Source organism: Mesorhizobium sp. 1M-11, from assembly GCF_001303895.1.
Taxonomy (GTDB): Bacteria; Pseudomonadota; Alphaproteobacteria; order Rhizobiales; family Rhizobiaceae; genus Mesorhizobium.
On the sequence record NZ_LJSD01000032.1, the window covers coordinates 1 to 55,770 of the forward strand.

The following is a 55,770-nucleotide window of genomic DNA, read 5'->3' on the forward strand; positions in this document are numbered from 1 at the left end:
AACGAAGTCGACATGATTGCCGACTGCCTGCGGAGCGTCGACTTCTGTGCCGAGATCGTGGTGGTGGATTCTGGTTCGACCGACGGCACGCTGGAATGCATCGCGGACTACGTCGCGAAAGGCTATCCGATCCGCCTGTTCCACAACGACTGGCCGGGCTTCGCCAGGCAGCGGCTTTTTGCGCTACAACAGGCCACGCAGCCTTGGTGCTTGTGCATCGAGGCAGATGAGCGCGCCGACGCTGAGCTGAGGCAATCCATCATCGAAATTACAAGTTCGGGCAGAAACAATACCGATGGTTGGTTCGTCCGCCGTCGCGACTACCTGAAAGGTTACGGCTACGCCCACCGCTGGGTGGCACACAATCGCATCTTCCGCTTCTTTCGCCGCGACAAGGCGACAATGGACATTGCTCAACGCGTCCACGAGTCCTTCAGAGTGCCTGGCCGCACCGCTCTGATCGAAAAGGGGATGCTGCTGCACCGGCGCGCGACCTCGCTGACCGAGGATCTGAAGCGCACGAACTCCTATTCGTCGCTCAAGGTCGAAGCTCAGGTCGAGCAGGGCGACAAGCCCAGCATGTCGCGGCTGGTCTTCTCGCCCTGGATCAATTTCCTGAAATTCTATGTCGGCAAGCGCTACTTCCTGTGCGGCCGCTACGGCTACGTCCATTCGGCGATGGTTTTTCTCTATTCCTACGTCACCGAAGCGAAGCTGTTCGAGGCCCGTGACGAACGCCGCGCGGACAAGAGCGCGGTCAAGGCCGGCAAGTAGCCCGGATTTCGGCAATCGCTGCTTGCTCGGCTGCAGCATGCGCCTTCCCGACCAGGAACAACCGCGACAACCCTGCCCGACGGCCGGCTTCGATATCGGCATCTTTGTCGCCGACCATGATTGATGCGCCAAGATCGGCGCTCAGCAACTCAGCCGCCATCAAAAGCATGCCGGGATTGGGCTTACGCATCGGATGGTCGTCCGCCCCAAGGGCGCCTTCTCCCGCCTCGTGATAGGCGCAGGCCAGAACGAGATCGACAAAACAGTCTCTCTCGCCCAAGAGCTCCAGCACCCGGCCGTTGACGGCGCCAAACGCCTCCCAGCCGAAATAGCCGCGCGCGATACCCGATTGATTGGTGACGACCACCACTGGCCAGCCGGTTCGATTGGCCGCCTGAATGACCGGAAGGATTTCAGTGCGCAGCACCACTTGCCGCGGATCGCTCGGATAGCCGGTATCGACGTTGATGGTGCCGTCCCGGTCGAGGAACAATGCCCGGCATCCATCTGGAAAGGCCCTGTTGCCGACCCGCTCCAGCCAGAACCCTGGCTCTATGAGTGGGTATGAGGCCGGTGCCCCTGCCATCAGGCGGCGGGACCGTTGCTCAGGCGGCTTTCCACCTCTTCGCAAAGATAGTGATAGAGGCAGATATGGCCCTGCTGGATGATCGGCGTCGAACTCGAAGGCACGTTGAGCAGGATATCGCACAGCGGCTTCAGCTTGCCGCCGGTGTCGCCCGTCATGCCGATCACCGTCATGCCCATGGCGCGTGCCTGTTCCGCAGCCGCCAGGATGGAAGGCGAATTGCCGCTGGTCGAGATCGCCAGCAGCACCGCGCCCTCCGCGCCATGCGCTTCCACCTGCCGCGAGTAAACCGTGTCGAAACCGTAATCGTTGCCCCAGGCCGTCAGCACGGCTGCATTGGCTGGCAGCGCGATGACATTGTAGGCCTTGCGTTCCTTCAGGAAGCGCCCGACCAGTTCGCCGGCGATATGGATCGCGTCACTCGCCGAGCCGCCATTGCCGCAGATGAGCAAAGCCTTGCCTGCGGACAATGCCCCCACAACCGTGTCGGTCGCGCGCTGCATTTCACCGGAAAGATCGCGCTCGATCATGGCTGTGATCGCGGCGGCGGAGCGGACGAGATAGTCGTTCAGATTGGACATGGAGCTTCAGGTTCCGCTGCGGGCGCGCAATTTGGTTATGGTACCGGTGGTGCTTTTTCCAGCGACGAGATCGACCAGGACAACGCGGCCGCCGGCCTTCTGCACTACGTCGGCGCCCACCACCTGATCGACAGTATAATCCGCGCCCTTGACCAGAATGTGGGGCTGCAGTGCCTCGATCAGTTTCAACGGTGTATCTTCCTCGAACACAACGACGGCATCGATGGAGGCAAGTGCGGCAAGCACGCAGGCGCGGTCGTGCTGGTCGTTCACCGGCCGGTCGGGTCCCTTCAGGCGCCGTACCGAGGCATCGCTGTTCAATCCCAGCACCAGCCGGTCGCATTGGCTGCGCGCGGCATTGAGCAGGCTGACATGGCCGGCATGCAGAATGTCGAAGCAGCCATTTGTGAACCCGACCGTCAGACCTTCTTGCTTCCAGGTCGTCACCAGACGCTGCGCAGTTGCCGTGTCGAGGATCGCATCCTTGTGGACAGCGCCGTGCGAGCGGAACAGCGCTCCGGTCAGTTCATCGGCCGTAAGCCGTGCGGTGCCGCGCTTCCCGACCACCACTCCACCTGCGGCATTGGCGATGGCTGCGGCGGCAGCGCGGTCGGCACCTGCCGCCAATGCGAGGGCAAACGAGGCAATCACCGTGTCGCCGGCGCCGGAAACATCGAACACTTCGCGCGCCTGGGTCGCGATATGGCGTGCCGATTGCGCATCGACCACGCTCATGCCTTTTTCGCTGCGGGTCGCCACGACGAAATCGAAACCGTTTGCCGCGATCAGTTCGCGCGCGGCAGCAACGATGTCGTCATCGGCGAAGACAGAACGGCCCACGGCCTCGCCAAGTTCCTTGCGGTTGGGCGTTACTGCGGTGGCACCGTGGTAGCGTGCATAATCCCGCCCCTTCGGATCGACGAGAACCGGCTTGCCTGCCTCACGGCAGATCGCGATCAATTCCGCCGCGACACCATCAAGCAGTGTGCCTTTGCCGTAGTCGGACAAAATGACGATATCGGCTCCAGCGAGCGCTGTCCGGAAATCCGCAAGCAGTTTTGCCCGCTCCACCGCGTCGAGCGCGCGAACATCCTCCTCATCGAACCGCAGTACCTGCTGGTTAAGCGCACTGAAGCGTGACTTCGAAGACGTCATGCGATCACGCGTCTGCCGGATCCCGCCCGTATCGACGCCCAGTTCGGCGAACATGCGCATGACATTGCGGCCGGCAGCATCGTCGCCGAGCGCCGAGACGGGAATTGCCTTGCCACCCAACGAGACGATGTTTGAAACGACATTGCCGGCGCCGCCGACCGCCAGCGTTTCGCCACGACCATGCAGGACCGGGATCGGCGCTTCCGGCGAGATGCGTTCGATGACGCCGCTGACGAAGCGGTCGAGGATCAGATCGCCGACCACCAGCACGGTGACATCGGCGAACCGGGCGATCGCGCGATGAAGAATTTCGGGAGAAGACAGGTGCAACTCGCTCATGCGCAAGCGGATATACCGCAAATCTGGGCAGTGCAACTGCGGCAGTGCTGCCGGCCTGTCGTAGCAAGCACCCTTGTCGACACGCTCCCTCACCTCTCCTATAAGGACCGCGATCCGCTCAACAATTCGAGGTCCCGATGATCATCGTTACCGGCGGCGCCGGCATGATCGGCTCCAACATCGTTGCCGCACTCAACGCGGAAGGCCACGACGACATCCTCGTGGTCGACGACCTGACCGATGGCCACAAGATCGTCAACCTGGCCGATCTCCGGATCGCCGACTATCTCGACAAGGATGAGTTTCCAGCGCTGTTCGAGACCGGCAAGCTCGGCCGGATCGAGGCGGTTTACCATCAGGGTGCCTGCTCGACGACCACCGAGTGGAACGGCAAGTTCATGATGGAGGTGAATTTTTCCTACTCGAAGCGCCTGCTGCATGCCTCCCTGGAACAGCGCGTGCCCTTCCTCTACGCATCCTCGGCTTCGGTCTATGGCGGCGGTTCCATATTCCAGGAAGAGCAGGACTTCGAGCGGCCGCTCAACGTTTACGCCTGGTCGAAAAAGCTCTTCGACGACTATGTCCGCCGCGTGGTCGGCCCAGGTCATTCGCAGGTTGCCGGCCTGCGCTATTTCAACGTTTATGGCCCGCGCGAGCAGCACAAGGGCACCATGGCTTCGGTGGCCTTTCATCTGTTCAACCAGGTTGGACGCGGCGAGAACCCGAAACTCTTCGGTGCCTATGATGGCTTCGGCCCAGGCGAACAGAGCCGCGACTTCATCCATGTCGGTGATGTCGCCGACGTCAATCTCTGGCTTTGGAAGCGCGGCGCCAGCGGCATCTTCAACTGCGGCACGGGCCGCGCACAGCCATTCCGCACCATCGCCGAAACGGTCATCGCCTCGCTCGGCAAGGGCAGCATCGAATATGTCGACTTCCCTGATCACCTGAAGGGCAGCTACCAGAGTTTCACCCAAGCTGATATGTCCCGCCTGCGTGCTGCCGGCTACAACGGCCAGTTCCGCGACGTGGAAACCGGCGTGAAAGACTATGTCGAATGGCTGAAAGCCCGACGATCCTCGTGATCGGTCCCCGCTGGGTGGGCGACATGGTCATGGCGCAATGCCTGTTTTCGGCATTGAAGCAGCTCTATCCGAACGCCGGCATCGACGTCATGGCTCCGGCATGGGCTGCCCCTCTTGTGGGGCGCATGCCGGAGGTTCGCCAGCAGATCGAAATGCCGGTGCCATCGGGAAAATTGGAACTCGGCGTGCGCCGCAGGTACGGCCGCATGCTCAAGGGCCGTTATGACATGGCCTATGTGTTGCCGGGCAGCCTGAAATCGGCGCTGATACCGTTCTTTGCCCTGATTCCCAAACGCGTCGGCCATCTGCGCGAGATGCGCTACGGCCTGCTCACCGACATCGTGGCGCAACCCAAGAAGGAGAAGCGCCGGACCGCATACGGTTTCTTTTCATTGGCCCGCGGCGGCAAGTTTCAGGCTCCGAAGCTGACCGTCGATGCAGCCAACCAGGCTGCACTGCTCGAACACAACGATCTCCAGGCCGGCAAATTCGTGGCGATGATGCCCGGCGCCGAGTTTGGCCCAGCCAAGCGCTGGCCGAGCGCATCCTATGCCGGCTTTGCCCGCGCCATGATGGCGAGGGGTTTCAAGGTCGCGCTCTTCGGCTCGAAGAATGACAGCGCCGTCACCGCAGAAATCGCGACACTGGCACCCGGCTGTGTCGACCTTGCCGGCAGGACACGCCTGGAAGACGCCATCGATCTCATCGCCGCGGCCAAACTGGCGGTTTCCAACGACAGCGGCCTGATGCATGTCGCCGCGGCCGTTGGCACCCCCATCGTCGCCGTCTATGGCTCGACGTCGCCGGAAAACACGCCGCCGCTCGCCGAAAGGCGGGAACTGGTATGGCTGCAGCTTTCCTGCTCGCCCTGCCACAAGAAAGTCTGTCCGCTCGGCCACATGAACTGTCTCAACACGCTGGGTGTCGAGCCGGTCGTCGTGGCCGCCGACCGCCTGCTCGAACAGCCGACCGCCGCATGAAGGTGCTGATCGTCAAGACCTCGTCGATGGGCGATGTCATCCACACTTTCCCCGCTGTTCAGGATGCTTTGCGCGCGCGACCGAACATCAGCTTCGACTGGTGCGTGGAAGAACCTTTCGCCAGCATCGTGGCACTGCATCCGGCAATCGGCACGATCCACAAGGTCGCGCTGCGCCGCTGGCGCAAGCAGCTTGCCTCGCCGGCCACCTGGCGGGAGGGAAGTGCCCTGCGCAATACCTTGCGCGCCGGTCATTACGACCTGGTGCTTGACGCGCAAGGCTTGATGAAATCGGCCTTGGTCGCCAAGCTTGCCGGCGCGCCGGTCGCCGGCTTTGACAAGGCCAGCGCTAGAGAACCGGCCGCCACCGTCTTTTACGATCAGCGTTACGGCGTCCCACGCGATCTGCATGCCATCGAACGCACGCGACGCCTGTTCGCGTTGGCTCTCGGCTACGAGCCGGATCTGTCGACACTTGATTCCGGTATCGCCGTTCCGTCCGGCAACTCGCCGGTTCCGACAGGACAGGTCACGACTTTACTGCATGGCACCAGTCGCGAGGACAAGAAGTGGCCGGTTCAGGAATGGATCGAAACCGCCAGGCTGCTTGTCGCGCAAGGGTTTACGCCGGTCACGACCTGGTCGAACGACAAGGAGCGGGCTGTAGCCGAAGCGATAGGCCAGGCTGTGCCTGCAACGCTGGTGGTGCCGAAGTCACCGCTATCGGAAGTGGCCAGCCTGATCGGTCACTCGACGCTCGTCATCGGCGCCGATACCGGGCTCACCCATCTGGCCGCTGCATTCGGCCTGCCCACCGTCGCCATTTTTCTGACGACGGAACCGGGCCTCACCGGACCGCAGGGGCAATATGCCTCGACGCTGGTCGCTCATGGCGAGCAGCCTGTAACACCACAGGCCGCGGTCACAGAGGCGATGACTTTGCTGAACGTCAAGGGCCGATAGTTATCGGGTACCGGGGGCGCAGCAGGCCGCTCTTCGCGGGCGGCCTGGCCCCGGTATAGCCAAGTCCTAGACGAACTGAACCTTGACGATCTCGTAGCCGCGGGCCCCGCCAGGCGCGTTGACCTCGATGGCATCGCCGACACCCTTCCCGATGAGCGCGCGCGCGATCGGCGAAGAGATCGAAATGCGGCCAGCCTTCACGTCGGCCTCCTGATCGCCGACGATCTGGTAGGTCTTTTTTTCTTCGGTATCCTCGTCAACCAGGACGACGGTGGCGCCGAACTTGATGGTGTTGCCGGAAAGCTTGGAAACATCAATGATCTCGGCACGTGCCACCAGATCCTCGAGTTCACTGATACGGCCTTCATTGAGGCTCTGCTGTTCCTTGGCGGCGTGATATTCGGCGTTTTCCGAAAGGTCGCCATGCGAACGTGCCTCGGAGATCGCTTCGATGATACGCGGCCGCTCTTCCTGCTGGCGCCAGCGCAGCTCTTCCTTGAGAGTCTCGAAACCTCCGCCTGTCATCGGCACTTTGTTCATCATCTCACCTTTTCTGCCGGCCCCTGAAGCGGGACCAACCCTATCGCTGGGTACAAAAAGAAAACGGCCCGGCAGCTTCTGACTGACGGAACCGTCTCACCTCAGATTCCTGTAATATAGCAAGCTCCAGCCGATTTTCACCTCAAAAAAGCGGCTTGATTGCTCTCGCATCGGCAGGCTCCGCCGACCGCGGCGTTTGGCCCCGTTCCCCTGTTACGCGCGCCACGTTCATTGTCAGCCGGCTGCGCCGAAAAGCGTCAGCTTCGGTCGTAATGATCGATCTGTTCGGACAGCATGCCGTATTCGCGCGACTGTTTGCCGGTCCGTTTTTCGATCTCGCCAAGCTGCTCGCGCGCGCCGGCGATATCCCCCATCTGCAGGCGCGCTTCGCCCAGATATTCGCGCACCAGAGTGTAGTCCGGGTTCTGGCGCAGCGCTTCCTCGTAGTAGCCGAGGCCGACCACGATGCGACCGGACTTGCGATGCGAATAGCCGAGATAGTTGAGGATGCGCGGATCTTTCTTGTTTGCCGCCAGCGTCAGCACCGCGATGGCTTCGTCATAGCGCCCGGCCATGGCCAGGTCGTGACCCGCCTCGTAGATGTTGTCGTCGTCCAGCATGCCTTGCTTGGGCGGCGCGCATTTCTTGGACTTGCTGTCGTAGACCTCGCCCTTCTTGCATTTGGTGACGGTCGGGCTGGGCGTATTGCCTCCTCCGCCTTCTCCCGCAGCCTGAACTTGCGCGGTAACGAACGGTATGACGACAAGTGCTGCCGCAGTATGGATCAGAAGTCGCTTATGCATCGGGAACTCCTCCTGGCTTATCGATGACAGGATAACGCCAGACGAGTTCGATTTCATCCCGCGACACTCGCGGTCTAGCCCTTGAAGATGAAGGCGGCGCCGCCGGCAATCAGCGCGAACCCGATGGCGTGGTTCCAGGTCAGCGTCTCCTTGAGATACAGCACGGAGAACACCGCAAAAACGGTCAGCGTGATGACCTCCTGGATCGTCTTCAATTCCGCAGCCGAATAGACCTGGTTGCCGATGCGGTTCGCCGGCACTGCCAGCCAATATTCGAAAAAGGCGATCAGCCAGCTGCCGATGACGGCGATCCAGATCGGCGAACTCTTGAATTTGAGATGCCCGTACCAGGCGAAGGTCATGAAGACATTCGAGGCGACGAGCATGAGGATCGGCAGGATGCGAGGCGAGAGAATCAGCGACATCGGGAAAATCCGGAGGAAGGAGGGATGCCCATTTCAGGCCGCGGGCTTTGCCAGTCAACTGCCTTTGCAGGGTACCCTAGCGAGCCTTCTGCAACAGCGCCGTAACCCATTGTGAACGAAGAGTTCTCCGCATTTGCGCAACCAATTTGCACCACCGCCGTTTGCCGCTCCATGACGCTGTTCAAACGGTCGCTGGCGGCAATCGGATTTACGCTACTGGGTGCCGTCGCATCGTTTGAAGGCGGCTCTGCCTGGGCAAAATCACCAGATCTGCCCGCGACGGCGCCGGTTCCCGAACCTAATCGCCGCGACCTGGGCGAAATCGTGTCCAAGCCTGAAGACCCTGCGCCCTCCAGCGTGCCACTGCCGCAGACGCGCCCCGATGACACGCCGCAGAACAATACGGCGCCCGACAACACGACGAAGGAGCAGGATGGCCGTAAGCCATTCCAGGGCCCCGAACTGCCACCGGATTGGCAAAAGCCCGCTGTGGTCAAGCCGGTGCCCGATCCCCGCTCCGAAATCGTCCCTGCTGAAAAGAAGCCGGCCGAGGAAATGGCATGTCGCGAGCGGTTGAAAGCGCTTGGTGCCGAATTCGAGGATACCGAAGCCAGGCACGATACCGCACTCGGTTGCTCCCTGCCCTATCCGCTGCGGCTCAAGACGCTGGGAACGTCTGTTGAAATCACGCCCGACGCCGAGCTTGACTGTGCCATGGCCGAGACCATCGCCCGCTTCGTCAAAGACACAATTGTTCCGGCTGCAAAAGCCGAACTCGGCCAGGAATTGAAATCGATCTCGCAGGCATCCGGTTACGTATGCCGTCCCCGCAACGGCAGCTCCAAGCTTTCCGAGCACGCCTTTGGCAATGCTTTGGATATTGCTGCCTTTGCGCTCGTGGACGGTACCACCATTCAGGTTGGCAAGACCTCATCCTCGGCCCAGGCAAAGCTGATCGACCGAATCCGCAAGGCGGCCTGCGGACCGTTCAAGACGGTGCTTGGCCCTGGCAGCGATGCCGATCATGCCCTTCACCTGCATCTCGACCTCGCACCGCGCCGAAATGGCGGCACCTTCTGCCAATAGCGCCTTCCGCTGCCCCATTTCCACCACAGCTGTAAACCGCGCCGCTGAGCTTTCCTTTACCCTTGAGGCGTAAAACACCCTTGGCTCAAGGGGACTGCCCGAGGGACGCGAAGAAGGATGGCCGGAGAAATTCACGCGAGACGACCCAGGCGCGAACCATGGGCCGTGACAAGGCGGCTTGCCGCGTTGTGCGTGCTGGCGACAGCCGCCGCCTGCACGACTGGCGACGTCTTCGAACTGAAGCCAGCAGTCGATGTCGGCTCGACAACCTCTGCGGTACCGAAGATGACGCCTGCCGCACCGGAATTGTCTGGCATGCAAACCCTGGTGCCGTCGGACCCATACATGACGGCGGCCTATCCGCGCATGGACGAACCGATGTCCCCCGTGGAACAGTTGTCCTCGGAAGAGATCGACTGCCGCAACGAACTGAAGCGCCTCGACGTCGCTTACACTGACCTCTCCCCGATCCGTGAAGGACAGTGCGGCATCGAGCACCCGGTTAAGGTCACCGCCATCGGCAATGTCCAGATGAAGCCGGCGGCAACGCTCACCTGCAACATGGCCGCGACCTTTGCATCCTGGACCAAGCGCGAACTCGTCCCGACCGCGCGCTGGCGCTATTTTTCCGGCGTGAAGACCATCCACCAGGGATCGAGCTATTCCTGCCGCAAGATCGCCGGGGAAAGAGTGCTTTCAGAACATGGCAAGGGCAACGCGCTCGACGTGATGAGCATCGAGCTCAACAACGGCGATGATATCGACGTGCGCAAGCCCGGCTGGTTTGCCTTCCGCACCAGTGGCTTCCTTGATTCGGTTCGTTCCGACGGCTGCGATTATTTCACCACCGTGCTCGGCCCCGGCTACAATTACGATCACCGGAACCATTTCCATTTCGATATCAAGAACCGCAGGAATGGCTACCGCGCCTGCCGCTAGCGCATCGCGTCCACTCGGACACGCAAAGAAGCGCTCCGGCACTTTGATTTGGCGGTGCGCCTGAAGTTCAATACGTTTTGGACAAAACGCCGGCCGCCGCTTTTCGAAGTGGCAGGTGGAATGCTATTGAGCGCGCATGCTCTACGCTGAAATCGCTATCGTGGTCGCTCTCATCTGCGTGAACGGCCTTTTGGCAATGTCCGAGCTCGCCATCGTCTCTGCCCGTCCGGCAAGGCTCAAGGCGATGATCGACCGCCATGTCAGCGGCGCGGCGCGCGCGCTCGAGCTTGGTGCCAATCCAGGCAAGTTCCTGTCTTCCGTACAGATCGGGATCACACTGGTGGGCATCCTGTCCGGCGCCTTTTCGGGCGCCACGCTCGGCGAGCGGCTGGCCAGCTTCCTTGCCGATTCCGGCGTCGGCCCGCGTTTCGCCAATCCCGTCGGCGTCGGCATCGTCGTGGCAATAATCACCTATGCCTCGCTTATCGTGGGCGAGTTGGTGCCGAAGCAGATCGCGCTGCGCGATCCCGAGCGTGTGGCTGCCCGCGCAGCACCCTTCATGGCGGTGCTCGCGAAAGTCGCGGCTCCGATCGTTTTCGTCCTCGACATTTCGGGCCGCGCCGTTCTGTGGCTGCTCGGCTTCCGCGGCGAAAGCGAGGAAAAGGTCACCGACGAAGAAATCAAGATGCTGGTGGCCGAAGCCGAACATCACGGCACGATCGAGTCGGATGAACGCCGCATGATTGCCGGCGTGATGCGGCTGGGCGACCGCGCGGTGCGCGCCGTCATGACGCCGCGCACCGATGTCGACTGGATCAACCTGGAGGCCGACGACGCCACGATCCGCAAACTTTTGATGGAAACGCAGCATTCACGCCTGCCGGCGGGCGAAAGCGTCGACGCCATGGTCGGTGTGGTGCAGACAAGAGATGTTCTGGCTGCCTTGCTTGCGGGCCGTGCGCTCGATCCGCGCAAGCACGTCAAGACGGCACCCATCGTGCACGACCAGGCCGATGCACTGGACGTGCTCGCGACCTTGCGCGAATCGGAAGTGCCGATGGCCCTCGTCCATGACGAATACGGCCATTTCGAAGGCATCGTCACTCCGGCCGACATTCTGGAAGCGATCACCGGCGTATTCCGCTCCGACCTCGATGCCGGCGACGAGGAGGAAAGCGCTGTCCAGCGCGAGGACGGTTCCTGGCTTCTGGCCGGCTACATGCCCGCCGATGAGATGGCCGACCTGCTCGGTTTCGATCTGCCCGAAGATCGCGACTACGAAACCGTCGCAGGCTATCTCCTGTCGCACTTCGCCCATCTGCCCACCACCGGTGAGGCCGTCGACGCACAGGGTTGGCGCTTCGAAGTGGTCGATCTCGATGGCCGCCGCATCGACAAGGTCATTGCCACGCGCCTTGCTGGCGGACAGCACGGCGCGGCGCGATAAATCCATAAATTCGGGATGAGAAGGCAGCGGGCTGCCTTCTCAAGAGAGATCAGCCTCAGGCTGCTTCGACGTCGGCCGTCGCCAGATCGGCATCGCGAGCCGTCTTCAGGGCGTGCGTGTACCAGGAAAGCTGGTTCAACATGTCGTCTGCGGCCTGGTTGACGTGCTCGAGTTCCGACAGCTTCGTGCCGCCCTTGACGGCCATATAGTCTGCCCAAACGATATGAACGGCGGTGCGTACCGGCACCATCTGCAGCTCGATGGCATGGAGACGGAGCTGCTCAATCGCGCGCGCGCCGCCGACGCCGCCGTAGCCCACAAAGCCAACCGGCTTCTTGTTCCACTCGGTATAGGCATAGTCGAGTGCGTTCTTGAGAACCGCGCTCGGCCCGTGCGTGTACTCGCTGGCCGTGAAGATGAAAGCGTCGAATTCATCGACTTTCTTCTGCCACCGCTGCGCAACCTCGTTCTTGGATGGCGCCCACAGCGAGGACGCTGCTTCATCGAAGAACGGCATCGGATAGTCGCGCAGATCGACAAGCTCGACTTCCCATTCGCTGTGCTTGGCGGCGAGCTTGGCAATCCATTCTGCTGGCGCGTCGGCGAAGCGGGTTGCACGCGTCGAACCGATCACGACGGCGACTTTGGGTTTTGACATCGGAGGCTCCTTGTAAGGGCAAACTTGGAGTATCATTTGGATACCGACGCTATATCTGATACCGTCAACTCGCTTGGCAAGGAGGCACTTTTTTGAAACCGAGGCACCCGCATGTCACCGGCGACTGTCTGGCAGTCAGCGATATCCTGCAGCGCATCGGCGACAAATGGTCGTTGCTGGTCGTCCAGAATCTGGGCGAAGGTCCGAAACGCTTCAACGAATTGAAGCACCACATCGGCAACATTTCGCAGAAGATGCTGACCACGACGCTGCGCAGTCTCGAGCGCGATGGCTTCGTCACGCGAACGGTCTTTCCGACCATTCCGCCACGGGTCGACTATGAGCTCACCGACCTTGGCCGTGAACTGCTGATCCCGGTAAAGGGACTGGCCGAATGGGCCATCGCCAATGCAGGCCGCGTCAGCGCCGCACGCGCACGTTTCGACGGCGTCAAGGCCGCGGCCTGAGGGCCAGGATCATTCAGCAGGTATCGGCTTCGGCTTGCCTTCGCCGTCGAGCGCGACCATGACGAAGTCGGCATGCGTCACCATCTCCATCAGGTCGGAGAGATAGCGCTGCGCCCAGGCCTCGACCTTCAACGTCATCGACGTGCGGCCGACTCGTTCCACGACCGTGTAGATGCAAAGCGTGTCGCCGATCTTCATCGGCTTGGCGAAGGACATTTCCTTCACTGCCGCCGTCACCACCCTGCCCTTGGCGCGTTCGGCCGCACGGATACCACAGGCCAGGTCCATCTGCGCCATCACCCAGCCACCGAAGATGTCGCCGGCCGCATTGGCATCTGAAGGCATGGCCAGTGTCCTCAGCGTCAGGTCGCCGTTCGGTCTTCCGTCCGCGTAGTGCACCATGCAAAATCCCTCTTGCCGAATGTCATGATGCCGTAGCTGCGCGACGGGAAAGCGTCAACGCCAACAGTCATGCACATCACTCGTGCGGGAAATGAACAGCTCTGCTGCTATGGTCGTTTTTCTCACACCGCATGCCGGAAGTGCCGGTGATGGCGACGAATGCGACAGCTAGTCTGGCCAGCGCATCGGCCCGAAAATCGAAATCGATCTTCGGAAAGCACGATGCGTCGATTCAAAGTGTTGGACCGAACGCCGCCGATCACCATGCAAACCTATGATTTCATCATCGTCGGTTCCGGCTCAGCCGGCTCGGTCGTGGCGGAAAAACTCTCGGCTTCGGGACGTTTTTCCGTGCTGGTTCTGGAAGCCGGCGGCAGCGACCATCGCTTTTTCGTTCAGATGCCGCTGGGCTACGGCAAGACCTTCTTCGATCCGGCGGTGAACTGGAACTACAGGACCGAGCCAGACCCCGGCCTTGCCGGTAACGCCGATCATTGGCCGCGCGGCAAAATCATGGGTGGATCGAGTTCCATCAACGCCATGGTCTGGATCCGTGGCGCGCGCGAGGATTTCGACGCATGGGCGGCCGCCGGCAATCCTGGATGGGGTTACGACGATGTCTTGCCGCTCTTCAAGGCGATCGAAGACAATGAAGCAGGCGCGGACCAGTGGCGTGGCCGTGGCGGGCCGATCCACGTAACCGACAACCGCGCCCGTGTTCACAGACTGACGGTACGCTACCTCAAGGCTGCCGAACAGGCTGGGTTGCCCGCCAACAACGACTTCAACGGTGCCGCGCAGGAAGGCGTCGGCATCTACCAGATCACCACCAGGAACGGCCGACGCATGTCGGTCGCACGTGCCTTCCTTCGCCCCGCCATGAAACGCGCCAATGTCCGCGTGGAAATGCATGCCCTGGCAACGAAAATCCTGTTCGACGGCACCCGTGCCATCGGCGTCGAATATGTCCAGAACGGCGAAACAAAAACAGCGCGCGCCGGCAGGGAGGTGATCCTATCCGGTGGTTCGATCAACTCGCCCCAGCTTCTCCAGCTCTCGGGCATCGGCCCGGCAGAAGTGTTGTCCAGCCTTGGCATCCCCATTGTGATGGAGGCGGAGAATGTCGGTCGCAATCTCCAGGACCACCAGGGCGTCAACTACACATGGAAGGCCAAGTGGCCCACTCTCAACCAGATCCTGCGGCCATGGTGGGGTAAACTTTTGGTCGGCCTTCACTATCTCGTGCTGCGGTCGGGCCCATTGTCGATGTCGATGAACCAGGGCGGCGGTTTCTTCCGCACCGATCCCGGTCAGCCGCGCCCAAACATGCAGCTTTATTTCCAGGCCTTTTCCACAGTGCTGCCGAAACCCGGCGAGCGGCCTATCCTGTCGCCCGACCCCTGGCCCGGCTTTTCCATCGGCCTCTCCAATTGCCGGCCCTCCAGCCGCGGTGAAATCATGATCCGCTCAAAGGATCCTTTCGAATATCCGAGGATCACCCCCAATGCCTTTTCGACAAATGAGGACGTGTCGGAAATGCTCGATGCGGTGAAGTTCCTGCGCCGGATCGCAGCTCAGCCTGCGCTCGCCAGCGTTATTGCAGAAGAGGTTTTGCCAGGCCCTTCAATCACTTCCGATGCAGATCTGATTCAAGATTTCAGGAAACGGTCCGGCACGGTCTATCACCCCGTATCGACCTGCCGCATGGGCCCGGACCCTGTTCATGCAGTGGTTGACCCGCGGTTGAGGGTCCACGGCATCACCGGTCTGCGCGTCATCGACGCGTCGATCTTTCCTGACAACATCGCCGGCAACACCAACGCCGCCTCGATCATGACGGGGTGGAAGGGCGCTGAAATGGTTCTGGAGGACAATCGATGAAAATCACCGACGTAAAGACCTGGGTTGTCGGCAATCCGCCACCCGGGATCGGCGGCAAATATTTCATCTTCGTCAAGCTGACGACCGATTCCAACGTCGTCGGCTATGGCGAGGCTTACAACGCCACCTTCTCCGGGCACGTGACGGCCCGCATGATCGAAGACATGGCGGAGCGCTATCTGGTCGGTCGTGATCCGCACGATGTCGAGAGCTTTTTCCGCCGCTGCTATTCGTCCGGCTTCACCCAGCGCCCCGACGTGTCGGGCATGGGCTGTTTCTCGGCGCTCGAAATGGCTTGCTGGGACATCATCGGCAAGGAGGCCGGCAAGCCGGTCTACAAGCTGCTCGGCGGCCAGGTGCACGAAAAGCTGCGCTCCTACACCTATCTCTACCCGCACGAGGGCAGCGTCCATTCGGAGGACGCGCGCGGACGGAACGTCTACAATGATCCCGACCTCGCCGCCGAATGCGCGGCGCTCTACGTCGAGCAGGGCTTCAACGCGGTGAAGCTCGACCCCGCCGGCCCCTACACCGCCTTCGACGGGCATCAGCCGCGCCTTCTCGACATCGACCTCTCTGCCCGCATGGTCAAGGCGATCCGCGAAGCGGTCGGAACCAGGGCTGATATTCTCTTCGGCACCCACGGCCAGTTCACCGCTTCCGGCGCGCTGCGCCTGGCCCGCGCCATCGAGCCTTACGACCCGCTGTGGTTCGAAGAACCGGTGCCGCCGGATATGCCGGAAGTGATGGCGCAAGTGGCGCGCGGAACCTCCATCCCGATCGCTACCGGCGAACGCCTCACCACCAAGTTCGAATTCGCCCGCGTCATCGAGAACCGCGCCGCCACCATCCTGCAACCGGATCTCGGCCGCTCGGGCGGCATTCTCGAAACCAAGAAGATCGCGGCGATGGCCGAGGCCTATCATATCCAGATCGCGCCGCACTGCTATTGCGGGCCGATCGTGGGTGCCGCCAATATCCAGCTTGCCGCGACGCTGCCCAACTTCCTGATCCTGGAATCCCTCAAGCAATGGGACGGTTTCCACGCGACCTTGCTCAAGAAGAAGATCGAGTGGCAGGACGGCTGGGTCATTCCCTCGAAGGAGCCGGGTCTCGGCGTTGAACTCAACGAAACGGTCTGCGAGGCCCATCCCTGGGACGGCAAGCAACTCCACCTGGAGATGGCGCCGGACCCGCTGTTCCCATAGGCGCAAGCACGTCCATGCCGCAGCGAAAAACCGAACCGTTTCAGGAAATTGCTGCAATTTCCGGATTCAGCACCTGAGTTTCAGGGCACGGGGCACGATCTCGAACTCCGCCGGGATGCGGCCCGGCGCCTCGCCGTCGATATCCACCAACGCGCCGTTGTGAACCGCACCGTCTGCCGGCTCGACCAAAACCTTCCTGCCGCGCCCGATTGTGACGGCCGGGTGGTTGCGGTGCTGGCCGGTATAGAGCAAGCGGATATCCCGCATGAGCGCGATCTTGCCGGCAGCCCGCAGGATGACGATGTCGAACTGTCCGTCATCCAGTGAAGCGTCGGGCGCGATCATCATGCCGCCACCGAAGAAAGGCCCGTTGGCGACAGCAACCAAGGCGATACGACCCTCGATGGGTTCACCATCGTCGATGGTGACGACGACGTCGTCAAAGCGGTAGCTGAGGAACTCCGTGACCGTCCGCCACAAAAACAGAGCCTTTGCTGGAATGCGCCCCTTGCGCTTGTCCGCATTCACCGCGCGGTCGACATGACCCGACAGACCAAGACTGGCGATGTTGATGAAATGCCGGCTGGCCAGAGCGCCGTGATCATCGATGTAGGAAATGCGCCCGACATCCATCATTCGCACGTGAGAATCGGCGATCCGCTTGAGGATCGCGTCGACATCATCCGGCAGATTCAGCCCGCGCGCGAAATCGGTTCCGGCACCGCAGGGCAGCAAGCCCAGCGCAGTGCGATCATGCCCCTCGCGGACAGCCTGCAGCAACCCATCCGCGACCTCGCTTGCGGTGCCGGAACCACCGGCCGCTATGACGAGATCATAACCTTCAGCTGCGAATTCGATCGCCAGCCGTTCGGCATCCCCTTCCGCCAATGTCTCACGCATCTCGAAACGGCCGAGATAACGCTCGACGGTTGCCGCGACGACGGCCCAGTCGTGCTTCAGCTGGCCATCGCCGGCGACCGGATTGAGAATGATGCCGACCTTCAACCGCGTCTCCCCTTGCGGTGGTCCTATTCGTAGTGAAACGTCTCACACAAAACTCGGCAAGTGCTGGCCGGTTGCACGCAAAATATCTGGCCGAAGCAAAACCGTCCCGTTTACCCGAAAAAGTCTCTCTTACCACGCGTTATTCCCGATAACCCCGCTATTCACAGGCCGTCGGCGGTTTCGAATACGGGTGATCAGGCGTATGGTTAAATCATCTCAGGCGGCCACGGATTGAACGGTCGAAAGACAACGGCAACCACGCGGAACTCCTGAGGCCTGCACCATGCAGATCAGTAACAGGCTTGCTTGTTAAGGATCGAGAGCCGTGATGTGCGGGGCCGCGGAAAGCGTGCGAACGCCAACGGCGGACCGATGCGAGCCATGAAGGCCGGGGAAGACCTTCGATGGCACGTCGACCGAAGCCCGCAAGGGTCGAGACCGGCGTGATCCGGAATGGACGCAGCCCTCCGGGGAGGCGGACGGACGGGTCGTCAAAATCAAGGCCGGCAGGTGCAATGTCCTTCGGAAATTGCCGCCGCTGACTGGTCCTGGTCTGACAGGGAGGCGCTGGGAGAAATCCCGGCGCCAACTGTTTTTAGGCCCGCTTCACGCACATGATTTCCAGATGGCTTGCTCGCCCAACCGCGCGGTGACTGGACGAGCCATGGCTGCACACAAGAGCGGAATCGGCTATCGTCCCCTCGTCATTCGAGGAGAGGGACCTTCCATGACGCTGATCCAGAAGCTTGCCTTGGCTTATGCCGTGCTGTTCTTCGCCGTCGTGGCGATCGGCTATATTCCTGCCTTCAACGACGCCAATGGCTACCTCTTCGGCCTCTTTTCGCTGCAGTGGTACGATGATCTTCTGCACGCCTTCTCCGGCGTCTGGGCTGCGATTGCCGCCTTCATCTCGCACCGTCAGTCGGTGTTCTACTTCAAGCTGTTCGGCTCGGTTTACCTGTTCGACGGCCTCCTCGGCCTCGTCACCGGTTCCGGCTGCCTCGACGGCGGCATCTTCATCAATGGCTTCCGTTCCTTCAACGACATCGAATTCCCGGCGCGTTTCTTCGCCAACCTGCCGCATATCCTGATTGGCGGCATCGCCGTCTATATCGGCTTCCGGCTTTCCAAACGGATACACGACCACTTCGCGACAGCTTGAGCCCATGTTCATGCTGCGCTGGCTGAAACGCATCTTGAAGACGATCGTCTGGCTGGTCGTCATTATCCTGCTCATCCCGGTCCTCGGCCTCACCTATGGCTGGCTCACCACCTCAGCACTCGACATGACGCCCCTGCCTGGCGTCGCCGAAGGCGCGCCATCAAAGGAACTGGCCGACAAGATGCGCGCCGAGATTCCCGGCTACCAGCGGCCGGAAGAATCGACCTTCCTCACCTATCCGGAATGGGCAATCGTCTATGCCGCGCGCGAATATGCCGGCTATGTGAAAGACGACCAGCCGAGCGACTTCCCCTACTGGTCCTATATCGGTCGCTTCTGGCAAGATTACGCCATGGTGATCCGCGCCAGTTCAGTCTACCCGTTCAATTGGCAGAACCACCAGATGCTCGCCGTCATCGGCACCAGCCATACGATCGAACACGCGATCCAGTGGGCGTATGAGAATACGGCCGGCCGCACTACGGAAGCCATCGGCGGCCAGCGGACGGCGGTTGACGACTACCAGGCCAAGGTGGCGGCAGAATATGCCGCCTTCCTCGACCAGGTACCGTGGTACCAATTTCCCTATGCTCAAAAGCGAACGGGGTTGTTTGCCATCGAACCCGCAGCCGGCGACGGTGTGGTGCGGCCGGGCGAGCGCAAGCTCGCCTTTGGTCTCGCCGACACGATCAAGCAGGGATATGCAGACCTGATCAAGCAGGCGCTCGCCGCCACATCCGATCCCGCGCTGCTCGACATCCATGTCTGGGCCAAGGGACAGGTTGCGGAAGCAACGCGCGGCGAACCCGACACATTGCTGGAACGCGATCTCGGTGCCGACGGCGCCGTCTTCGTCACCAAACGCTACCAGGTCTTTACGGACATGATCCCGCGCCTGATCGAGAAGGGTGTTTCCTTCATCGAGATCGGCGGCAATGACGAGATCATGGCCACGGTGCTTTCCAACGATCCGGTTGCCGTTCCCGAAGGCGCGCGCGAGCTGTTCACCTATCAGCTGCCGGCCGACCCTGCCTCACGTCGCACCGGCCTTGTCATCGCCGTGCGCAAGCTGCACACGGTCGTTCCGGCCCTGGGCAAGAGCGGAGCGAAGCTGGAACACGTCTACGACTACTGATCTTTTCTGCGCCACGCTGATTTCACAATCGCAGCGAAATCCCGCCGTGTTCTCGAGCGATCTTGCCCTCGGATTTTCGAGGGGCCGAAGCCGTGATCAAGACCGCACTTGTCGCCATGACCATCGTGGGATGCGACTGCGACGCCAAGCTTTGCGAATATATCGGCGAAACGCCGGCCAAATGGTCGACCATCGCCGACTGCGAAGCAGCGATGAAAAACCAGATGCTGCACCACCGCAAGGGATTCAGCTATCCAGTGGTTTCCGGCATCTGCCGCACAGTCCAGCCGCAGACCGCGATGGCCGTTTCTACCGCTTCGCCGCAGGTTGCGCTGGCTCCGCTCAATGATGAAATCGCGGCTCTTGGCCTGCGCCGGCCGGAAATCCCGATCGGCCGGCGTCCAACGCCGGTCGTCAATGCCAGTGCCGAACCCGATGTCGACGGCGGCGACGCGATTCTCTATCGGACAGAGAGTGGCTACACACTGGTCAAGACCAGGCTGGATCGAACCTTCTCGGACACTGCCATGGTCCTGAAACGCTCTGCCGGCTGGCTTTCGGCGCAATTGCAGGGCAACTGGTAGATCGCCTACTCGTCCATACGCAGTTTCAGGCTCTGCCAGAAGCGGTCGATCATTGGCTGGTCGGCTTCGGCATTGTCATCGTCCAGGCTGGTGATCACGATCACGCCTTGGTCGGTGGTTCCGTAGCTCATCACCTCGTAGGCGACCCGGTCGATGCGGGTCTTAACGGTTGCGCTCAACCCGTTCAGCACCTTGCCGTCGGCAAGCTTTCGCGAACCCGCCTTTTGCGTGAGCTTTCCACCCGCCCGTACCGACTCCTTGGTGATCTCCTGCAACATGAGCTGGTTGAGCATCACCGGGTTCATATCGGAGTATTCCTGGACGATGACCATCGAGCCGACCGCCGAAGCCATCAGATGCTGGTCGAGCCCCTTGGAGAGGTTGGTCTTAGTCACCGTTACCCCGCTTGGGTGCACGAAGGAGAAATTGCCGCCGCTGAAGGTCGCGAATGCATTGGGTTCCAGCTTGACGCGCGCCTGTTTGCCGTTCGGCAAGGCCAGGGTGGCATCCTCGCCCGGATCGATATCGACGGAGACGCCATCGACGGTGAGTTTGTAAGCCTTGAGGTCTTCGGAAAACGCAGGCGTGCAAAAGAGCACGGCAGAAACAATCACCATCGCCGCACTATGTCGCATCTTAGCTCTCCGCTGCATCAGGTGGTGGGGCTGAGTGCCTTCAAAGCCCTGTAGAAAGTCGAGGAAAACAGCTCGTCGGGATCGTACTTGCGTTTACGCGCCAGGAAGAGCGGTAATTCCGGATAGGATGCCAGAAGTTGAGCACCTGTGTAGTGCAACTGGTAGGGCAGGAAGAAGCGGCCACCATATCGGATGGTCGTGTCGATCAGCGCGCGCGTCAGTTGCCGCATTTGCGCATTGCCGCTCACCGTCGTTGGCTGGTTGATGTAGAGAACCAGCGAGAAGGCCGGCTGCGGCGCATAGTTCAGTGCGATGTCTTCCTTGTGCACGACCCGCACCGAGGCGTTCAGAACCGGCAGGGATTGGCTGCGCAGGATGGTGCGCACTTCACCGATATAGGCGTTGTAGTCGGCACGCGGCACGAAATATTCGTGGAGTATGTCGGTTTCGCCCGCCAGATCGTTGAACAGGTAGGGCACGGAATCGTGCATCGGGTTGTTGCGGGTCACCAGGCAAGCCTCGCCTTCCCCCATCGCGGCAGAACGCGCCACCGTGCAGTTCTCGAAGCGCGGCTCCAGCGTCTTCTCAGTGAACCACTTCAACTCCTGGAACGGTCCGCCCCACTTCGCCATGTTCATGATCAGGCGCTTGACGCCGACCGCGCCCGGCTCCCCGATCGGGACTTGGTCCGCAGGTGGTACCCCCGCCACCGTCTCGTAGCGGTAGACGATCATGTCTTCCAGAAAGCTCCCCGGTGCCGTCGAAAGATGGCCGTAAAACAGACCGATCTCATGGTTCGGCTCCAGAACCTCATTGAAAAATCGTGGAAACTCCTCGGATTTTATGATTTCGCGGGTCGTGCGGTAGACGGCGTTGTCGACGATGTCGAGCGTTGCCTCCAGCACCACCGCGAACAGCCCATAGCCACCGACGACATGACGAAACAGATCGGCATTTTCAGATCCCGAACATGTCAGGACAGAACCATCGGCCAGCATGACGCGCAGGGATCGGATCGAGCCGGCCACGGAGCCGGCCTGATGGTCCATGCCATGTGCATTCACCGACAGCGAACCGCCAACGGAAAAGATATCGGTCGATTGCATCGCCTTCACCGCGAAGCGCGGATGCAGGATATTCTGGATATCGTGCCAGGTAGCACCTGGCTGCACCGTCATCGTCTTCGCCGCAGCGTCGACTGAGACGGCATTGAATTTGCGCATGTCGAGGACCAGCGCATTGTCGTCGAAGGCATGCCCACCCATAGAATGCCGGACTGCCGCCATCGAGACCTTCAGACCGTTGGCGCGTGCGAAGGCCAGCGCCTTGGCCACGTCACCATCGCTGCTCACCTCGACCATGCCGTAGACAGGCGTGCGGGAAAGCCCGCTGGCATCGTTTACCGTCCCGCCTTTGGTCAGCCAGGCCAAGCCGGCGTCATGGATCGGCGCATTTTCCAACGGCTTCAGCGACAACGCGTAGCCATCCACGTCTGCGACGCGCCCGGCATCCTTTGCGGAGGATGGGCTGCGCGTCAGCCGCGCCACCGTGTTGCCTCCCCACAAGACGGCGCCACCGACTACCGTCGCGCCGAGCAGCAACCGCCGGGTGGGCCGCCAGCCGCTTTGACGATTTTCCGTACCGTGCTCGGCCATAGCGCCCCCTCGTTTTCCAACCGATAGCGCGGGGTCGCGGCAAAGACCATAGCCGCAGCCGGACGGCTGACGGCACCGCTAACGGAAGAAAGCCGGCCTGCACAGCCGGCTTTCTTCGAATGGTATGGAAGATGGGGAACACGCGCCTCAGCGGCGCCTGGATGCCCGCCCCTGAGTCAGGATGACTTGACGATCGACGTGACGATGCCTGTCTTGTCGTCGACGGTCACCGCCACCTTAATGCCGACCTGAAGCTTGTCGACCGTCGACTCTGCCGGAAGCTGATAGATCTTGCCGTCGTCCAGAGTGAACGACTTGGTGTCGGGGTCGATGGATTTGATCGTGCCTTGCACGGTCGCCGCATAGGCCGAGCTGGCCAGCGCAAACAGGGCGACGGAAGCGGTCGCGATGACCGTCTTGATGACTTTATTCATGGTCAGAGCTCCGTTTTTTTAGGGTCGGAAGCGTCCCGGCCAGACTTTGCTGAAACGGCTGCAGCATAGCGAAACGGCGGAACATCCAAAGGCTAAGGAGCCCACTGCATCGCAGCCAAATCACATTCGATAACTTTGTTAAATGAAATCATATGCTTATTTCAGACACAATTGCGCGTCGAGCCCCTTCCCACAGCAAAGCGCAGCCGGTTTTATGCAATGAAAGGAGACGTTTCGCGCACTTCTCGAACGGCAACGCAGCCATTGCGTTCAAGCCATCGAATGTCCCCGAAAGCTCGAGGAAATTGGGGGCAGAATGTGATTTCTCGTTCTATTTCAAATGGTTAGGATGAAATTTCATGCCCCGGGAACATTTTTACTCAGCCCCTTCGACGAGGCCCACTTCTTCTTTGGTCCAGTGCGCGCCTCTCTTCCCAAGAATCGCGCTTTCTGGCATATTGGACCGGTTCAATCGGCGCTCCCAGCCGGTCTTTCTGAAAGTTTACGTCTTGCACCCCTCGGTCGAAATTATCGGCGCGGTCGCTGCCTTCATCACGACGGTCGGCTGGATTCCGCAGGTCGCCAAGATCGCCCGCGAGCGCCGCGCCGGTGATATCTCGCTCGTCACCACCGGCGTCCTCGCCTTCGGCATCCTGCTGTGGGCGCTTTACGGTCTTTTGATCGGCTCCTGGCCGGTCATCCTCGCCAACGGCTTTACCTTCATGCTGGTTGCCGCCATCGTCGCCATGAAATTGCGCTACGGCTGAGCAGTTCCCAGAACGCGTGCCAGCCGCTCTTCGACGCGTGCACGCAGCGCTCCGGAGAGATTTGTCACTGGCATCAGTCGCTCGCGCCTGCCATCACGCAGCCGCATGAAGGGATGCATCTTGTAAGCCGCGACTTTGCCGAGGCTCTCCGGTTCAGCGCTCACGTCGACAGTCAGGATAGCGCCGATACGTCCCGGCCAGGGCTGGCGTGCCAGCGCCGTGCCGAGGAAGTCGCCCAGCCCATAGGCGACCGGCACCTGCCCGATGAGGCCGACCGGCTGCAGGACATGTGCGTGATGCCCGGCAATCAGGCCGAAACCGTGTTCGACCAGTCGTCGCGCGAGCACCATTGTTTCCCGTTGCGGAAAATGCCGGAATTCCCAGCCCCAATGCGGTACGGCGCACAGGAGATCCGCGCCCTCCAAACTGCCCGCAGGCCACAGCTTCGGGTCGGTCTCAGCAGACACACGGCCTGAAAACAGCGCCTCGGAAGCGTTTCGCCACACCGTGAAGGCGGCGAAACCGATGGTGAGGCCGCCTGCATCGACCCGCTGCACGGGACCGCGGTCTGCCGCACCGATAATTTGCACGCCGAGGTGCCGCAACGCATCAATCGTCTCTGCGAAACCCTCGACGCCCTGGTCGAGCATGTGATTGTTGGCGACCGACAGCACCGATCGCTCGTGCCGGATACCGACCGCGGCCATCGCATCGGCGAGGAAAGCCTCTTCCATGGCATGGTGCGTTCCGACCCACGTGCCGAACCTGGCCCGCACGCGCCCGACCACCGGGCTCTCGCAATTGCCGATCACCAGGTCGGCAGAACCGAGTAGTGCCTTCAATGTGGGATCGCATGCCGGCGCCTGCCTGGAGGCGACTGCCGAAATATCGCCGATGAAGGCGAGCCGTATTGTCCTTGCCGGCATCGGAGACATCAGTTGCGCCGAGGGCGGCGCAAAATCCCGTCCGCTGCCATCGAGTGACGGCTTCAGGAAGCGCGGCAGCCAGGATAGCTTGTAGGAAAGCGGATAGTTCGACACGCGCAGCCCGGTTCGTTTGCCCCGGTTTATCCGTCCGGCCGTATCAGGTGAAGTAGCACTTCACGAAGAGGAAGCGAAGGCGCTGGAGCAATTCCGGGAAAAGTGTGCAACGGTTTTCCGCCCGAAATTGCGTAAAAACAAAGAGTTGGAGTGTTTCCGTGAAAACGGAAACACTCTAGGCTGGCTGGCCGAAGAACTCCCGCTTTGCGCTCTCGTCGACCAGGCGAAGCTTGCCCATGTTGCGCAGCAGACGCCGCGGTCGCTTCAGCGCTTCCCAGCTCAGGAAATATTTGACCAGCAGGCTGGGCGCTTTGCTGTGCGAGCCGGCATGGCCAACGCGATAGACAGCGCCGCGGAACGGCAGCGGCGCCAGCGGTGTGCCGTTGTTGGCCAGGATATCGGCAATGCGGACATGGCTGCCCAACATCGACTTGATCCAGTCCAGCGACGCATCCTCGAAACGTTCTGGCAAGCTGTAAAGGGCGGCACGAATGATGAGCGAGGTTCCACACAGATGGCTGAAGTCGTCATACCCCAGCAGGATCTTGCCGCCGTCGTCCCAAATGTAGCCCTTGTCGATCGTCCAGCCATTGGCGCCGCGATTTTCCGCCACATGTTCGACGATGCGGGCGCTGACGAAATCGTCGTCATCGACAATCATGAAGAAGCCGCTGTCGCGCGCGGCCAGCATGCCCATCAGCACGCGTCGGCCCTTGTCCGCACGGAAAGCGTCATAGACATCCTCGACATTGGCTTTGTCGATCTCGTGCAGGACATTCGGCGGGAATGTCACGCGCACAACGCTGAAACCTGCCGGCAGGTCGGGCAGATCCGCGCCTTCGTTGGCCACGATGATCCCTTGCCAGTCGCCATTCGTCTGGTTCGAGATCGACGCGACGGTCTGGGTAAGGTTCGCCTTGAGCAGCCCCCAATCGCGGGCATTGTCCTGATGCCGGACTGGAATGATGAAGGTGACGAGGCTCATCGCAGCTTGCCTCCATGGCTCTCCGGCACCGGCCGCCTCATGCGGCGATCCTCTGTCCAGCCTGGCTGCGCGCCCAGGCGATGCCGTCGTCGAGCGACTCTGCCTTGTAGGAGAGATCGGTTCCGCCCGAGAAGGCGCTCATGAAACGCCGCACCTTGCCATAGCTGTTGTCCAGAACGGCGTGCGGGCGTCCGATCAGCAGCGAGCAGATATGAACATGCAGACGATCGGTAACGATGGCCTGCCCGCGCGATATCTGGCGAATGCCACGCTGGAAGCGGTTGTGCGCCGCCGCGTCGAGCTTGCGCAGGCGCACCTCGCCCGCCTTCAGCGACAGCAAGCCGGATGCCGCGCCGATCGCCTTTGAGACGCGCACGCTGCGCGCGGATTCGCTCGTCCAGTCTTCGACCGGAATATCGCCATACGCGGAGAGATCGAGATTGCCCGCCTTCTCCTTGTCCGATCGCAGCATCGCAAGAACCGGAAATTCAGCCGCGGCCGGTTTGATGGCGCCGATGGCAAAAGCCATGTCGGGGCAAAGGCGTACCTGGCAGTCGAAGTGCTTTTCTGCGAACGCCTTCGATTCCTCATCGCGCACCAGCAACACGAAGTTCTTGTGACGCGCGATGGCACGCGCGCTTTCCTCGATGCGTTCGGGCGACGCGTAGTGGATCGACTGCGGGAACTGGATGATCTGGCGGTTTGGAAACCGCTCCAGGATGCGCTCGCGGAAATCCTGGTGCGCAACCCAGATGTCGCCGAAATTGCCGCCGCCATGGATGAAGATCGGCCCGCTCGGCATCGCCTGTTCCAGCTCCTCCGCGGAAAAATCGTCGATCCGCGAGACATAGGCCGGCCGCTTGCCGTAGCGGTCCTTCAGATAGGCCATCTCGCCCAGCCAGATCGCGGAATCGCCGCAGTTGCGGATGTCCGGAAAGTCGAGGATCGCCATCGGCTCCTCGATCGACAGGTAGTCCTTGAGGCAGTCATGGATCCTGTCTTGCAATTCATTGATCAGGACCAGATTTGATTTCTGTGTCATTGGTGTTTCCATATGGGATGTCTCCATCTGGCTCGTTGGACGACCGGCGCGCAGTCGCCACGTATCGTCAGGCGGGGCGGACTTTCGAATAGATCTTGCCCAGGATTTTCTGGACCTCGGTCTCAGGCCCTTCGGGCCGACCCATCAGGATCCAGAGCAGGAAGGTGGAAGCGCAGTACAAAAAGCCTCCAAGGCTGACCAGGATCGCCAACTGCTTGGCGAGTTCGACCTTGTCGGTTGTGTAGTCCAGATAATGTGACGCCACCGCGACACCGGCGGCCATCAGCGCGATGCTGGCAAGTGCCCGTACATTCGCCCAGAGCTGTTTCGATACGGTGACGCCGATGAAGCGACGCACCAGGATCATGTTGACCAGCGCGCTGAACAGGCCGGTGAACACACGGCCAATGATCACGCCCGGCAGACCGGCCATGAGCAGTCCGACCACCATCACCGGAACACGGACCAGCAGCATCTGGGTGTCACGGACGAACAGAAGGCGCGTCTCGCCCTTGGCCATGCCGAGCGGCTGCACCAGTGAACCCAAGGTCTGCAGAGCGAAGACAGAGGCGAGCGCCTGGATGATGAAGATCACCGGTGCCCATTTTTCGCCGAGCGTCAGCCGGACCAGCGGATCCGCGATCACCGCAACGCCGATGCCGGCAGGAAGCGCGATCGCAGCGACCAGTGCCTGCACGCGCTGATAGGCGGCGGCCAGACGGGCCGGATCATGGCGAATGCTGGCAAAGCCGGGATAGATCGTCTGCGTGAGCGGCATGGTCGCCTCACGCGTCGGCATCATCGCCAGGTTGCTGCCCAGCGAATAATAGCCGAGCGCGGAGCCGCCGAGCATCTTGCCGACAAGCAGGTAGTCGAAACGCCAGTTGAGCGTATTCACGATCTGGCCAGCGGTAAGCCAGGCCGAAAAGGAGAAGAACTCCTTCATGTGCTGGAACGTGATCCTGGGCCGGAACGGCAACACCATGTAGGAAACAACCACGTTGGTCGCCTGGCTCACCAGCGTGCCGATCACCAGCGCCCAGTAGCTGTGATAGATCATGGCGATCGCCACCGCTGCGACGAAGCCCGTGAGCTTCTGTGAGACCGCGAGCACGAACTCCTGCCAGAAGATCAGGTCGCGCTGCAGCATGATCCGGCGCGGATTGATGAGTCCTCCCAGCAGGATGCTGGCGCCGAGCGCCAGCATGACGCCGGTCAGCCGCGGCTCGTTGAACAGGAGCGCTGCCGGATAGGCGAAGCCTGCGAACAGCAGGCCAAGCAGCAATCCGCGCGAGGCATTCAGCGTCCATGCCGCGCTGAAATGCGATTCATCCGGCGCCTTGTGGCGGATCAGCGCCTCGGAAAGCGAAATCTGGGTGACCGTATCGACGATCAGCAGCATTGTCGTGGCCAGCGCCACGAGGCCGAAATCGGCAGGTGTGAGATACCATGCCAGCACGAAGGTCGAGAGCGTCGCCAGTCCATTGACGATCGCCCTGGACAGGCTGAGCCACATGCTTCCCTTGACGAGGCGTCCCGTGATGCTGCTCATGCGGCGACGCTGGCTCCAAAGCATGATTCCGAAAAGTTGCAGACTTTTCGGACAAGGATCATGCGAAAAGAAAAAAGGCTCGCGCGGAATGCCTGGTCATCGCGAGCACATTTCGCGCCAGCGGGTGAAACCGCGCCTATCGCCGCAAGGCGAGCCGGTTTTCGCGACACGTGAATAGCCGCGAGAGCGATGTCCGCCGGTACCAAGCCGTACTCCAATCGGAACTGGCCACGGCGACCATCCTTGTGGGATTTTCGCGCGTGCCTGTCTTTGTTCGCCCCTGCCGCTCACCAAGACGGCCGCAAATTATGGTCCGCTATGTTGCACCGCAATAGGGACCTGATCACGGTTCATTTCAGGCCTTCGTTATGTAACGCCCACAGCGGTTTAGCCTCGGCTGACAGCCGTCCGAGAGACCTGTTCTTAGGCTGGAAATGTGTCAGGATTGGAGCTTTCGATGGCCAGACTCAGTCAGGAGCCATCGCGTCCACTCCTCAAGCGCTGATCGGAGGGCGTTTATCCTTCCACGGCATTGTCAGTTCGAGCTGGCTCGAAACCGCGAGCACGGCCGCCTCATCGCCATAACGGCCGACAAGCTGCACGCCGATCGGAATGCCCTCCTGAGACCAGCCAAGCGGCAGCGAGATCGCGGGCAGGCCGGAAATGTTGAATGGATAGGCGAAGCCGGCATCTGCCCACTTGGCATTATAGCGGTCGAGATCGGTCATCGACATGTCGTAGTACCCCATCGGGCGGGGCAGCTGCGTCAGCGTCGGCGTGAGGTAGATGTCGTAGGGCGAAAGATCCTGTGCGATCGCCCGGCTGAGCTGACGCAGCTTTTCGACATCGCGCACGTGATCGACCCCACTGATCGATCGGCCACGCTCGATCACCGCCCAGGTGATCGGTTCGACATCCTCCCGGGTTACTGGCCGTCCGATTGCGCCAGCCAGGTTTTCGAACATTGCCGCCGTTTCGACCGGCCCCATGTGGCAATAGGTGCTCCAGGCGTCGTTGCCGTCGAGCGCCATATCGTGCTCCTCGACATCGTGTCCGAGGCTTTCCAGCGACTTGGCGGTGGCCAACACGGTGGCCTTGACCTGCGGATCGACAGGCGTGCCGTTGTTGGCGGTGACCGTGTAACCGACCCGCAGCCGCTTCGGCGCGCGCCGTGACAGTTCCAGCCAGCTTTCGGTGGGTCTCGGCGGCACATAGGCGTCGCCAGGCAGCGCGCCGGCCACGGCATCGAGATAGGCTGCCGTGTCGCGCACCGTGCGCGAATGGCACAGGAAATAGGCGCCGCCATACCAGAAATCGCCGTCCGGAGCGAGCGTGACACGACCGCGCGAGGGTTTCAGACCGACAATGCCGCAGCAGGAAGCTGGGACGCGGATGGAACCCGCACCGTCGCTGGCCTCGCTGATCTGCACCATGCGCGACGCCACCGCCGCTGCGGTGCCGCCGCTGGAACCACCGGCAGTGATGTCCTCCTTCCATGGGTTGATGGTGGCGCCGTAGAGTTTCGGCTCGGTCGAGACCGACCAGCCGTTTTCCGGCGCATTCGACTTGCCGACCAGTACCAATCCTGCCGCCTTGGCGCGGCGCACCGTTTCGGAATCCGTCTCCGCCACCAGGTCCTTCATATACGATGACGAATTGGTCAGCGGTGCACCCTGCCACGAGCTGCCGAGTTCCTTGGCCAGGAACGGAACGCCGGCGAACGGAGCTTTGCGGTCGACTTTCGCCGCCATCGCTCGCCCCATATCGTAGAGCCGATGGACGACCGCGTTGAGCCGGGGATTGAGCTGTTCGATCAATGTGATGGCGGTCTCGACCACCTCCAGCGGCGAGACTTCGCCACGCTGCACCAGTTCGGCCACGCCGAGCGCATCGGATTGGACATAGACATCCTGCAGGTTTGTCACGATGGTTCCTCCTCCCAGAAGAATGAGGCTGACCGAACGCCAGCCGAATACGATCCCGGTCCCGGCCCCTCCCCGTCCCCAATGCGGAAAAGATAGTGTTGAGGCACGCCAGCTGAATGGAGCAGATGGGGTGACTGTGGCGGTCCAGCCGTGACGACCCATCCCGTCCGGCCCGGCCCTAACCATAACTCAAGGCAGGACTGGCGGCTGCATTCAAGCGGGCTAATATGCGCCGTCCAAACATTATGGAGGGGACGATGCTTCATAAACTGGTTGCGGCCCTTGCCCTGCTCGGCGGGCTCGCAGTCGCCGCGCCGGCACTGGCCGCCAGCGCGCACACCACCGGCAACGTGAATGTGCGCTCCGGACCGGGGACCGGTTATGCCAAGCTCGGCACGTTGACGGCAGGCACCCGTGTGAACCTGCGCGGCTGTGAGGACAATTGGTGCAACGTCGGTGGAGCAGGCCTATCCGGCTGGGTCTCTGCCAATTTCCTGAGCAACTATATCGGCCGTCCGCCTGCAGTGGTCATTGCGCCGAAAATCGTCGTGCGACCACCATATCGCCCACCGCATTGGCAAAGACCGCCGCATCGCCCTGGTTGGAAGCCACGGCCGCCCAAGCCGCGCCCTGGAAAATGCAAGATCGCACCGGGCTTCCCCTGTCCGTGATCCACTCCTGACAACCTGATGTCAGGAGCCCGGCTGACATTGAGGCTGAAGGCCAGCTCGCGGCCTCCAGCCTCTTTCCATTTCGGCGGACTCCTCCCATATTCGGGGTATGGCCAAATCCCCTGAAAAGAACCCGCCTCGCCCGGAGGATCGTTCCGCACCGCGCAAGCGTGGCAATGGCGTGACCGACTTCCTCGACGCGTCGGAACCGTTGCGTCGCGGCGGCTTCGAGGAAACGCAGCAAACCGAATTCACCGGCGCGCCTTTGGGTGGCTCAATTTCGGATTGGGCCGAGCAGATCTCCAAGGAAGCCGAGAAGGCTGCCCCCAAGCCCAAGAAAGTGCCGGAGAAAAGTGCTGCGCCGACCCGCACGGCGCGGGGGACTTCCATGGGTGGCGCTGCTTCCGCCAAGGAGCGGGCTGCTGCCGGTCTCAACCCGGTCGCCGGTCTCGATATCAGCCTCGAGGAAGCCGCCTCCCTGTCCAATTCGGGCGTTACGGCCACTGTTCAGGCGCTGGCCGACCTGATCGAGAGCGGCAACCCGCTGCATAAGAACGGCGTGCTGTGGACGCCGCACCGCCCCGAACGCCCGGAGAAATCCGAAGGCGGTATCGCCATCAAGATGGAGACCGAATTCAAGCCGTCCGGCGACCAGCCGACGGCGATCAAGGACCTGGTCGAAGGTGTTGCCAACGAGGATCGCACGCAGGTTCTGCTCGGCGTCACCGGCTCGGGCAAGACATTCACCATGGCCAAGGTCATCGAGGAGACGCAACGCCCTGCCCTGATCCTGGCGCCGAACAAAACGCTGGCCGCCCAGCTTTATTCCGAATTCAAGAAATTCTTCCCCGAGAACGCAGTCGAATATTTCGTCTCCTACTACGACTACTATCAGCCGGAAGCCTACGTTCCGCGAACGGACACCTATATCGAGAAGGAAAGCTCGATCAACGAGCAGATCGACCGCATGCGCCACTCGGCGACGCGTTCACTGCTTGAGCGCGACGACGTCATCATCGTGGCGTCCGTTTCCTGCATCTACGGTATCGGCTCGGTCGAAACCTACACGGCGATGACCTTCCAGATGACGATCGGCGACCGCCTCGACCAGCGGCAGCTCCTCGCCGACCTTGTCGCGCAGCAATACAAGCGCCAGGACGCCAACTTCGTGCGCGGCTCGTTCCGCGTGCGCGGTGATACGATCGAGATCTTCCCTGCCCACCTCGAGGACCGTGCCTGGCGCATCTCCATGTTCGGCGACGAGATCGAGTCGATCACAGAATTCGACCCGCTGACCGGCACCAAGACCGGTGAACTGAAAAGCGTGAAGATCTACGCCAACTCGCACTATGTGACGCCGCGGCCGACGCTCAACCAGGCCATCAAGTCGATCAAGGAAGAGCTGCAGCATCGCCTGGTCGAACTCGAACGAGCCGGGCGCCTGCTGGAAGCGCAGCGGCTGGAGCAGCGCACGCGCTTCGACCTCGAAATGCTGGAGGCGACCGGAAGCTGCGCCGGCATCGAGAACTATTCGCGCTATCTCACCGGCCGCAATCCCGGTGATCCACCGCCGACGCTGTTCGAATATGTGCCGGACAACGCGCTGATCTTCATCGACGAAAGCCACGTCACCATCCCGCAGATCGGCGGCATGTACCGGGGCGACTTCCGACGCAAGGCGACGCTGGCCGAATACGGCTTCCGTCTGCCGTCCTGCATGGACAACCGGCCATTGCGCTTCGAGGAATGGGACGCGATGCGCCCGCTCACCGTTGGTGTTTCCGCCACGCCCGGCACCTGGGAACTGGAGCAGTCCGGCGGCGTCTTCGCCGAGCAGGTCATCCGCCCGACCGGCCTGATCGACCCGCCGGTCGAAGTGCGTCCGGCTAAGAGCCAGGTCGACGATGTCGTCGGCGAAATCCGCGAGACCACGGCCAGGGGCTACCGGACGCTGGTGACGGTGCTCACCAAGCGCATGGCCGAGGACCTGACCGAATACCTGCACGAGAACGGCATCCGCGTGCGCTACATGCATTCCGACATCGACACGCTGGAGCGCATCGAGATCCTCCGTGACCTGCGCCTCGGCGCGTTCGACGTGCTGGTCGGCATCAACCTGCTGCGTGAAGGCCTCGACATTCCCGAATGCGGCTTCGTCGCCATCCTCGACGCCGACAAGGAAGGCTTCCTGCGGTCTGAAACCTCGCTGATCCAGACCATCGGCCGCGCCGCGCGCAATGTCGACGGCAAGGTCATCCTCTATGCCGACACCGTGACCGGTTCGATGGAACGCGCAATGGCGGAGACGAACCGCCGCCGCGAGAAGCAGATGGAGTACAACGCCGCCAACGGCATCACGCCGGAAAGCGTGAAGTCGCGCATCGCGGACATCCTGGATTCGGTCTACGAGAAGGATCATGTCCGCGCCGACATCTCGCAGTTCACCGACAGCGCCGGCGCGATGATGGGCAACAACCTCAAGGCCCATCTGGAAGCGCTCGACAAGCAGATGCGCGATGCCGCCGCCAATCTCGACTTCGAAAAGGCAGCCCGTATCCGAGACGAAATCAAGCGACTGCGCGAGATGGAACTGGCCATTTCCGACGACCCGCTGGCGCGCGAAGTGGAAGGCCAGAGCCCGGCTTCGGGCCGCGAAAAGGGCAGGCACAACAAGGGCGTGGCCAAACATCGTACGGCCGAGGAACAGGAGCGTTTCCGAAAGCTCGACGAAGCGCGCGCCGCCGAAGAAGCAGCCAAGGCCGCCCGGCCCAACCTCTTCCGCAAGCCGCACCTCGACGAGATGGGTGCCGATGGCGCCGTACCAGCCAAGAAGCCGCTGTTCCAGAAGCCCTCGATCGACGACATGGGTCCGGGCACCGACCAGCCGACGCCGGCCGGCGCGATCTCGCGTTCGCTGTTCAAGAAGCAGTCGGCTGCCGAAGCCCACGGTTCGGACTATGGCACGCCGGATGATTCCCGGCGAAGCCGGAGTGGCCAACAGGCCCCCGCGCGGAGCGAGCCGCGCAGTGGCGAAAGCGTGAGCGATAATGATGGCAAGTCGCTGTTCAGGAAGAACTCGCTCGACGAGATGACGGTGCGACGCACCGAAAAACCGGTCGAAGGCGCGCGTCCGGTCAAGCCGGAGGATGTGAAGCCGATCGTGCGTGAACGCGCGGGCATCGGCTCCTACGAGGACCCGGCGGACAAGGCCAGACAGAAGCGCCGACCAGGCAAGACGGGCCGACCAGGACACTGATTGCCGGGCGCTTTTGAGCGTGGAGCGTTTCCGGTTCTGCGGAAACGCTCTAACTCTTTGTTTTGCGCAATTCCGGACGGAAAACCGCTTCGCACTTTTCCTGGAATTGCTCTGACAAAAAAAATAGACCCCTTGTCGGGAAGCAGTCTCGTCATTCGTTCCTTGAGTGTCGGCACAAGATGTCGCCGCCAACAAAGGGGAGAATGCACCATGTCGATCCTGTCATCCATTGGTCGCATCGCGACCGAATACTCGGCGGCACGAACCCGCGCTCGCACCGAGCGTGTGCTTCGTTCATTGCCGATCGAACTGCGCAAGGACATTGGCTGGCCTGAGCCCATCGATGGATGGGCAAACCGGCCGTTCGGTCCCATCACCCGGGCCAATTCGCTGAGCTCATAAGCTGAATCCACAAAACGAGAGGAGAGCCCCATGAACGACACGACCACACAGACCGAATATCCACGCCCGCAGGTTCTCGGCGGCCTGATCGCCTATCTGCAGGTGGACGGTGCCGTAAAGGCCGCCGAATTCTACAAGCGTGCCTTCGGCGCCGAGGAAGTCTTCTCCTATCCGCCGGACGAGCAGGGCCGCACCATGCACATCCATCTCTATATCAACGGTTCCTCGCTGATGCTGTGCGATGCTTATCCTGAGCACGGTCAGCCACACAGGCCGGCGCAAGGCTACACGATGCAGCTCATCCTGCAGGCCAACACTATCGACAGTTGGTGGAAGCGCGCGGTCGATGCCGGCTGCGAAATCGAAAGCCCGCTGCAGGAGATGTTCTGGGGCGACCGTTGGGGCAGCCTGCGCGATCCGTTCGGTGTCAACTGGGCGATGAACGCCCCTATCAAGTAGCCAGAGGCCGACCTTCCACCAAAGGCTGGCTTCCAACCGCCGGGTCGGACGATCCGGCGGTTTGTTCCTGACGACTGCTACTTCAACCGTTCGATCAGCGGATTGAGCCGGTCGCCATAACGTTTCCAGAGATCGACAGACCCCTTGTACATCGGCTGGCGCACCTGCGCGGCCGAAGCCGTGCGCACCTGCCGTTCGTTCTCATGGAACGACAGCACCGCATCGCTCCAAGGCAGGCCGAGATAGTCGATCAATGCGCGGCTCTGGCCTTCCTGATCGGTCACGAAATCCTCGTAGCGCACATCGTGTACGACGCCAGGCAGCACGGCATGCCAGTGCGCCATCATATCCGTGTAGAGATTGTGGAAATCGGCCAGCTCGGCAAGGTCATAGCCGTAGAGATGGCCGTCACCGCGGAAATGCGACTTGAAAATCGACAGGCAGGTTGCCACCGCATTGCGGCTGCAATGCACGATCTTAGCCTTGGGCAGCATCAGGTGCAGGAAGCCCACCAGGAGGAAGTTACCCGGCATCTTGTCGGTTACATGCTTCAAGCCGGGATAGCGGGCATGCAGCATGTCGAGATAATCGTGCCCGGCATCGGCGAAGGCCTTGTCCGGCATATCGGCGATACCGGCAGGGAAGCCGCCTTTCATATCGAGCGGGAACCCCTTGCCCACGGCGGTCTTGAGGATCGTCAGCTCGCCGGCGCCGAACACCTGGGGATGGCTGGCGATGATCTGCTCGACCAGCGTCGTGCCCGAACGCGGCATGCCCACGACGAAGATCGGCGCGTCGTCCTCGATCGCGCTCGGCCTGTGTTTTTCGAAGAACTCCCTGGTGAAGGTCGCCTTCATCGCCTCGAATTCGGCGCGTGTCCTGGCGGCATCGTAGGAGATGCCCTGGCGGCGGATGGCATTGCCCTCGGCGAAATAGTCGAACGCCCTGTCGTAGATCTTGAGATCGTCGTGTGCCTTGCCCAGACCAAAGGAAAGCTGCATGCGCGCCAGGCTGTCTGCCGGCGCCTTGGCGTGTTGAGTTTCCATGGCGGTCAACTCGCCGTCGCGCTCGCGCTGCGGCTTGACCTGGGACAGCATCAGCCAGGACTTCGCCTGGGCGGGCTCTGCGGCCAGCGCGGTGCGGAAATGCTCGGCCGCTTCGGCCAGACGGCCCTTCTCCATCAACCCGACGCCGTAGCCGTGATTGAGGTCGGCATCCTTCGGACGGATTGTCAGCGCTTCGCGGAACGTAGCCAACGCATCGTCCAGCCTGCCAGCCTCCTGCTGCGTCTCGGCAAGCCCCGCCCTTGCGCGCATGTGGAAGGGATTGCGGCCGATCGTGGCGCGGAAGACTTCCTCGGCGGCATCGAAATGACCGACCTGCCGCAACGTCGAGCCGAGATTTTCGCGTGCAGCGGCGTGATCAGCCTTCGCGGCGACAGCCTTGCGAAACTGATCGGCCGCGGCGACAGCCCGGCCGGCATCGCGCAGCACCGTACCGTAGTTGTTGAGGAAATCCGGGTTCCTCGGCTCGGCCCGCAGCGACTGCTCGATGAGGAGCAGTCCTTCGGCACTGCGGCCGGTCTGGTGCAGCAGAAGGCCGAGGAAATGCGCTGCGGCGGGATGGCTGGCCTTGGCCGCGAGAACCTGCCGATAGAGGCTTTCCGCTTCCGGCAGCCGCCCCGTCTGATGCAATTGCAATGCCTGGGCAACCGCGCGATCCAGATCACCGCCACGCGGCGGTTGCCCGGAGCCTCCGGTGCCACTCTTTGCGCCTTCGCGCCTTCTCAATGCCCGGTTGATGGGACACCTGCCATGTTCGTCTGAGCCTGATGCGACCTAGGCCATCCGGCTGGCGGTTTCAAGCATGGCGTGTCCGAACCAACCTTCCAGGCGCCGCGGATAGCGGCGCCTGGAAGCGGTAATCAACATGGGCCTCCGTCGACGACGCGCCAGCCGGCGGCGCGCGCTTCGCAGCTGTTCGGGAAGGTCTGCAGCTGTCCGCGCCGGCGTGCGCAGACGGGAGCATATTCCCGCGTGCAGAACTGCGGGCGGTCGCCGCCATCGTTCCAGCCACCACCACGGCACTGACCGTCGCCGATGACGCGATAGCCGGACCGCCGCGCCATGCACGCATTGGCGAAGGTTTGCCTGTCGCCGCCGCGCCGCGCGCAGACGGGTTCGTATTCGCGCGTACAGAATTGCGGCCCTGGACCAGGATAAGGCGGGCGTGGTCCCGGCCCCTCGTCCACGACGACGGTGCATGCCGCCAGCACAATCGTCAGAACCGCAAGCGCAAGGCTTTGCGGCCGCAGGAAGAATTTCAGAAACATCATGGCCTCTCTCCATCACCCCCACCGGCGGTCAAGCCGGAGACACGGCGCCGCGACCGCGGCAGCCATATCAGCCCGATTGAATAGCCCGCATCGGGAACAACGCAAGTGCAGCCTTCCGCCGTGGTGAACGGCTAAATCAACCGTACCGGCGGGTTCTGCACCTATCATTCCCGGTCTGTGGCAGATGACCCTGCCTTGGCGAGGGTCTAGTGCGGGCGCAAGCTAGGCGTTCAGTCACCTGCTTCAGCTTGCAACGATCACATTTCCGTGCGATAAATTCTGTGTTCGGGCATTTGCGACCCGGAGACTGGAACGTTTGCACGACCCTTTCCCCGATAGTGTGAATCTCTGACAGCCCCGTTTTTCGGCGGGGGATTTTGTCATGCGCGAATGCATGAGCGCCGAAAAAACCACCGGGAACTGCCCATCGGCGCAGGACGAAGGGCGGACCCCATCATTGAACGGGTGAGGGAGTTAATCCAATGGCCCAGACCGGTACCGTAAAGTTCTTCAACTCCACCAAAGGCTTCGGCTTCATCACGCCTGACAACGGCGACAAGGATGTTTTCGTTCATATCTCCGCAGTCGAGGCTTCCGGCCTGCGCACGCTGGTCGATGGACAGAAGGTCAGCTTCGAAGTCGAGCCTGATCGCAAGGGCAAGGGACCGAAGGCAGTCAATCTGAACGCAGCATAGGACAGCGTTCGATCAGCGAGCGGCAACAGATTAGAAAGGCGCGGCGGTCTTCGTCGCGCCTTTTGTCTGCCAGCTCAAGCATTCGCGGCTTGACGGCTAACCAACGGCAAAAGTTTTTCTTGCCGATACCGCCAAAATAAACGACAAATTTCCATTCTGGGTCATCAAAAGCCCGGAGACTGGACTGATGGGGTTCACAAGGAGTTTCCCATGCCGCAGACCGGCACTGTCAAATTCTTCAATCACGCCAAGGGCTTCGGCTTCATTACGCCGGACGATGGAGCAAAGGACGTTTTCGTTCATATTTCCGCCGTGCAGGCATCCGGGCTTCCTGGTCTTGAGGATGGACAGAAAGTAACTTTCGATACCGAGCCGGACAAGCGCGGCAAGGGTCCCAAGGCGGTCAACCTTACGGTCGGCTAGAGCGCCGCACGTCCTTTCGGACACGCAAAGGACGCTCTGGCACTTTAAGTTGGCGCATGACGGGCTGCGGATGCAGCCCTGCCTTTCCGAAAATCGATTCCGATTTTCGGGCTCATGCGCCGGGCCGATCGGTCACGGACGACATCGATCGATTACCCATCGCAAAATGGCGCGGTGGGATGTCTTTGACAGATTTCGCGACAGCGATTTCGTTCAGCCTCCGTTCAGCCACGACCGCCTATTAGTGGTTGCAAGACCGGACGACGCCTCCGAAAGAAGCGGGCGAACCGGAACGAAGGAGACCGTCATGAACCGATTTGTCAAAGCTGCCATCCTGTCTGCCGCCGTCGGCGCGACGACCCTGGCAACCTTTTCACCTGCAAGTGCCGACGACTGGCGCTGGCGCCGTCACCATCACCGCGGCGGCGATGCTCTTGCCGCCGGTGTCGTTGGCCTCGCTGCGGGCGCCCTCATCGCAGGCGCCCTGTCGCAGCCGCGTTATCGCGAGCCGGCCTACTACGACGACTATGATCCGTATTACGAGCCGCGCCCCCGCTATGTCGTGCGCCCGCGGCCTGTCGTGCGGCAGTACTATTCGTATGCCGGCAGCGTCGAGCCTTGGAGCCCGGAATGGTACAGCTATTGCTCGAACCGCTACCGCTCGTTCAATGCGCGTTCAGGCACGTTTACGGGCTACGACGGGCAGCAGCATTTCTGCACCGCCAACTGAACCAACGTTATCAAGTTCCCTGCCTAGACCAAAAAGCGCCGCCTTCGAGCGGCGCTTTTTTCATGCCGGCAAGATCCGAACTCGGCCGTCAGACAAGGAATGGATTGGAGCGGCGCTCGTCACCGAAGCGGCTGCCGGGACCATGCCCGCACAAAAAGCCGATATCGTCCCCGAGCGGCAGCAGCTTTTCCTTGATCATACGGATCAGCGTCTCATGGCTGCCGCCAGGAAGATCGGTCCGGCCGATCGAGCCGTGGAAAAGCACGTCGCCGACATGGGCGAAGCGGGCCGCACGGTTGAAATAGACGACATGGCCGGGCGCATGCCCGGGGCAATGCAGCACTTCAAAGCTATGTTCGCCGAACGACACGGTCTCGCCTTCGGTCAAGAAGCGGTCCGGGACGCAATTGCGGATAGTGTCGGTAATTCCGAAACGGCGGGCCTGGTTTTCCAGATTGTCGAGCAGCGGCCTGTCGTCCTCGTGCGGACCGATAATGTCGACGCCGAGAGCTTCCTTGAGATCCATCGCACCGCCGGCATGGTCGATATGGCCATGCGTGATCCAGATCGCCTCGACAGAGATGGTATTATCGCGCACCGCCGCCAGGATACGCTCGACATCACCGCCGGGGTCGACCACCACGCCGGCCTTGCTGTCGCCATCGAACAGGATGGTGCAGTTCTGCTGGAACGGCGTGACCGGCACGATACCGGCATTGAGCTGACCCATGATGGCTCCTTGATCGCTTTCCCCTCACCTTAGAGAGTTTCCGTTTTCACGGAAACGCGGAAACACTCTAACTCATTGTTTTTACGTAATTCCGGACAGAAAATCGTTACACACTTTTTCCTGGAATTGCTCTAGCGCATCGCTCCGCAAATCGGAATCGATTTTCGGAAAGCACGATGCGTCGATTCAAGAATCGGGGCTTCGAAGCCGCAAATGAAATGGGCGGCCGAAGCCGCCCATTTCTAAAACTCGAAATAGCTGCGCTTACTTTTTCATCGCGTTCATGACCAGGCCGATGATGCCGGTCAGGATCGCGCCACCGCCGGCACCACCGACGATGTTGTTGAGGTTGAGCGCACTGCCCAGGCCGCCCGCGGCGGCCGTCGCCGCGGCCGGATCAACCGCTCCGCCGCCGAGCAGGCTGCCGAGGATGGCTGCGCCACCGACGCCGCCGATCGCGCCACCGAGAATCTTGGGAAGCTGAGACATTGCAGCCTGCTGCAGCGCCGCACCCACCGCCTGACCGCCGATGATGCCGGTGACCACCTGGACGATGATCGGAAGAAGTGTTTCCATTCTATAGTCCCTCCTTGGATGCCTGCCGCCGCAGGCAGACATCGAAATGAGACCGCGAATCGGTTGAAAGTCAAATGGCAGAAAAAAGCGCGAGCAAAAAAGTAGCGCATAACTGCTCTTTGAACACAAATTGCCAAACTTCTTAGGCAGCGGCGACTGCTTTTGCAGGTTGCACAGCATCCGCATAGGCCTGAACAAGCGATCTGCTGATGGCACCGACAGCGAATCGGTGTTGACCAACCTCGCTAACCGGCGTCACCTCCGCCGCTGAACCTGTCAGGAAACATTCTTCAAAGCCCGACAGTTCCTCCGGCAGAATGGCGCGTTCGACAACCTCGATGCCCCGCTGACGAGCCAGGTCCATCACAGTCCGTCTCGTTATGCCGTCGAGGAAGCAGTCGGCTGTCGGTGTGTGCAGCTTGCCGTCCTTGACGAAGAACACATTCGCGCCGGTCGCCTCCGCCACCTGCCCGCGCCAGTCGAGCATCAGCGCATCCGCGTAGCCTTTCGCCTCGGCGACGTGCTTCGACATGGTACAGATCATATAAAGGCCGGAAGCTTTCGATTTCGACGGAGCCGTGCGCGGATCCGGCCGGCGGTATTCGGCCCAATCGAGCCTCAAACCCTTCATTTTCAGTTCCGGGTCGAAATAGCTCGGCCATTGCCAGATGGCGACCGCGCAGTGAATGCGGTTGTTCTGCGCACCAACCGAAGTCTGTTCGCTACCGCGCCAGGCGATCGGCCTCACATAGGCGTCCTGAAAACCCTGCATCTTCAAGAGGGTGCGGCAGGCCTCGTCAATCTCGGACACCGAATAGGGAATGGTGTAGCCGAGGATGCGCGCCGATTCATGCAGCCTTTTGCTGTGTTCAGTCAGCTTGAAGATCTCGCCGCCATAAGCGCGTTCGCCTTCAAAAACGGCGCCGCCATAGTGCAGACTGTGGGTCAGCACATGAACTTTCGCATCAGCCCATTTGATGAACTGACCATTCATCCAGATGAAACCATCCAGTTCGTCGAAGGGAACAGTCTTCATGGAATCCTCCCGAGCGCAGGCGAGCCTGCGCAGCGTTGTCACGTTGCGTTGCTGTCGATTCGGCTTGAGGGCAATCTGCGCGATGCTTGCGCAGGGTCGGATGCACATCGATGAAATTTCCGGAAAAGCGCTGCCGCCTTGCCTTTTCGTGCGCAATCAGCCCTAAAGCTTATCGAAAATTACCACTGCCCGAAAAATACGTCAATAATGCTGACATATTTTTCGGCTAAACACAGGACCATCATGGCTGACCGAAAGACCGCTCGAGGAGCGCCGATCAAAACGCCGGTGGGCGAGCAGGACGGCATCGATTTCAGCATCATCGAGCTGTTCTTCTTCGCCTACCGCGACTTCACCTCCGATCCCGACGAGATCCTGGCCGACTATGGTTTCGGTCGCGCGCATCACCGTGTGCTGCACTTCGTCAACCGCAGGCCGGGCCTCACCGTCGCGGAACTGCTGGATGTGCTCAAGATCACCAAGCAGTCGCTGGCGCGTGTGCTCAAGCAGCTCATCGACACCGACCATATCGTGCAGCTTCCAGGCCCGCGCGACCGCCGCCAGCGCGAGCTCTACCCGACCGAAAAGGGGCGCGCCCTGGCACTGGCGCTGGCGCGGCCACAGTCACGCCGCATCCATACGGCATTGGGAGATTCCGGTTTGGGGAACCGCGCTTCGATTGAGCTGTTTCTAAAAGCGATGGTCAATCCGGAATTGAGGGCGCAGATTGATATCTTGCCCGCGAACCCTACCCAGAAACGATCAGGGGACGATCATGGAGAACACTGAGAGGACCGACAGGCCACCTGCTCCGAATGACGATGCGCCGCACCTCCTGGTGGTCGACGACGACACGCGCATCCGCAACCTGCTCAAACAATATCTGACCGAGAACGGCTTCCGCATCACTGTGGCCGGCAATGCCGACGAGGCGAGACGCAAACTGATCGGCCTCGATTTCGATCTCCTGGTGCTCGACATCATGATGCCTGGCGAAAGCGGTGTCGACCTGACCCGCTCGCTCCGGACGGACAAGAATGTGCCGATTCTGATGCTGACGGCGCTCTCGGAAACCGACAACCGTATCAGCGGGCTTGAAGCCGGTGCCGACGACTACCTGCCGAAACCGTTCGATCCGCGCGAACTCATCCTGCGCATCAACAATATCCTGCGCCGCGGCGGCCCGGCCACCACGCCGAAGGTCGAGCAACTGGTGTTTGGCCCCTACACGTTCCAGATCGCCAAGCGCGAACTGAAGAAGGGCGGCGAGGCCTTGAAGCTGACCGACCGCGAACAGGAGATCCTGGCGATCTTCGCTGCCCGTGCCGGCGAGACGATTCCGCGCCACGAACTGGTCGGCGATGATTCGGAGGTCGGCGAGCGTACCATCGACGTCCAGATCAACCGTCTGCGCCGCAAGATCGAGCGCGATCCGGCCAATCCCGTCTGGCTGCAGACCGTGCGCGGTATTGGGTATCGGTTGAGCGTGGAATAGACTGTGGCGCTGTCGCCAAGCGGCGGCATCGCGCGAACCGGTAGGTGAATGGCGACTTCGGAATTGCAAGGACCGCAACCGCAGGACGGACGCATCGCGCGCACATTGGGCGCGTTGCCGCGCGGCTGGCGTCGGTTCTGGCGCCGGGTCTCCTTCTACATGCCGAAGCGGCTTTATGCCCGTTCGCTCATCATCGTCATCGCGCCGATGATCCTTTTGCAGTCGGTCATCGCCTATGTCTTCCTCGAACGGCACTGGCAGCAGATGACCCAACGCCTTTCGCAGGCAGTGGTCCGCGATATCGCAGCCGTCGTCGATCTGATCGAGACTTATCCGCGCGAAGCCGACTACGGCAACATCATCCGCATCGCGCAAGACCGCATGCAGCTGAAGGTCGATCTTTTGCCACCCGACCCGCTGCCGCCGCCGGGCCCCCGGCCCTTCTTCTCCATCCTCGACGACGTGCTGCCGGCGGAGATCACCCGCCAGATCAATCGGCCGTTCTGGATCGATACGGTCGGCAACTCCAACGTCATCGAGGTGCGCATCCAGCTCGAGGACAAGGTGCTGCGGGTTTTCGTACGCCGCAGCCAGGCCTATGCCTCCAACACCATCGTCTTCCTGATCTGGATGGTCGGCGCATCGTTGGTGCTTCTGATGATCGCTATCCCCTTCCTGCGCAACCAGATCCGGCCGATCCTGGCCCTCACCGACGCTGCCGAGAGTTTCGGCAAGGGGAGGCCGATGCCGCGCGATTTCCGACCGCGCGGTGCCGAGGAGGTGCGGCGCGCCGGCTTTGCCTTCATCCAGATGCGCGAGCGCATCGAACGTCAGATGGAGCAACGCACCGCAATGCTGACCGGCGTCAGCCATGACCTGCGCACCGTTCTCACCCGCTTCAAACTGCAACTGGCGCTGATCGGCGGCAAGCGCACCGACACCGAGGCGCTCAACCAGGACATCCAGGACATGCAGTCGATGCTGGAAGGCTACCTGGCCTTCGCGCGCGGTGAAGCTTCCGAGGACCAGGGAGATTTCGACCTCGAAGCCTATTTCCAGAAACTGCGTGACGAGGCTGCGTTGCGCAAACGCAAGCTGACCGCCACGATCAGCGGCCCCAGGCTCGTGCATGTCAGGCCGAACGCCTTCGAACGCCTGTTGTCGAATGTCGCCGGCAATGCCTTTCGTTATGGCAAGGTCGTCGACATCAAGGCCGTCAACAGCCGCGGCGCTCTGGTTGTGACGATCGACGATGACGGTCCTGGCATCCCGCCGGAAAAACGCGAGGAAGTGTTCAAACCCTTTGTGCGGCTGGACGAAGCACGTAACCTCGACGCCAGCGGCACCGGTCTCGGCCTCTCCATCGCGCGTGACATCGCCCGTACACATGGCGGCGACATCGCACTCGAAGACAGTCCGCTCGGCGGCTTGCGCGCCATCATCAGAGTGCCCTCCTAGAGCAAAAACTGCGGTTTTGCGTCAGGAAAGCGAAAGCCGTGTTGGTCACCGGCTCATAACACTCATTCGTCACCATGGATCATGGTGCGCCAGCGCGACGCCGATCCCCGAAAGTTCAACGTCTAGGCCTGATGCGCCGAACCCCTTATCCTCCAACGATCTCGCTGATCTGCACGATGGGCGCGATGTCCGTATAGTTGGCGACGTCCGCGGCGATCTCCGCGCGGTGGGGACCTAACGCCTCCTGGAATGTCTCCAGGGTTGGCGAGTAGACGTGGCACGCCGCGACGAACTCCGGCGCGCTTCCAGGTTCGCGACCCGCAAGGCCCTTGTCGATCTCGTAGCGGAGGCAGGCATCGCCGAGCCGTTCCTGGATCAGTGGCATGTGCCTGGTGCGGTAATAGTCGTGATCGAACTTCGAGCCGCCATCGGCCGGATAGTAGACGCTCATCTTGATCACGGTCGGGCTCCTGACTGAACGCCTCTCCGAGCGTCCGAGGTGGCCTTCTAGCTCACCGGCTCATAATGCGCATCCAGATTTTGGCTGAAACGAGTTCGACGAGGGCAAGGTCGTTTTCAACGTGCTTTTCGAAGCGGGTGACCACGGCACGGACGTGCTTGAGCGACGCTGGCCCATCAGTGGCTCCAGAACCTTGCAGCTACCGCCGGCAGTTTACGAGTGCGTGACCTGGGCTCTGAAGGCGGCCGCCCGCTCCAATTCATCGCCGCGTCATGAAAACATGCTCAACAGCGCCCATGAAGCGCGCGATTGTCCATGATTCGATCTGGCGCCTGGACCCCGGCGTCCTGCCCGCCAGGCCGGACTGGTGCGAGGAATGGATGCTGAACAGCCTCCCCTTCCGAACGCGCTCGAGCAGCCCCCAGCGACACCGCGGCGAGGTCCCATGCGCATCCTGATGGTCACCGATGCCTGGCGCCCCCAGGTCAACGGCGTCGTTCATACGCTGGAACGACTATCGGAAACCTTGAAGACGCAAGGCGTCGAAACCCAATTCCTCACGCCAAATACCTTCCGCACCTTGCCCCTGCCCACTTATCCCGACATCCGGCTGGCGCTGACCACGCCCCGCCATGTCGCCCGGCTGATCGCGGATTCGAACGCCGACCACATCCATATCGTCACCGAGGGCCCGCTCGGTATCATGGCGCGGCGCTATTGTCGGGCGCATGGCCGCCCCTTCACCACCAGCTACCACACGCGTTTTCCGGAATATCTCAGCGCTCGCCTGCCGGTGCCGGAAAGCTGGGCCTACAACTGGCTGCGCGACTTCCACAATTCCGGCCAGGGCACGCTGGTTGCCACCCAGTCCCTGGCCGACGATCTCGCCTCACGCGGCTTCAACAAGCTGAAACCCTGGACGCGCGGCGTCGACATCGAACATTTCCGCCCCGACAAACGTGGCGACCTGCCCTACCCGCGCCCCATCTTCCTGTCGGTCGGCCGCATCGCCATCGAAAAGAACCTGCCGGCATTCCTCGAACTCGACCTGCCCGGCAGCAAGGTCGTGGTCGGCGACGGACCAGAGCGCGCCAAGCTGACGGCCCGCTATCCCAATGTGCATTTCCTCGGCCACCGCCCGAGCGCCGAACTCGCCGAACTCTATGCTTCCGCGGACGTTTTCGTGTTTCCCAGCCGCACCGACACGTTCGGCAACGTCATCATCGAGGCGCTGGCCAGCGGCACGCCGGTCGCTGCCTATCCTGTGACGGGGCCGATCGATATCGTCGGTGACGGCATCGGCGGCAAGGTCTCCGAGGATCTGCGCCAGGCCTGCCTCGATACCCTGACACTAAGCCGCACCGAAGCGCGCGAACGCGCCATGCGCTACAGCTGGAAGGCCTGCGCCGACATGTTCATGGATACGGTGAACGAGGCGCTCGGAAGACACGAGAAACTCGCTGCCTGATCAATATGCGAGCGGTCAGTAGAGGCGACCACCGTCCGGCACCTTGCGCTCGATCGCGCCCAGCACAACGTCGCCGTCGCCGTCGGGAAAGCCGAGCGTCAAGACTTCAGACATGAACTTGCCGATCTGACGTGGCGGAAAATTCACCACCGCGAAGACCTGCCGGCCTACCACGCTCTCCGGCGTATAATATTTGGTGATCTGTGCCGACGACTTTTTCACCCCGATCTCGGGGCCAAAGTCGATCTTCAGCTTGATCGCGGGCTTGCGGGCTTCCGGAAAAGGCTCAGCCTCGATGATCGTGCCGGCACGGATGTCGACACGGTCGAAGTCGGCGAAGGTGATGTCGGGTTTACGCTCGGTACTGGCAGTCATTTTTCTCGACAGCATTGGTCAGGCATTGCCATAGGTTTCAAACAGCACGCTCGACAGCGCATCCTTGGCCGAAGTGCCGGACCAGACGACGAACTGAAATGCCTGGAAGTAGCATTCGCACGCTTCCAGTGCCGAAGACAGCAGCACTTCGACCTGCTGGCTGGACGGTTCGACGCCGCCGGCGAGCAGCAGCGACTGACGGAACATGATCGCGCCTTCCTGCTCCCACAGGTCGAAATGGCCGAACAGCATCTGCTCGTTGATCAGCGACAGCAGACGCATGACTTCCAATGTGCGATTCTCGGGAACCTTGATGTCGAAGGCGCAGGCCAGATGCAGTGCCTCGAAATCCTCCATCCAGGAAAACGACACATGATAATCGGTCCAGGTTCCGGTTACCGAGATCGAAATTTCGTCGTCGCCAGCCCGCTCGAAAGACCAGTCATTGTTGTGCGCCACCTGCTCGATCACATCGACCGGATGGATTTCGCGGGAGAATTCGAGTTCGAGAAGTTCCATGGAATGCTTCCTGTCGTTCTGGGAGCGCCACCGCACGCTCCGCGGGGGAGGCACGCACAACGAACAATTTTTCTAGAACTCGGACGGCCTGGACTGCTCGACGCAACACCCCATGACCGGACCCCACCGCCCGGCGCATGACCCCGTTCCGAATCATGCAGCAAATTCAGTCTATTGATCGGGAGTCGCGTGACCAGCCCAATTTTTTGGGGCGGGCCATTCGCATGTGGAAAGTGGAGTCACAAAGAGTCACGAGCCGCCGTTAAGCGATTCACGACAAAGCGCTTTTTCAGACGGCGGGTTGTGGAAAGATTTAACGATTTATTTTTTTGCGCGTGGCTTCGCGGTGGTGGCCGAGGCCGGTTTTTCGCTCTTGGCTGCTGCGGAGCCGCCAAACTGTGCTTCAAGTGCCTCGATGCGGGCCGCAAGTTTGGCGTTTTCTTCACGCGCTTTGGCTGCCATTTCGCGCACCGCCTCGAATTCCTCGCGCTGCACGATATCCATGGAGTTCAGCAGTCGCTCGGCCTGGGCCCGGAAGGCTGTTTCCATTTCGCGGCGCACGCCCTGGGCGGCTCCTGCCGCATCGGTCACCAGCTTGGCGAATTCATCGAGGATGCGGTTCGGTCCGGTCGACATGGCAAAACCCCTGTTAGCTGATTTGACCTAATGAGCCCCATGCCAGAATGCAAGGTTGCTCTGCCTTGACCCCGCCAAAAGCCTGCCCCATGGTCCGCGCCTCAAAGCATGATCCCGAAAAGTTGCAGACTTTTCGGATAAGATCATGCGGCAAAACAAAGAGATAGAGCGGAACAGCGATACAACGTCGCGTTTCGCTCCAACACGACCCGCATGGGAGATTTCCTTGAGCGACCTGCTGCCGCTGGCTGCCCTTTCCTTCCCGAACATCGATCCGGTCATCTTCCAGATCGGCCCGTTCTTCGGCTTCGGCCCCTTGAAAGTGCATTGGTACGGCGTCGCCTATGTCGTCGGCATCCTGTTCGCCTGGTGGTACTCCAAGCGCCTCATCACCAACACCCGGCTGTGGCCCGAAGGGAGACTGCCGATGAAGCCCATCGATATCGACGATTTCGTCGTCTGGGCCGCTGTCGGCATCGTCGCCGGCGGGCGGCTGGGTTACGTGCTCTTCTACAACTTCCCGCGCTATTTCAACAATCCGATCGAGATCTTCTACCTTCAGGACGGCGGCATGTCCTTCCATGGCGGCATCACCGGTACCATCCTGGCGATGTATCTCTTCGCCCGCTCGCGTGGCATCCATGCCTGGTCGCTGTTCGACGTGGTGGCCGCGGGCGTACCTGTCGGCCTCGGCCTCGGCCGGATTGCCAACTTCATCAACTCCGAGCTGTGGGGGCGACTGACAACCGTGCCTTGGGCGGTCGAATTTCCCAATGGCGGCCCCTTTGCACGCCATCCCAGCCAAATCTACGAAGCGCTGCTTGAAGGCCTCGTGCTTTTCCTGGTGCTGCGTTTCCTCACCCATTCGCGGCTGAAGCTGATGACGCCCCGTTTCATCTCAGGCGCCTTCGTAGCCGGATACGGCCTGTCGCGCATCTTTGTGGAGTTCTTCCGCGAACCCGACCCGCAGCTCGGCTATCTCTTCGGCGGCTGGCTGACCATGGGCATGGTGCTGTCGGCGCCAATGGTTCTCATCGGCATCTGGTGCATGGCAACGGCCAGACCCATCACCCACGCACAGCCGGCATGACGCAACTGAAACGCCGCATCATCGAGTTGATCGCGACAGCCGGGCCCATCCCGACCAGCGAATACATGGCGCTTTGCCTGTTCGACCCCAAGGCGGGTTATTACACGACGCGCGAGCCCTTTGGCACCGGCGGCGATTTCATCACGGCGCCGGAAGTCAGCCAGATGTTCGGCGAACTGGTAGCGGTCTGGCTCTACGAGGCCTGGCGTGCGGTCGGCTCACCGATGCCTGTCACCCTGGCCGAAATCGGACCGGGCCGCGGCACGTTGACGAAGGACATGCTGCGCACCCTCGAGCGCCTCGATCCGGCTTTTGTCGCAGGCGCTTCGATTGCACTCATCGAGACCAGCCCGCGCTTGCGCGAGAAACAAAGGGATGGGCTGGCCGGCAGTGCGGCAAGTGTCGAATGGCATGAAACAGTCGCTTCCCTGCCCGGCGCACCGCTGCTGATTGTTGGAAACGAACTGTTCGATGCCGTTCCGATCCGACAATTCGTGCGAACCTCCGACGGCTGGCGCGAACGCATGGTGGGGCTCGATGAAAACGGCGAACTTGCCTTTTTCGCCGGAGCGGCTTCGCTCGATCCCTCTCTTCTGCCGCCCGACGCAGAGAGCGTACCAGACGGCTCCATCGTCGAGATCGCCCCGGCGCGTTCGGCGCTGATGCAAACGATTGCCGACCAGATCGCGGCGCATGGCGGTGCAGGCTTGTTCTTCGACTATGGCCATTTGCAGCCGGGTGTCGGCGACACGCTGCAGGCGTTGCGCAGCCACGAATACGAGGACGTACTGGCGAGCCCCGGCGAAGCCGATCTCACCTCGCATGTCGACTTTTCCGCGCTGGCCACCTCCGCCCGAATGGCTGGCCTGCGTGCCGACTTCACGACACAAGGCTCGTTCCTGCTCGGCATGGGTCTGCTCGAACGCGCCGGTCGCCTCGGCGCCGATGCCGACGATGCCACGCGCGAGCGCCTGTCGGGCGAAGTCGAGCGCCTCGCCGGCCCGCAGGCCATGGGCGATCTCTTCAAGGTGCTGGCCGTCGCCCACGAGGACATCGCGCTGCCGGTGTTCCGCAGTCGGGTCAGCTAGAGCAATTCCAGGAAAAGTGTGTAACGGATTTCCGCCAGGAATTGCGTAAAAACAAAGCGCTAGAGCGTTTCCATGAAAAACGGAAATGCTCTAGCGCGGTTCGGAATGAGATGGAAACGATGCAGGATGACGAACTCGACACATTGAAGGAGACGATCGTCGCCCGTTTTCCAGACCTGGCCGGGTCCAGGTTCAGGCTGCTGACCCAGGGCTGGGATTCGATCGCAGTGGACGTGGACGATCGGCTGATCTTCAAGTTTCCGCGCAACGAGATCGCGCAAAAGTCGCTAATCCGAGAGATCAGCCTTCTCGACGTAATCCGTCCCGCCGTCACCATGCCGGTTCCCGATATCCGCCTGATCGATGGTTCGCGGGCCTTCTCGCGCCATGAGAAGCTGAAAGGCAGCCATCTGGAGACGCCTCACTATACCCGCCTGTCCGCGGAAGCCCGCGAGGACCTTGCACTGCGCCTGGCCCGTTTCTACGTCGACCTGCACGGCCTCGACATGGATACGATGCGTGCCGCCGGCGCAGAACCTGTGGAAGCCTGGTCGAAACCTGACGAAGTCCGCGTCAAGGTGCTGCCGCTTCTGTCGGGCGAGTTGAAAATCCTGGCCGAGCGGATCATCGCTTCCTGGGCCGACTTGCCACCGGACCCTTACGGCACGACCTATGGCTTTTTCGACGGTCACGGCTGGAACATGGCCTTCGATCATGAGACCGGCCGCCTGAGCGGCGTCTATGATTTCGCCGATTCCGGCTTCGGCCCGCTGCACCGGGATTTCATCTATTCGAACTTTATTTCCACCGACCTGACCGAACGCATCATCTCCCACTATGAGATCCTGTCCGGCTGTGCGCTCGAGCGCGAACGTGTCGAGGTGCTCACCGGCGCGCATCGTCTGTGGGAGCTTGCGGAGGCTGTGGACGATCCACCGCGAATCCCGTTCATGATCGATCATTTCTCCTATTGGGCGGCCGCGTTGCGTTGACCTGTCCTAAACCGCGCCTCCAATCGCGATTGACTTCGGCCCCCGCCCTGCCCCACTGTCCGCGCTTCGAACCGTCGGCGCAGCGCCTTGACGAACCCTGACTGACAAAGACAAGACAGACATGCTGAACGAAACGAAGCCGGAGCCGATCCGGTCTCCGATGCTCGAAAAGGCAGCCGGACAAGGCATCCGCCACGGCTATTTCACCCGTGTCGGCGGTGTCTCGAACGGCATCTATCGAGGTCTCAACATCGGCACCGGCTCTCAGGACGCTCCTGAACTGGTGCGCGAGAATCGCCGCCGCGTCGCCGACTGGATGGGCGTACCCGCCACACATCTGCTCAGCGCCCACCAGGTCCATTCGCCCGACGTCTTCGTTGCGTGCGAGCCTTTCGACGGCGAGCGCCCCAAGGTCGACGCCATTGTCACCGACCGGCCGGGCATCGCCATTGCCGCCACGACCGCCGACTGCGGACCGGTGCTGTTTGCCGATTCCGGCGCGCGCGTCGTCGGCGCCGCCCATGCCGGCTGGAAAGGCGCCTTCACCGGCGTGCTCGAAAACACCGTCGTCGCCATGGAGAGCCTGGGTGCAAGGCGCGAAAACATCGTCGCGGTGCTCGGCCCTTCGATCAGTCCACGCAATTATGAAGTCGGACCGGAATTCGTCTCCCGCTTCGTCGAGGCGGATGCCGGCAACGAGCGCTATTTCGCGCCGTCCGGCAAAGCGGGTCACGCGATGTTCGACCTCAACCGCTATACGATCGACCGGCTGAGACAAGCCGGCGTGACCGCCGAGGCACTCGACCGCTGCACCTATGCGGAAGAGGATCTCTTCTTTTCCTATCGCCGCACCGTCCACCGCAACGAACCGGACTATGGACGCCAACTGTCGGCGATCGTGCTGGAGGACAATGGCTGATGGCGCTGCATTTCGAACGTTCCGAATTCGACGCTCGCCGCGACCGGCTGATGATCGAGATGGCCGAGAAGAAGCTCGACGCCATCCTGCTGTTCGCCCAGGAAAGCATGTACTGGCTGACCGGATACGATACTTTTGGCTTCTGCTTCTTCCAGTGCCTGGTGGTGAAAGCGGACGGCTCGATGGTCCTGCTCACCCGCTCAGCCGACCTGCGGCAGGCCCGCCACACCTCGACCATCGACAATATCGTGGTGTGGATGGATCGCGCCGACGCCAATCCGGCAATAGACCTGCGCAACCTTTTGAACGATCTCGACCTGCTCGGCGCGCGCATCGGTGTCGAATACGACACCCACGGCCTGACCGCCTATAACGGCCGCCGGCTCGATGAGCAGTTGCAGACCTTCGGCCAGATCGCGGACGCCTCCGGCATCGTCGGCCGGCTGCGTCTGTTCAAGAGCCCGGCCGAGATCGCCAAGGCTGAAAAGGCTGCCGCATTGAGCGACGACGCGCTGGACGCAGCCTTGCCGCTGATCAAGCAAGGTGGCGACGAGGCGCAGATCCTGGCCGCCATGCAAGGCGCGATCTTCTCCGGCGGCGGCGACTATCCCGCCAACGAATTCATCATCGGCTCAGGGCCCGACGCTCTGCTTTGCCGCTACAAGGCAGGCCGCCGCAAACTCACCAAGAATGACCAGCTCACGCTGGAATGGGCCGGCGTCTTCCACCACTACCATGCGCCGATGATGCGCACTGCACTCACCGGCAAGGTCTCCAAGCGCCACCAGGAACTGTTTGATGCCTCCCATGCCGCACTGCTGGCGGTCGAGAAAGCCATGACACCCGGCAACAGTTTCGGCGATGTCTTCGATGCCCATGCACGCACCATGGAAACGCATGGACTGACCCGTCACCGACTCAACGCTTGCGGCTATTCGGTTGGCGCGCGCTTCACACCGTCCTGGATGGACATGCCAATGTTCTACCAGGGTAATCCCGAGCCGATCGCGCCCAACATGACGCTGTTTGCGCACATGATCATCATGGATTCCGAAACGGAGACCGCGATGACGCTCGGCCGCACCTATCTCACGACCGAATCGCAGCCCAAGCCGCTTTCGCGCCATGATCTCGACTTGATCGTGCGCTGAATCGACACTGGGAAGGGTATTTGTTCGTCGCCGAGGAGTTCGTCAGTCGATGAGGCGATCGTGCCTGACCATCGCGCCATTGCTTGTTGCTCTGGCGCTGTCGGCCTGCAACAGGGCCAATGACGCCCTGCAGCCGGCCCCCACCGCACAAGCGACGCAACCCATCCCGGGCTCGACGGCTGCCACGACCACCGCACAGCCCGGCGCTCCGGCGAACCCGATCGCCGGCGCTCCGACCCCTGCGACTGCCGGCGCTACTCCCGCCGCGACGCCGGCGCAGATGGCTGCCGTGCTCGGCCAGACCCGGCTGCAGATCGCCCCGATCGTCGGTGCCTCGGTAGAGGCCGCCACGCCGCTCACCCAACGCCTCGCCGCGCGGGCCAAGGAAAGTGGTATCACACTTGCCGGCAGCGCCGGCCAAGGCGCCACCCATGTGCTGAAAGGCTATTTCTCCACGATCTCCGAGGGCAAGGACACCACAGTCATCTATGTCTGGGACGTCTACGACCCGGCCGGCACCCGCCTGCACCGCATCAACGGCCAGCAGAAGGCACCGGTCGTCAGCGGTGCGGAAGGCTGGGCGGCCGTACCGCCCGCCACCATGCAAGCGATCGCCGACCAGACCATCGCCCAGTTGACCAGTTGGCTGGCCGGCCGCACCGCCGGCTGATCCTGCAGCGTTTCCGTTTTCTCGGAAACGCTCAAATTTTTGTTGACGCAATTCCGGACGCAAAACCGCTACGCACTTTTTGCTGGAATTGCTGCAGGAATCTAGCCGGCTGACACCCCGGTACTCCTTCCCCTGCGTTAAACCTTTGTTGCGATTCAGCTGCGGATTCGTAAATACGGCGCTTGCAATACCGGCACGGCTGGTTAAAAGCCCCATAAACTCCACCACCAGGTACGGTGCATGAAACTCTTCGCGGGCAATTCCAACAGGGTGCTGGCCGAAGCGGTCGCCCGCTATCTCAACATCCCGTTGGGCAAGGCCAGTGTCAGGCGCTTCGCCGACCAGGAGATCTTTGTCGAGATCCAGGAAAACGTGCGCGGCGAGGATGTCTTCATCCTGCAGTCGACCTCTTTCCCGACCAACGATCACCTGATGGAACTGCTCATCATGATCGATGCCTTCATGCGCTCGTCAGCCCGGCGCATCACGGCGGTCATCCCCTATTTCGGCTATGCCCGCCAGGACCGTCGTGCTTCCGGCCGCACGCCGATCTCGGCCAAGCTGGTCGCCAACATGATCGCCCGCGCCGGTGCGAACAGGGTACTCACGCTTGACCTGCATGCCGGCCAGATCCAGGGCTTCTTCGATATCCCGACCGACAACCTCTTTGCCGTGCCTGTGATGGCGCGCGACGTGAAAGCCAAATACAAGCAGCTCGGCAACGTCATGGTCGTCTCGCCCGACGTCGGCGGCGTGGTGCGCGCGCGCGCTCTTGCCAAGCGCATCGACGCCCAGCTCGCCATCGTCGACAAGCGCCGCGAGCGGCCGGGCGAATCGGAAGTCATGAACGTCATCGGCGACGTTCGTGGCAAGGACTGCCTGCTGATCGATGACATCGTCGATTCCGGCGGCACGCTATGCAACGCGGCCGACGCGCTTCTGGCCAATGGCGCCACCAGCGTCACCGCCTACATCACCCATGGCGTACTTTCGGGCGGCGCGGTGGCTCGCATCACCGGCTCCAAGCTACAGGAACTGGTCATCACCGATTCGATCCAGCCGACCCAGGCGGTCATCGACGCGCCCAACGTCCGCTGCATCTCTATCGGCGACCTGATGGGCGAGGCGATCTCGCGCACCGCCACCGAGGAATCGGTCTCCAGCCTGTTCGACTAGAGCAATTCCAGCAAAAGTGCGTAGCGGTTTTGCGATCGGAATTGCGCAGAGCATTGGCGGCGGCGAGCGTCGCGCGCGTCCACCCGGACGCGCAAAGGACGCTCTGACACTTTGAAGCTGCTGTTTACCGCAATATCCCGTCCAGCACCGGCAGGCTGATGAACGCCGAAAGCGCGATCAGTCCGAAGCACAGCCTGCGAAAGGTCTGTTCGCTGGCGATGCCGAATATATGCGCGCCGAGCCACAGCCCCATCCCATAGGCAGGTGCAGCCACAACGGCCAGCGCCACGATTGAAGTGGTTATGAGGCCGCCCCAGAGATAGCTCGCCGCAGTGATGGCCGAAGAGACGGCAAAATAGAGGATGATGTTGGCCCGAACCGTGTTGCCGGCAAAGCCACCCCCCAGCCAGTAGGCCACGACCGGCGGTCCGCCGACCTGTGCCGCCCCCGAGAAGATGCCGGAGATCGCCCCGACTGCGACAGTGAGGTAGGCTTTCGGACGGCCGTGATAACGCCAGCCCGACATCAGAAGCAGAAGAAGCGCGATGACGACGGCGATGATCGACCAGCGGATCGTCAGCGGGTCGAGATGCGCGAGCGCATAAGTGCCGAGCGGCACACCGACCACAGCGCCGAGCGCCATGACGGAGACATTGGTCTTGTCCGCCAGTCGCCATGCGCCCGGCACGAAACCGATGGTCATCACGCCATCGACCACCAG

Annotated in this window: 59 protein-coding genes (1 of these 59 only partly in view); 32 read left to right on the top strand and 27 right to left on the bottom strand. The window is 61.6% G+C overall.

Annotated features, from left to right (window positions below):
• A partial coding sequence (locus tag AO692_RS13180; protein ID WP_152979828.1) for a glycosyltransferase family 2 protein occupies positions 1-774 on the top strand: 774 nt, incomplete at its 5' end.
• Here AO692_RS13180 and AO692_RS13185 read toward each other — a convergent pair.
• From AO692_RS13185 to rfaE1, 3 genes are all read right to left on the bottom strand, one after another.
• Entirely contained in the window at positions 758-1,267 is a 510-nt protein-coding gene (locus AO692_RS13185) for an HAD family hydrolase (RefSeq protein ID WP_054310515.1), read from the bottom strand. The genes AO692_RS13180 and AO692_RS13185 overlap by 17 nt on opposite strands.
• A gap of 92 nt (positions 1,268-1,359) precedes the next feature.
• Positions 1,360-1,941 (bottom strand): SIS domain-containing protein, encoded by a 582-nt coding sequence (locus AO692_RS13190; RefSeq protein ID WP_054310516.1) that lies wholly within the window; start codon positions 1,939-1,941, stop codon positions 1,360-1,362.
• Positions 1,942-1,947: 6 nt separating this feature from the next.
• A complete protein-coding gene (rfaE1, locus tag AO692_RS13195) occupies positions 1,948-3,435 on the bottom strand; it encodes a D-glycero-beta-D-manno-heptose-7-phosphate kinase (protein ID WP_054310606.1) in 1,488 nt (495 codons plus the stop codon).
• A 137-nt stretch (positions 3,436-3,572) separates the two neighbouring features.
• Here rfaE1 and rfaD point away from each other — a divergent pair, with 137 nt between their 5' ends.
• From rfaD to waaC, 3 genes are read left to right on the top strand one after another with little or no spacing between them, the layout of a single operon-like run.
• Entirely contained in the window at positions 3,573-4,520 is a 948-nt protein-coding gene (gene rfaD, locus AO692_RS13200; RefSeq protein WP_054310517.1) for an ADP-glyceromanno-heptose 6-epimerase, read from the top strand.
• Entirely contained in the window at positions 4,493-5,500 is a 1,008-nt protein-coding gene (waaF, locus tag AO692_RS13205; protein ID WP_054310518.1) for a lipopolysaccharide heptosyltransferase II, read from the top strand. The genes rfaD and waaF overlap by 28 nt, the downstream gene beginning before the upstream one ends.
• Positions 5,497-6,462, top strand: coding sequence for a lipopolysaccharide heptosyltransferase I (waaC, locus tag AO692_RS13210; protein ID WP_054310519.1), 966 nt, complete (start codon positions 5,497-5,499; stop codon positions 6,460-6,462). The genes waaF and waaC overlap by 4 nt, the downstream gene beginning before the upstream one ends.
• 66 nt (positions 6,463-6,528) lie before the next feature.
• Here waaC and greA read toward each other — a convergent pair whose 3' ends face one another.
• From greA to AO692_RS13225, 3 genes are all read right to left on the bottom strand, one after another.
• Positions 6,529-7,002 carry a transcription elongation factor GreA gene (greA, locus tag AO692_RS13215; protein WP_054310607.1) on the bottom strand — a complete coding sequence of 158 codons (474 nt, stop codon included), beginning with the start codon at positions 7,000-7,002 and terminating at the stop codon, positions 6,529-6,531.
• Positions 7,003-7,259: 257 nt separating this feature from the next.
• The gene (locus AO692_RS13220; RefSeq protein ID WP_054310520.1) at positions 7,260-7,805 is read right to left on the bottom strand and encodes a tetratricopeptide repeat protein; all 546 of its coding nucleotides are present in this window, start codon (positions 7,803-7,805) and stop codon (positions 7,260-7,262) included.
• A gap of 74 nt (positions 7,806-7,879) precedes the next feature.
• The gene (locus AO692_RS13225) at positions 7,880-8,230 is read right to left on the bottom strand and encodes a DMT family protein (protein WP_054310521.1); all 351 of its coding nucleotides are present in this window, start codon (positions 8,228-8,230) and stop codon (positions 7,880-7,882) included.
• A gap of 324 nt (positions 8,231-8,554) precedes the next feature.
• Here AO692_RS13225 and AO692_RS13230 point away from each other — a divergent pair, with 324 nt between their 5' ends.
• The 3 genes from AO692_RS13230 to AO692_RS13240 all read left to right on the top strand — a co-directional run bounded on the left by AO692_RS13230 (position 8,555) and on the right by AO692_RS13240 (position 11,702).
• A complete protein-coding gene (locus tag AO692_RS13230; protein WP_244483352.1) occupies positions 8,555-9,316 on the top strand; it encodes an extensin family protein in 762 nt (253 codons plus the stop codon).
• A gap of 165 nt (positions 9,317-9,481) precedes the next feature.
• The gene (locus tag AO692_RS13235) at positions 9,482-10,255 is read left to right on the top strand and encodes an extensin family protein (protein WP_244483353.1); all 774 of its coding nucleotides are present in this window, start codon (positions 9,482-9,484) and stop codon (positions 10,253-10,255) included.
• Positions 10,256-10,391: 136 nt separating this feature from the next.
• The gene (locus AO692_RS13240) at positions 10,392-11,702 is read left to right on the top strand and encodes a hemolysin family protein (protein WP_054310524.1); all 1,311 of its coding nucleotides are present in this window, start codon (positions 10,392-10,394) and stop codon (positions 11,700-11,702) included.
• A 55-nt stretch (positions 11,703-11,757) separates the two neighbouring features.
• Here the strand turns inward: AO692_RS13240 and AO692_RS13245 are convergent, their stop codons facing one another.
• Positions 11,758-12,360, bottom strand: a complete 603-nt coding sequence (locus tag AO692_RS13245; protein ID WP_054310525.1) for an NAD(P)H-dependent oxidoreductase — start codon at positions 12,358-12,360, stop codon at positions 11,758-11,760.
• 92 nt (positions 12,361-12,452) lie between these two features.
• On the opposite strand from AO692_RS13245, the gene AO692_RS13250 reads away from it, so the two are divergent.
• On the top strand, positions 12,453-12,827 hold the full coding sequence (locus AO692_RS13250) for a helix-turn-helix domain-containing protein (protein WP_054310526.1): 375 nt from the start codon (positions 12,453-12,455) through the stop codon (positions 12,825-12,827).
• 9 nt (positions 12,828-12,836) lie between these two features.
• Here AO692_RS13250 and AO692_RS13255 read toward each other — a convergent pair whose 3' ends face one another.
• On the bottom strand, positions 12,837-13,229 hold the full coding sequence (locus tag AO692_RS13255) for an acyl-CoA thioesterase (RefSeq protein ID WP_054310527.1): 393 nt from the start codon (positions 13,227-13,229) through the stop codon (positions 12,837-12,839).
• A 264-nt stretch (positions 13,230-13,493) separates the two neighbouring features.
• On the opposite strand from AO692_RS13255, the gene AO692_RS13260 reads away from it, so the two are divergent.
• Positions 13,494-15,110 (top strand): GMC family oxidoreductase N-terminal domain-containing protein, encoded by a 1,617-nt coding sequence (locus AO692_RS13260; RefSeq protein ID WP_054310608.1) that lies wholly within the window; start codon positions 13,494-13,496, stop codon positions 15,108-15,110.
• Complete coding sequence (locus tag AO692_RS13265) at positions 15,107-16,318, top strand: mandelate racemase/muconate lactonizing enzyme family protein (RefSeq protein WP_054310528.1); 1,212 nt, start codon at positions 15,107-15,109, stop codon at positions 16,316-16,318. Before AO692_RS13260 ends, AO692_RS13265 begins: the two co-directional genes overlap by 4 nt.
• 66 nt (positions 16,319-16,384) lie before the next feature.
• Here AO692_RS13265 and AO692_RS13270 read toward each other — a convergent pair whose 3' ends face one another.
• Entirely contained in the window at positions 16,385-17,323 is a 939-nt protein-coding gene (locus AO692_RS13270; RefSeq protein WP_054310529.1) for a diacylglycerol kinase family protein, read from the bottom strand.
• Between the two features lie 727 nt (positions 17,324-18,050).
• On the opposite strand from AO692_RS13270, the gene AO692_RS13275 reads away from it, so the two are divergent.
• The 3 genes from AO692_RS13275 to AO692_RS13285 all read left to right on the top strand — a co-directional run bounded on the left by AO692_RS13275 (position 18,051) and on the right by AO692_RS13285 (position 20,204).
• Positions 18,051-18,485 carry a hypothetical protein gene (locus AO692_RS13275; RefSeq protein ID WP_054310530.1) on the top strand — a complete coding sequence of 145 codons (435 nt, stop codon included), beginning with the start codon at positions 18,051-18,053 and terminating at the stop codon, positions 18,483-18,485.
• A gap of 10 nt (positions 18,486-18,495) precedes the next feature.
• Complete coding sequence (locus tag AO692_RS13280; protein WP_244483354.1) at positions 18,496-19,620, top strand: hypothetical protein; 1,125 nt, start codon at positions 18,496-18,498, stop codon at positions 19,618-19,620.
• A gap of 92 nt (positions 19,621-19,712) precedes the next feature.
• Positions 19,713-20,204 (top strand): hypothetical protein, encoded by a 492-nt coding sequence (locus AO692_RS13285; protein WP_054310532.1) that lies wholly within the window; start codon positions 19,713-19,715, stop codon positions 20,202-20,204.
• Between the two features lie 5 nt (positions 20,205-20,209).
• Here the strand turns inward: AO692_RS13285 and AO692_RS13290 are convergent, their stop codons facing one another.
• The 3 genes from AO692_RS13290 to AO692_RS13300 all read right to left on the bottom strand — a co-directional run bounded on the left by AO692_RS13290 (position 20,210) and on the right by AO692_RS13300 (position 22,928).
• The gene (locus AO692_RS13290) at positions 20,210-20,839 is read right to left on the bottom strand and encodes a hypothetical protein (protein WP_054310533.1); all 630 of its coding nucleotides are present in this window, start codon (positions 20,837-20,839) and stop codon (positions 20,210-20,212) included.
• 17 nt (positions 20,840-20,856) lie between these two features.
• Positions 20,857-22,494 (bottom strand): FAD-binding oxidoreductase, encoded by a 1,638-nt coding sequence (locus AO692_RS13295; protein ID WP_054310534.1) that lies wholly within the window; start codon positions 22,492-22,494, stop codon positions 20,857-20,859.
• Positions 22,495-22,670: 176 nt separating this feature from the next.
• Entirely contained in the window at positions 22,671-22,928 is a 258-nt protein-coding gene (locus AO692_RS13300; protein WP_244483355.1) for a DUF1344 domain-containing protein, read from the bottom strand.
• Between the two features lie 509 nt (positions 22,929-23,437).
• Between AO692_RS13300 and AO692_RS33680 the strand changes: the two genes are divergently transcribed.
• A complete protein-coding gene (locus AO692_RS33680) occupies positions 23,438-23,695 on the top strand; it encodes a SemiSWEET transporter (RefSeq protein ID WP_054310535.1) in 258 nt (85 codons plus the stop codon).
• On the opposite strand, the gene AO692_RS13310 is transcribed toward AO692_RS33680, so the two are convergent.
• The 5 genes from AO692_RS13310 to AO692_RS13330 form a co-directional block, all read right to left on the bottom strand.
• Entirely contained in the window at positions 23,686-24,735 is a 1,050-nt protein-coding gene (locus AO692_RS13310; protein WP_054310536.1) for a CapA family protein, read from the bottom strand. The two genes, AO692_RS33680 and AO692_RS13310, sit on opposite strands and share 10 nt — an antisense overlap.
• Positions 24,736-24,910: 175 nt before the next feature.
• The gene (locus AO692_RS13315) at positions 24,911-25,720 is read right to left on the bottom strand and encodes a hypothetical protein (RefSeq protein ID WP_054310537.1); all 810 of its coding nucleotides are present in this window, start codon (positions 25,718-25,720) and stop codon (positions 24,911-24,913) included.
• Between the two features lie 37 nt (positions 25,721-25,757).
• A complete protein-coding gene (locus tag AO692_RS13320) occupies positions 25,758-26,762 on the bottom strand; it encodes a polysaccharide pyruvyl transferase family protein (protein ID WP_054310538.1) in 1,005 nt (334 codons plus the stop codon).
• A gap of 67 nt (positions 26,763-26,829) precedes the next feature.
• A complete protein-coding gene (locus AO692_RS13325; protein ID WP_054310539.1) occupies positions 26,830-28,314 on the bottom strand; it encodes a lipopolysaccharide biosynthesis protein in 1,485 nt (494 codons plus the stop codon).
• 494 nt (positions 28,315-28,808) lie between these two features.
• On the bottom strand, positions 28,809-30,239 hold the full coding sequence (locus AO692_RS13330; protein ID WP_244483356.1) for an amidase: 1,431 nt from the start codon (positions 30,237-30,239) through the stop codon (positions 28,809-28,811).
• A 257-nt stretch (positions 30,240-30,496) separates the two neighbouring features.
• Between AO692_RS13330 and AO692_RS13335 the strand changes: the two genes are divergently transcribed.
• The 4 genes from AO692_RS13335 to AO692_RS13350 all read left to right on the top strand — a co-directional run bounded on the left by AO692_RS13335 (position 30,497) and on the right by AO692_RS13350 (position 35,027).
• A complete protein-coding gene (locus AO692_RS13335; protein ID WP_054310540.1) occupies positions 30,497-30,910 on the top strand; it encodes an SH3 domain-containing protein in 414 nt (137 codons plus the stop codon).
• Between the two features lie 109 nt (positions 30,911-31,019).
• Complete coding sequence (gene uvrB, locus AO692_RS13340; protein ID WP_054310541.1) at positions 31,020-34,166, top strand: excinuclease ABC subunit UvrB; 3,147 nt, start codon at positions 31,020-31,022, stop codon at positions 34,164-34,166.
• 210 nt (positions 34,167-34,376) lie between these two features.
• Entirely contained in the window at positions 34,377-34,568 is a 192-nt protein-coding gene (locus AO692_RS13345) for a hypothetical protein (RefSeq protein ID WP_054310542.1), read from the top strand.
• A 30-nt stretch (positions 34,569-34,598) separates the two neighbouring features.
• Complete coding sequence (locus AO692_RS13350; RefSeq protein ID WP_054310543.1) at positions 34,599-35,027, top strand: VOC family protein; 429 nt, start codon at positions 34,599-34,601, stop codon at positions 35,025-35,027.
• A gap of 77 nt (positions 35,028-35,104) precedes the next feature.
• Here AO692_RS13350 and AO692_RS13355 read toward each other — a convergent pair whose 3' ends face one another.
• Both AO692_RS13355 and AO692_RS13360 read right to left on the bottom strand, forming a co-directional pair.
• Entirely contained in the window at positions 35,105-36,817 is a 1,713-nt protein-coding gene (locus AO692_RS13355) for a tetratricopeptide repeat-containing sulfotransferase family protein (RefSeq protein WP_082407361.1), read from the bottom strand.
• 134 nt (positions 36,818-36,951) lie between these two features.
• On the bottom strand, positions 36,952-37,362 hold the full coding sequence (locus tag AO692_RS13360) for a Kazal-type serine protease inhibitor domain-containing protein (RefSeq protein WP_054310544.1): 411 nt from the start codon (positions 37,360-37,362) through the stop codon (positions 36,952-36,954).
• 482 nt (positions 37,363-37,844) lie between these two features.
• Between AO692_RS13360 and AO692_RS13365 the strand changes: the two genes are divergently transcribed.
• The 3 genes from AO692_RS13365 (at position 37,845) to AO692_RS13375 (ending at position 39,210) form a co-directional block, all read left to right on the top strand.
• Positions 37,845-38,057: a cold-shock protein gene (locus tag AO692_RS13365; protein WP_054310545.1), complete on the top strand. Its 213-nt coding sequence runs from the start codon at positions 37,845-37,847 to the stop codon at positions 38,055-38,057.
• Between the two features lie 210 nt (positions 38,058-38,267).
• The gene (locus tag AO692_RS13370; RefSeq protein ID WP_024925394.1) at positions 38,268-38,480 is read left to right on the top strand and encodes a cold-shock protein; all 213 of its coding nucleotides are present in this window, start codon (positions 38,268-38,270) and stop codon (positions 38,478-38,480) included.
• Positions 38,481-38,787: 307 nt separating this feature from the next.
• Positions 38,788-39,210: a BA14K family protein gene (locus AO692_RS13375; RefSeq protein WP_054310546.1), complete on the top strand. Its 423-nt coding sequence runs from the start codon at positions 38,788-38,790 to the stop codon at positions 39,208-39,210.
• 88 nt (positions 39,211-39,298) lie between these two features.
• Here the strand turns inward: AO692_RS13375 and AO692_RS13380 are convergent, their stop codons facing one another.
• The 3 genes from AO692_RS13380 to AO692_RS13390 all read right to left on the bottom strand — a co-directional run bounded on the left by AO692_RS13380 (position 39,299) and on the right by AO692_RS13390 (position 41,552).
• The gene (locus tag AO692_RS13380; protein WP_054310547.1) at positions 39,299-39,940 is read right to left on the bottom strand and encodes an MBL fold metallo-hydrolase; all 642 of its coding nucleotides are present in this window, start codon (positions 39,938-39,940) and stop codon (positions 39,299-39,301) included.
• A gap of 264 nt (positions 39,941-40,204) precedes the next feature.
• Positions 40,205-40,516, bottom strand: coding sequence for a hypothetical protein (locus tag AO692_RS13385; protein ID WP_054310548.1), 312 nt, complete (start codon positions 40,514-40,516; stop codon positions 40,205-40,207).
• A gap of 142 nt (positions 40,517-40,658) precedes the next feature.
• On the bottom strand, positions 40,659-41,552 hold the full coding sequence (locus AO692_RS13390; RefSeq protein WP_054310612.1) for a branched-chain amino acid aminotransferase: 894 nt from the start codon (positions 41,550-41,552) through the stop codon (positions 40,659-40,661).
• Positions 41,553-41,795: 243 nt separating this feature from the next.
• On the opposite strand from AO692_RS13390, the gene AO692_RS13395 reads away from it, so the two are divergent.
• The 3 genes from AO692_RS13395 to AO692_RS13405 are packed head-to-tail and all read left to right on the top strand — an operon-like array spanning position 41,796 to position 44,505.
• Complete coding sequence (locus AO692_RS13395; protein ID WP_054310613.1) at positions 41,796-42,341, top strand: MarR family transcriptional regulator; 546 nt, start codon at positions 41,796-41,798, stop codon at positions 42,339-42,341.
• Positions 42,328-43,047, top strand: coding sequence for a response regulator transcription factor (locus AO692_RS13400; RefSeq protein WP_054310549.1), 720 nt, complete (start codon positions 42,328-42,330; stop codon positions 43,045-43,047). The genes AO692_RS13395 and AO692_RS13400 overlap by 14 nt, the downstream gene beginning before the upstream one ends.
• A gap of 48 nt (positions 43,048-43,095) precedes the next feature.
• A complete protein-coding gene (locus tag AO692_RS13405; RefSeq protein WP_082407362.1) occupies positions 43,096-44,505 on the top strand; it encodes an ATP-binding protein in 1,410 nt (469 codons plus the stop codon).
• A gap of 145 nt (positions 44,506-44,650) precedes the next feature.
• On the opposite strand, the gene AO692_RS13410 is transcribed toward AO692_RS13405, so the two are convergent.
• Positions 44,651-44,965 (bottom strand): EthD family reductase, encoded by a 315-nt coding sequence (locus AO692_RS13410; RefSeq protein ID WP_054310550.1) that lies wholly within the window; start codon positions 44,963-44,965, stop codon positions 44,651-44,653.
• A gap of 445 nt (positions 44,966-45,410) precedes the next feature.
• Between AO692_RS13410 and AO692_RS13415 the strand changes: the two genes are divergently transcribed.
• On the top strand, positions 45,411-46,433 hold the full coding sequence (locus tag AO692_RS13415) for a glycosyltransferase family 1 protein (RefSeq protein ID WP_054310551.1): 1,023 nt from the start codon (positions 45,411-45,413) through the stop codon (positions 46,431-46,433).
• Positions 46,434-46,448: 15 nt separating this feature from the next.
• On the opposite strand, the gene AO692_RS13420 is transcribed toward AO692_RS13415, so the two are convergent.
• From AO692_RS13420 to AO692_RS13430, 3 genes are all read right to left on the bottom strand, one after another.
• Positions 46,449-46,808, bottom strand: coding sequence for a tRNA-binding protein (locus AO692_RS13420; RefSeq protein WP_054310615.1), 360 nt, complete (start codon positions 46,806-46,808; stop codon positions 46,449-46,451).
• Positions 46,809-46,826: 18 nt separating this feature from the next.
• On the bottom strand, positions 46,827-47,327 hold the full coding sequence (locus tag AO692_RS13425) for a YbjN domain-containing protein (protein ID WP_054310552.1): 501 nt from the start codon (positions 47,325-47,327) through the stop codon (positions 46,827-46,829).
• Between the two features lie 321 nt (positions 47,328-47,648).
• The gene (locus AO692_RS13430; protein WP_054310553.1) at positions 47,649-47,963 is read right to left on the bottom strand and encodes an accessory factor UbiK family protein; all 315 of its coding nucleotides are present in this window, start codon (positions 47,961-47,963) and stop codon (positions 47,649-47,651) included.
• 220 nt (positions 47,964-48,183) lie between these two features.
• Between AO692_RS13430 and lgt the strand changes: the two genes are divergently transcribed.
• The 7 genes from lgt (at position 48,184) to AO692_RS13465 (ending at position 55,049) form a co-directional block, all read left to right on the top strand.
• Complete coding sequence (gene lgt / locus AO692_RS13435; protein WP_200911732.1) at positions 48,184-49,053, top strand: prolipoprotein diacylglyceryl transferase; 870 nt, start codon at positions 48,184-48,186, stop codon at positions 49,051-49,053.
• On the top strand, positions 49,050-50,141 hold the full coding sequence (locus tag AO692_RS13440; RefSeq protein WP_054310554.1) for a class I SAM-dependent methyltransferase: 1,092 nt from the start codon (positions 49,050-49,052) through the stop codon (positions 50,139-50,141). Before lgt ends, AO692_RS13440 begins: the two co-directional genes overlap by 4 nt.
• Before the next feature lie 119 nt (positions 50,142-50,260).
• Positions 50,261-51,133, top strand: coding sequence for an aminoglycoside phosphotransferase family protein (locus AO692_RS13445; RefSeq protein ID WP_054310617.1), 873 nt, complete (start codon positions 50,261-50,263; stop codon positions 51,131-51,133).
• Between the two features lie 121 nt (positions 51,134-51,254).
• A complete protein-coding gene (pgeF, locus tag AO692_RS13450; RefSeq protein WP_054310555.1) occupies positions 51,255-52,052 on the top strand; it encodes a peptidoglycan editing factor PgeF in 798 nt (265 codons plus the stop codon).
• Positions 52,052-53,203, top strand: coding sequence for a Xaa-Pro peptidase family protein (locus AO692_RS13455; protein ID WP_054310556.1), 1,152 nt, complete (start codon positions 52,052-52,054; stop codon positions 53,201-53,203). Before pgeF ends, AO692_RS13455 begins: the two co-directional genes overlap by 1 nt.
• A 49-nt stretch (positions 53,204-53,252) precedes the next feature.
• A complete protein-coding gene (locus tag AO692_RS13460) occupies positions 53,253-53,873 on the top strand; it encodes a hypothetical protein (RefSeq protein ID WP_054310557.1) in 621 nt (206 codons plus the stop codon).
• Positions 53,874-54,113: 240 nt separating this feature from the next.
• On the top strand, positions 54,114-55,049 hold the full coding sequence (locus AO692_RS13465) for a ribose-phosphate pyrophosphokinase (RefSeq protein ID WP_054310558.1): 936 nt from the start codon (positions 54,114-54,116) through the stop codon (positions 55,047-55,049).
• A 124-nt stretch (positions 55,050-55,173) separates the two neighbouring features.
• On the opposite strand, the gene AO692_RS13470 is transcribed toward AO692_RS13465, so the two are convergent.
• Positions 55,174-55,770, bottom strand: the 3' portion of a protein-coding gene (locus tag AO692_RS13470; protein ID WP_054310559.1) for a sulfite exporter TauE/SafE family protein. The gene runs 168 nt beyond the window's last position; only the last 597 of its 765 coding nucleotides appear in the window; its start codon lies off the right edge, out of view — the gene reads right to left on this strand; the stop codon is at positions 55,174-55,176.

Excerpts from the sequence above, each read along its gene's own strand:
- AO692_RS13190 (WP_054310516.1), bottom strand. The coding sequence starts at position 1,941 with ATGTCCAATCTGAACGACTATCTCGTCCGCTCCGCCGCCGCGATCACA.
- rfaE1 (WP_054310606.1), bottom strand. The coding sequence starts at position 3,435 with ATGAGCGAGTTGCACCTGTCTTCTCCCGAAATTCTTCATCGCGCGATC.
- rfaD (WP_054310517.1), top strand. The coding sequence starts at position 3,573 with ATGATCATCGTTACCGGCGGCGCCGGCATGATCGGCTCCAACATCGTT.
- waaF (WP_054310518.1), top strand. The coding sequence starts at position 4,493 with ATGGCTGAAAGCCCGACGATCCTCGTGATCGGTCCCCGCTGGGTGGGC.
- waaC (WP_054310519.1), top strand. The coding sequence starts at position 5,497 with ATGAAGGTGCTGATCGTCAAGACCTCGTCGATGGGCGATGTCATCCAC.
- greA (WP_054310607.1), bottom strand. The coding sequence starts at position 7,002 with ATGAACAAAGTGCCGATGACAGGCGGAGGTTTCGAGACTCTCAAGGAA.
- AO692_RS13220 (WP_054310520.1), bottom strand. The coding sequence starts at position 7,805 with ATGCATAAGCGACTTCTGATCCATACTGCGGCAGCACTTGTCGTCATA.
- AO692_RS13225 (WP_054310521.1), bottom strand. The coding sequence starts at position 8,230 with ATGTCGCTGATTCTCTCGCCTCGCATCCTGCCGATCCTCATGCTCGTC.
- AO692_RS13240 (WP_054310524.1), top strand. The coding sequence starts at position 10,392 with ATGCTCTACGCTGAAATCGCTATCGTGGTCGCTCTCATCTGCGTGAAC.
- AO692_RS13245 (WP_054310525.1), bottom strand. The coding sequence starts at position 12,360 with ATGTCAAAACCCAAAGTCGCCGTCGTGATCGGTTCGACGCGTGCAACC.
- AO692_RS13255 (WP_054310527.1), bottom strand. The coding sequence starts at position 13,229 with ATGGTGCACTACGCGGACGGAAGACCGAACGGCGACCTGACGCTGAGG.
- AO692_RS13260 (WP_054310608.1), top strand. The coding sequence starts at position 13,494 with ATGCAAACCTATGATTTCATCATCGTCGGTTCCGGCTCAGCCGGCTCG.
- AO692_RS13265 (WP_054310528.1), top strand. The coding sequence starts at position 15,107 with ATGAAAATCACCGACGTAAAGACCTGGGTTGTCGGCAATCCGCCACCC.
- AO692_RS13275 (WP_054310530.1), top strand. The coding sequence starts at position 18,051 with ATGACGCTGATCCAGAAGCTTGCCTTGGCTTATGCCGTGCTGTTCTTC.
- AO692_RS13280 (WP_244483354.1), top strand. The coding sequence starts at position 18,496 with ATGCTGCGCTGGCTGAAACGCATCTTGAAGACGATCGTCTGGCTGGTC.
- AO692_RS13290 (WP_054310533.1), bottom strand. The coding sequence starts at position 20,839 with ATGCGACATAGTGCGGCGATGGTGATTGTTTCTGCCGTGCTCTTTTGC.
- AO692_RS13295 (WP_054310534.1), bottom strand. The coding sequence starts at position 22,494 with ATGGCCGAGCACGGTACGGAAAATCGTCAAAGCGGCTGGCGGCCCACC.
- AO692_RS13300 (WP_244483355.1), bottom strand. The coding sequence starts at position 22,928 with ATGAATAAAGTCATCAAGACGGTCATCGCGACCGCTTCCGTCGCCCTG.
- AO692_RS13315 (WP_054310537.1), bottom strand. The coding sequence starts at position 25,720 with ATGAGCCTCGTCACCTTCATCATTCCAGTCCGGCATCAGGACAATGCC.
- AO692_RS13320 (WP_054310538.1), bottom strand. The coding sequence starts at position 26,762 with ATGACACAGAAATCAAATCTGGTCCTGATCAATGAATTGCAAGACAGG.
- AO692_RS13325 (WP_054310539.1), bottom strand. The coding sequence starts at position 28,314 with ATGAGCAGCATCACGGGACGCCTCGTCAAGGGAAGCATGTGGCTCAGC.
- AO692_RS13335 (WP_054310540.1), top strand. The coding sequence starts at position 30,497 with ATGCTTCATAAACTGGTTGCGGCCCTTGCCCTGCTCGGCGGGCTCGCA.
- uvrB (WP_054310541.1), top strand. The coding sequence starts at position 31,020 with ATGGCCAAATCCCCTGAAAAGAACCCGCCTCGCCCGGAGGATCGTTCC.
- AO692_RS13345 (WP_054310542.1), top strand. The coding sequence starts at position 34,377 with ATGTCGATCCTGTCATCCATTGGTCGCATCGCGACCGAATACTCGGCG.
- AO692_RS13350 (WP_054310543.1), top strand. The coding sequence starts at position 34,599 with ATGAACGACACGACCACACAGACCGAATATCCACGCCCGCAGGTTCTC.
- AO692_RS13360 (WP_054310544.1), bottom strand. The coding sequence starts at position 37,362 with ATGATGTTTCTGAAATTCTTCCTGCGGCCGCAAAGCCTTGCGCTTGCG.
- AO692_RS13365 (WP_054310545.1), top strand. The coding sequence starts at position 37,845 with ATGGCCCAGACCGGTACCGTAAAGTTCTTCAACTCCACCAAAGGCTTC.
- AO692_RS13370 (WP_024925394.1), top strand. The coding sequence starts at position 38,268 with ATGCCGCAGACCGGCACTGTCAAATTCTTCAATCACGCCAAGGGCTTC.
- AO692_RS13375 (WP_054310546.1), top strand. The coding sequence starts at position 38,788 with ATGAACCGATTTGTCAAAGCTGCCATCCTGTCTGCCGCCGTCGGCGCG.
- AO692_RS13380 (WP_054310547.1), bottom strand. The coding sequence starts at position 39,940 with ATGGGTCAGCTCAATGCCGGTATCGTGCCGGTCACGCCGTTCCAGCAG.
- AO692_RS13385 (WP_054310548.1), bottom strand. The coding sequence starts at position 40,516 with ATGGAAACACTTCTTCCGATCATCGTCCAGGTGGTCACCGGCATCATC.
- AO692_RS13390 (WP_054310612.1), bottom strand. The coding sequence starts at position 41,552 with ATGAAGACTGTTCCCTTCGACGAACTGGATGGTTTCATCTGGATGAAT.
- AO692_RS13395 (WP_054310613.1), top strand. The coding sequence starts at position 41,796 with ATGGCTGACCGAAAGACCGCTCGAGGAGCGCCGATCAAAACGCCGGTG.
- AO692_RS13400 (WP_054310549.1), top strand. The coding sequence starts at position 42,328 with ATGGAGAACACTGAGAGGACCGACAGGCCACCTGCTCCGAATGACGAT.
- AO692_RS13405 (WP_082407362.1), top strand. The coding sequence starts at position 43,096 with ATGGCGACTTCGGAATTGCAAGGACCGCAACCGCAGGACGGACGCATC.
- AO692_RS13415 (WP_054310551.1), top strand. The coding sequence starts at position 45,411 with ATGCGCATCCTGATGGTCACCGATGCCTGGCGCCCCCAGGTCAACGGC.
- AO692_RS13420 (WP_054310615.1), bottom strand. The coding sequence starts at position 46,808 with ATGACTGCCAGTACCGAGCGTAAACCCGACATCACCTTCGCCGACTTC.
- AO692_RS13425 (WP_054310552.1), bottom strand. The coding sequence starts at position 47,327 with ATGGAACTTCTCGAACTCGAATTCTCCCGCGAAATCCATCCGGTCGAT.
- AO692_RS13430 (WP_054310553.1), bottom strand. The coding sequence starts at position 47,963 with ATGTCGACCGGACCGAACCGCATCCTCGATGAATTCGCCAAGCTGGTG.
- AO692_RS13440 (WP_054310554.1), top strand. The coding sequence starts at position 49,050 with ATGACGCAACTGAAACGCCGCATCATCGAGTTGATCGCGACAGCCGGG.
- AO692_RS13445 (WP_054310617.1), top strand. The coding sequence starts at position 50,261 with ATGCAGGATGACGAACTCGACACATTGAAGGAGACGATCGTCGCCCGT.
- pgeF (WP_054310555.1), top strand. The coding sequence starts at position 51,255 with ATGCTGAACGAAACGAAGCCGGAGCCGATCCGGTCTCCGATGCTCGAA.
- AO692_RS13455 (WP_054310556.1), top strand. The coding sequence starts at position 52,052 with ATGGCGCTGCATTTCGAACGTTCCGAATTCGACGCTCGCCGCGACCGG.
- AO692_RS13460 (WP_054310557.1), top strand. The coding sequence starts at position 53,253 with ATGAGGCGATCGTGCCTGACCATCGCGCCATTGCTTGTTGCTCTGGCG.
- AO692_RS13465 (WP_054310558.1), top strand. The coding sequence starts at position 54,114 with ATGAAACTCTTCGCGGGCAATTCCAACAGGGTGCTGGCCGAAGCGGTC.